The organism is Paenibacillus sp. FSL H3-0469, from assembly GCF_038051945.1.
Classification (GTDB): Bacteria; Bacillota; Bacilli; order Paenibacillales; family Paenibacillaceae; genus Paenibacillus_AQ.
Map to the genome: position 1 here is coordinate 5,935,644 of NZ_CP150302.1, position 57,671 is coordinate 5,993,314.

Here is a 57,671-nt window from a genome sequence, read left to right on the forward strand (position 1 = left end):
CCGTACCCCAAGGCGTTCAATGAGCAGGGAGCCCGCAAGGATTATCTGGCTGCGCTGTTCCGCGAGCTGGAGATGTACGGGATGACGCCGCAGATCCGCAATTGCTCAGTGGAGGCGCTCTATATCGGCGGCGGGACGCCGAGCGTGCTGGACGAGGAAGAGATCACCGCACTCTTCGAGCAGCTACAAGCCACACTGCCTATGCACAATATCGAAGAAATCACGTTCGAGGGCAATCCCGCTTCGTTCACCGCTGCCAAGCTGAAGCTGCTTCAGGCGCTGGGTGTGAACCGGATCAGTCTCGGGGTGCAGACGTTCAACGGTGAGCTGGGCAGACGCCTCGGGCTGCTTCAGACCGGTGAGGATTCCCTGCGGAGTATTCAGGATTCCAGAGAGGCGGGCATCGCGAACGTCAGCCTGGACCTGATGTACAATCTGCCGGGCCAGACAATGGAGGAATGGCTGGAGGATCTGGCGAAGGTAGTGGAGCTGGAGATCGGCCATGTCACACTATTTCCGCTGAAGATCATTCCCGGCTTCGGTCTGGCGAAGCGCATTGCCAGCGGTGAGCTTCCGGCCTGCGGCGGACTTGAGCTGGAGCAGCAGATGTATGTAGAGGCTTGCCGTTATCTGGAGTCGCAGGGCTATTCGGTGGAATCCACTTATGATTTCGTCCGGCCGGGAGGCCATCATGTGTATAGCCGCAAGCATTTCGACGATTACCTGGACCTGCTGTCTGTGGGGCTGGGTGCGTTCGGCGATGTGGGCGGCTATGCCTACCAGAATGTGAAATTGCTCCCTGAATATGTGAAAAAGATTACATCCGGCGACCTCCCCATTGCTTTAGGCTACGAAGTGAAGGCAGAGGATCTGCCCAACCAGTTCCTGGCGATGGGCTTGCGCCGTACAGCGATTGACCGCCAGCAGTTCCGCCGCAAATTCGGCGTTTTCCCGGAGGAGCATTTCCCGGAGCTGTTCGACAAGTTCGTGAAGGAAGGGCTGGTGGAGATCCGCGAGGACACGATTGCGCTCACGCGTTTCCACGGGTTGTTCTGGGGCAACAATGTATGTAAGGAGTTCTGCGAGGATCAGATCAAGATGGCTTTTCCAAAATGATGGAGGGGTACTGAAATGAACAGTAAAGTGAGTAAAAATGTATTCTACGGCGATCTTCAGGAGGCCGGGAAGTATGCGGAGCTGGAGCAGCGTCTGCTCGGCGAGTCGAATCTGCCGGGACCGCGGGCGAATCTGGGCGCAGCTTCCACCTTCGCGGATGCCTTCGCGTCGGATTGGGTCGCCATTGAAGCCTGGGAGCTGCTTGTGCAGTGGACGGGCAAGACAGAGGCGGAAGCGCCTACGGATGATCCCCGCGAGTTCCTGCCGTTCTGCGCGCTCCAGGCGATGGGCAGCTATTACCACTATGCGGAGCCTGCCCGCCAGGAGACCATTCTGGAGTGTTGCCAGGGGGCGATGAACGATGCCCGCTGGCGGATGCGCGAGGCGGCAGCGATGGCGCTGCAGCGCATGGGGGAGCAGGATTTCGGTGTGCTCCGGGCATTGTTCGATGGCATGAAAGGCACGGCTAATGCGCTGGAGCAGCGGGCCTTCGTTGCCGCCCTGGCCCACCCGCCGATGCTGAAGGAGCAGGCCAATGTCCTGTATGCGCTGGAGCTGTCCGAGGAGATCCTGGACGCCATTGCCGCCGGACAGACCCGCTACGGCGCGGAAGAGTTCCGCGTCCTCTCCAAAGGTCTGGAATATGCGCTCAGTGTCTTCGTCGAGCGTGCCCCCGAAGCCGGCTTCCGCATGCTCGCCAAGTTCGCTGTAACGGATGACAAGCGGATGCAGAAGATCGTAAAATCCAACCTCGGCAAAGCCCGCCTGGCCAAAAAGTTCAGCCAGGAAGTGGAGCGCATTCAGGTGTTAATGAATGCTTAAGGGGGGAGCGGGGGCGGAATGAGGCGCTTCGTGGGGGGATTGAAGGGGCGGCGGCGTAAGGCTCCTGAGAAATACGCTTGTTGAGGGAGCGAACCCGTCTGGTTACCCAACTCTGCTGCTCCATGCTCCTTCGCGGACCTGAGGAACGTTATTTTCAAAGAATGGTTACTTCTTTACCGGTTTGCGGACTGTGGTGCGCTTATTGTCTCCCTGTGAGGCGTTTTCAGGCGGCATATCCATCAATAACAGCCCTGTAGTCCGCGAATGCTGGGAAAGTTGGATTTTTCGCGAAATAAAGCCCTCTGAGTCCACTTGGGAGAGCGAGAGAGAGCACCATACCGAGGCCCTAGTCAAGTTAAAGTAACAGAGATAGTCGGCCTGCATTCATAAGTATGCGGTCCGGCTTATTTGCAGTGTTTTGTGTTTATGTATTTGTTAATTTGGAGGCAGTCGCACTCTACGTGTGTAGAGTGCGTGGATTGAACTCAGAATTACTCTGTTTCAATACATAGCTTAAACCACTCCTATCCTGATACCTCTACTTTGTGTTGTCCACTGTTTTCCAAAGCCGCAGCAAGCCGAGGCAAAGCTATACCTAATTTTTTCGCTTCCCGCACAACTTCATGTATCGCAAAGCCTGCTTTGCTATTGTTGTATTCCATGAAAAGGCGCGGCAAGCTGCCCTTTGCAAAAACCAGCTTGTTAAACAGTGTGCCGAGAAGTGCCGGCGGGATCTTAGTCAGCAGCAGAGAAGTCGCATCAGCTTTTCCGCCTCTGGCTTTTATTACCGGGATAATCTCCCTCATATTCCTGCCAACATTTGCGAAGGAGTCGCTATGATCCAAGATTGCCGGAAAACTTCCCCGTCTCAACACCTCGGTCTCCATCGCCGCATTCATGGCAAAGTGATTCCATAGCCAGTTTTGCATATCCTTGATCCAACGAATTTTAAAATGGGCACTTTCCAATAGCTCTTTGACCTTGTTATTAATAGTTTCAGTGCCTACCCGTGGCTGTTCCAGAAACAGCATTTTTAAAAAGCCGCCTCTAAGCCTGTTGTCCTCAATGCCACCGCCGCCTCCCGGGAATCCAAAGACCACATTGTTCATAGACAAGGGTGAGATCGATGATTTCAAATCCTGCCAAAGGTTATTAAAGATGAGGACAGGCGTGTTCCCAGCAGTAGTCGATAATAGTTGTGCTGCTGCCGGAAGCTGCTCCGTGTTGACACTTACAATAATGAGGTCATAATCAGGTCGAATCTCCTCATGCAGTTTGACGTTCCAGTGTTCTTTTATGAGCTGTTTCCCTTTTCGTGCGTCCCACATTTCAAGCTCGATGCTGCTGCCGAAGGTTTCTTTTCTCCCTTGTCTAACGTAGAACTCCACTGTATGTCCTGCCTGTTCAAAAGCCCAAGCATATTGGGTTGATATGACACCTCTGCCGAAAAATAAAATTCTCATATTAGCCTCCTGAGCCTATATATTAATCCTTGTTGATTATCCAACAACGTGTTGTATAATTTATTGTATAGAAGCGCTATAGGACCATCAACCATCAGATTTTTAAAATCTGTCGTGTAATCGGTGTACAGAACCTGGAGGCCAATAATGAATAAGCAACCTGAAATTACGGATAAAACAAGACAAACCTTCATCAATGTATTCTGCGATTTATATAGCCAAAAACCCATTGAAAAAATAACCATCCAAGAGATCGCTAAGCGATCAGGATATAACCGCAGTACCTTTTATCAATATTTTACGGATATCTATGAGTTGTTGGATTACGTGGAAGAGCGTGTTTTTAGATCCATTAAAGAGGAAATGGCAAGCAGAGAGTTCTCCACACATACCTTCCAAGATGCACTTCAATGCCTGGAGAATGCAGAGGAAATTTCAATCCTGAAAGCCCTCTTGGGCGACTATGGTTCTGTTCATTTTATCGAACATCTGAAAAGAGAAATTCCTTTTGAGCGATTAATTGTCGACCTTCCGGCAAATGAAGCTTTAGCACCCTATATCATTGAGTTTTACATATCCACACTAATGTCGATGTTTCGCCTGTGGATACGGAATGACAAAGATCTGTCGTCGGAAGAATTGGTCAAGCTGATAGATACCCTATTTACTAATGGGATTGGGACGACGGTAATTCCTTAATATGTTAAAATACAACAATGATATGATGAGGAGGATTGTCCTACGGTAAAAACTCAGATCAGACAGCTAACCGTCCAAGACCGGCCTTTTGTATACTGGCATGTGGGTGGTTCCCGCCTCACGTTAAATATTTCGCCCAAGGAAGATAAAACCACAAAAATCACGCTCATTTTCGCAGTCACTCCACCTGAAGAGGATCGTCACACCTCCTGGGAGTTTTATGATATTTCAGCATACAAAAACAACTCCCAAACCACCATTCATCTGGGCAAACCGAGACATATTTCCGAGCTTATTCTTTACATACAACGGGAAAAACCTGAGTTGTGGCTCACAGGAAAGCAGCATACGATAGAGAATGCTTGGGAGCTGCTGCAAGCCATGGGCTACTCGAACCTGGAGCCCGTTTGGGTTAAGCGGTGGTAGAACCTGATTCGGTTTTCTCTGCGATAAGATAGGCTGGAAAAACGTAGAGGATAGGATGCCATGAAAGCGTTAAAATTCATGTATTATCAATTTATTAGGGAACCGCTGTGGTTTAAAGTGTTAATATCTTTGACTTTACTTGCTTCTATTCTCTTTAGCAGTTCAATGTTTTCGGATTATGCCTATTCTAATATAATTGCCAAGTTAGCGGCCGCAATCTTTTTTTGCTCATACGGAATCAAAATGCGCAGGAACCGTCAAATTTCTGTTATTTTCTTTGCGCTAACTGTTTTGAGTATTATTCTTGTACTTATGCAATTTTCAGAACTAAACTAAACCAACAATTAAAATAATACCGAGAAGCCATTTCGTGACATGAATTCACAACTCTTATCTTAATGGGGGGCCGCATTATGAATTTTTGGCCGATGAAATTCATTTCAGTTCTAATTTGTTTGGCATTGACGGTATGCGGATGTGCTGGCTCGAAAAGCAAGGGAACGGAGCATGTTAGGGCAAGTGATTTCATTACTCCCTTGAACGTTAGCGAAGTGTTGAAGCGTCCAGAGACTGGGGTTATTAAATATTTTCAAAACCGTCGTGAAGATTTTGATATTCTAGGCTGTTATCTGTTAGAAAATGAAAAAGTGTTCCAGACTCGGCCTGTCATACTTCAACAAGATTATTCCATCGAGAACATCCAGGACCCTGAAATTCAACAATTCGCTCAAACATTGTTTCGAGAAGGTAATGTAAAAAGGATATCCTCCTTAAATGATGCCCCTAGTAAAAGTATTGACTTTTTGTTTGATGCCGAAGACAACTTGTATCAACAAGGCATAACCTACCTCAGCCTACCAGAGATGGCCAAAGGGGATCCTTCGAAATTCAGCTATGTGAATGACTATAAGAATCTGGGCGGCGGCTGGTACTATTATGTCTTCCACTATGACAAACTTAAAAATGAAGATGAATTTCGGAATCTAGCTTGGGCCCAAATCTCAGAAAAGGAAAGAAGCACTTTAACCACGCCGAAAGAGAAAGCCGTAGTGATCCTAGAGTCTGGAAAAAACGTTGGCTATTGGATGGATGACAGAAAGTTAGATGTTGTTGTATCCGTTCAATTTGATACGGAAATGAATGGCCAACTGGGACCGATTACAATGTTTTTTGATCCAATGACCAAAGATTTGATCGGGGGCAATCCGCGTTTCTAATAGGCTGGAGTAAAATGCCCGAGAGAACTAACGAGAAACGCTAGTTCATCAACACAGCGGCAGTTTACGACTTGGTTTTTCGTTCAGCACTCCCCTATAGGTTGTATTTTCTCTTAGTACTGTGCAAAACTCACTATGAGTCTCGATGAAAAGGCTTCATTAAGTTAACGGGCAGGCTAGTTTAGATGTCGTATGGGCATATTATTTAAAAAAATGAGGTGATCTCCATGCGACGCGGTGTATTGACATGTGCTTTGAGCATAATTTGTTTTTTGGCAATAATTCAAACAGCTTACGCTAAAACGAATACAAACCCATATAGGGTCATACTCACTTTGTTAACACCCGAAATACAAGAACAACTAGATATTTATTACATGGATAAACTGAATGAAAAACCTATGTTTGCTCCCTTTCTTGATCCATTGAATGTATTGGTTGCATATCAAGATTCCCATATCATCGTCAATGTAACAGTATCACCTTATATCGGTCCACATCTTGATGTTGGAACTGACCTTATTTCCTTCAAGATTGACAATATGGGGACGGTAGAAGTAATTGAGTTTGAGCATCTTAAGGATTTTGAGTTGCCCCCCAATTGGAAGCACATAATTAAGAATTGGAAAGGTGTGGGCTGAACTGACGGAAAACGTTAGTTCAACAACACAGCGGCAGTCTATGACTTTAAGCTTGCAGTGATTCAAAGTGATTCAGGTTCAAAATCCCCTCTGTCTACTCGGTGAACCCGCAGCAGGTTAGTGGTTCCGGTACAGCCTACAGGAACTCCGGCGGTGATGAGCACCAAGTCGCCATTTTGTACGTATCCGGCTGACCTTGCTAGTTCAACGGCGGTTGCTATGGCTGCATCTGTGCTGGAAGCAGACTCGTCGCGGAGCAGCGGAATTACACCCCAAGTCAAGGAAAGGGCATGGAGCACGCTCTCCTTAGTGGATACGGCGATGACCGGTGTAGCGGGCTTGTGCTTGGCGATCATCCGGGCGGTAAAACCGCTTTCGGTCAGAGCAAGAATAGCCTTGGCGGAGAGCGCGAGGGCAGTGCGGACAACGGATTCGCCAATGGCGCCGGTCACATTGGTGCCAGTCTCGTTACTCTTGCAGTTGGAGCGGCCGTAGCTCCCCAGGACGGACTCAGCGCGGGCGGCGATGCGGGCCATAGTCTCGACGGACTCCAGCGGGTACTTACCTGCGGCAGATTCACCAGACAGCATGACGGAATCGGTGCCATCGAAGATAGCGTTGGCGACGTCACTTGCTTCTGCACGGGTCGGACGCGGGTTCATCTGCATGGACTCCAGCATGTGAGTGGCGGTGATAACCGGTTTTCCAGCCAGATTACACTTCTTGATCATATATTTCTGAACCAGCGGCACATCCTCCACCTGCAAGTCCACGCCCAGATCGCCGCGGGCAACCATTAGTCCGTCGGCTACGCTCAGGATGGCGTCCAGGTTCTCCAAGCCCTCGTCATTTTCAATTTTGGCGATGACTTGGATATGGTCAGCCTTGTGTTTACTCAGAATATGTTTAATCTCGAGAATATCTGCAGCTTTGCGGACGAAGGATTGAGCGATGATGTCGATATTCTGCTCAACGCCGAATTTGATGTGCAGGATGTCCTTCTCGGTTACGCCTGGAAGACTGGTTTTGATGCCGGGAACGTTGACGCCCTTGCGCGGCTTCAGCTTGCCGCCGTTCTTAACGAGGCAGGTGATCTCGGTACCTTCGGACTTTATGACCTCCAAACGGACTAAACCGTCATCGATCAGGATACTGCTACCGGGCTGCACATCTTGGGGCAACTGCTTGTAGGTGACTTGGATGCGATCCTTCGTTCCGAGCACTTCCTCTGTGGTCAGAACCACGGCTTCACCTGGTACCAATTCCACGTAGTCCGAGGTCATTTTGCCGATACGAATTTCCGGACCTTTGATGTCGAGCAGGACGGCCACATATTGGTTTAGTTCCTTGGCTGCTTCCCGGATATGGCGGATGCGTTCTGCGTGCTCCTCCAGCTCACCGTGAGCTAAGTTCAGGCGGGCGACATTCATACCGGCTTGGATCAGCTTACGGAGCATTTCGGGGCTTTCGCTGGAGGGGCCGATGGTACAGACGATTTTTGTTTTGCTCATGAAATTCTCTCCTTCATCGATAAATTATTTAATCTTGTGAAATCTTTCCCTTATCCTTACAATAAAGCATAATGATTCATCAGAAAAATATATATAATTTCGTTCTTCATCAATTTTGATGTAGGAGGCAGGTCATCTTATGAATCTTCATGCCCTTAAAATATTTCATACCATCTCTGAAAAAGGCGGAGTCACCCGTGCTGCGGAGGAACTACGGATCAGCCAGCCTGCAGTTACAGCCCAGGTACGCAATCTGGAGAAGGAATTAGGCATACAGCTGTTAGCCCCTAGGGGGCGTGGCATTCTAGTGACCGATGCGGGACAGATGCTGGCCAGTCATGCCAAACGATTGTTTGCATTGGAGCGTGAGCTGGATGAGGCAGTCCGTGAATACAAGGCCGGGTTCAGCGGAATCCTGCGGATTGTCGCCACCTATCTGCCCGCTAATCTGCTGCTGCCGGAATGGCTGGCCCTCTACAAGCAAGAGCATCCTTCCGTAGAGGTGGTCTTGAATACTGCAAATTCTCGGGAAGCGGTGGAGGGGCTGCTACAGTACGATGCCGAGGTAGCCGTATACGGAGGCGGCTGGGAGGAGCAACCGGGCATTGAATGGGAAGAACTTCTGGAGGACGAGCTCTGGTTCATCGTCCCGAGAAACCATCCATACGGCGGAAAGGAAATTACTTTAGCGGAGATGATGAAGGTTCCCTTCATTCTGCGTGAAGAGGGAAGTTCTACCCGGGAGCGTCTCTTCTCTTTATGCCGGGCTTTGAACGTGAGTCCTCCCAAGGTCGGTCTACAATTTAATGGGGTGAACGAGATGGTTCGGGCCGTCATCGCGGGCTACGGAGCCATCTTCATCTCCTCCCTGGCGGTAAGGGACAATGTGGAACGCGGGGAAGTGGAGCGTGTGATGGTTAAGGGCACTTCGCTGCTAAATCCGATTGCTGTCTGTACCCGGAAGCAGGAGGGATTGTCGCCGGCGGCGGCAGCATTTCTCTCATTGGTCCGGGAGCAGGCGAAAGGATGGGCAAGAAATTAACTGTTCCGATGGGATAAGATACACCTTAAATATGGAGCATGGGGATGTTTTGAACGTTCTTTTTACAAAAGAGAATTACACGATGATAGCCTAAAACTTGCTCCTTCAACCAGCGCGGTGAACCGGATCTTAGTAAGAGGGATTTTCAACCTCCCTATGTCTTGTTATTGCTCGATACAGTGTTGAGAAGTTTATGATTATGCAGAATTTAGGCGAAGAGGTACAATATAAACAAGAGCCGGTGCGAATGCCAAGCTCCCATGAAATCCCCGGGTCCTTCGCACCTCAGAATTTGTCGAATCCCTAAGAAATTGAGGGGTATCTTAAAAAGTCAAGGTTAGACTTATACCTTTTCAAGAATAGAGTTAGGGAAGAGCTGCAAGATTAATACGGAAAAAGCATGGGTTATGCTGTTTTCCGCTGTCGCACTCTGTATGGAGTGCGTGGATTGAAATTTCCCAGTGGTTACGGTCACGACTACGTTTGTTGTCGTCGCACTCTGTATGGAGTGCGTGGATTGAAATTTCACAAACATCACTCTCCAATAGTTTAATATGAGTCGCACTCTGTATGGAGTGCGTGGATTGAAATGATTCTGCCCTTGGAGATCGTGTGACTGTTACATAGTCGCACTCTGTATGGAGTGCGTGGATTGAAATGCCTTATGGTGGCGCAAGGGCCTAGAATCCTTCGGGTCGCACTCTGTATGGAGTGCGTGGATTGAAATAGAAAGGTACTTGACATTGGTATTTATCATTATGGTCGCACTCTGTATGGAGTGCGTGGATTGAAATAGTCCTAGTGTGTTATATTAATCCCATGAAATAGTCGCACTCTGTATGGAGTGCGTGGATTGAAATTACGGACGGGATTACGGCGCGCATGTCTATAAATGTCGCACTCTGTATGGAGTGCGTGGATTGAAATATGGGTACAGAGCGAGAGTTGACACACATCGCAGTCGCACTCTGTATGGAGTGCGTGGATTGAAATATCAGGGTAAACCAGTAAGGACTATCAATTCGGTCGTCGCACTCTGTATGGAGTGCGTGGATTGAAATGATTCCATCCTTCGGTGTACATCAGCAACACCCATGTCGCACTCTGTATGGAGTGCGTGGATTGAAATAATTTACGCTGAAAGTGCCTATCGTAAATAATGACGTCGCACTCCGTGTGGAGTGCGTGGATTGAAATAGCAGCCACCGTACCCACGTTTACAGTAGGCGTTGTCGCACTCCGTGTGGAGTGCGTGGATTGAAATCGCACATACAGACCAAAGCCGGAAACGTCAACGATCGTCGCACTCCGTGTGGAGTGCGTGGATTGAAATATTTTGACTAATACGTGAATGACGCTGCTGGAGGGTCGCACTCCGTATGGAGTGCGTGGATTGAAATGTCCGTCCATTGTGTATGCTGCCATATTAGTTGAGTCGCACTCCGTATGGAGTGCGTGGATTGAAATCATCTGACGATCTGTCAGGATTGATCCCTTCAAGTCGCACTCCGTATGGAGTGCGTGGATTGAAATGTAATGATGTGTGAGAATGACTTAGGGGAAACTAGGTGTCGCACTCCGTATGGAGTGCGTGGATTGAAATACCTGCACGGGGTCCTGAGACTGTGCCGGACTCTGTCGCACTCCGTATGGAGTGCGTGGATTGAAATTTGAAAGCTTAAGGTATACAGTTCCCGCGGCAGCACCGTCGCACTCCGTATGGAGTGCGTGGATTGAAATCTGTAATCGCCATAAGCACCTCTTGCTGCACCTCAAGTCGCACTCTGTATGGAGTGCGTGGATTGAAATATCAACCGAAGCATGGTCAGAGAGTGACTCGTTGTCGCACTCTGTATGGAGTGCGTGGATTGAAATCAAGAGCCGCCCGCCTTGATCCCAAACAGGTTCTGTCGCACTCTGTATGGAGTGCGTGGATTGAAATGCTTCAGGGACGAACAAGGGCAGATCGTTGGCTCAGTCGCACTCTGTATGGAGTGCGTGGATTGAAATTTTAGGGACAGAACGTAAACCTATGGCAACAATGTCGCACTCTGTATGGAGTGCGTGGATTGAAATTCGTACTCGGAATAGGTCCGGCAGTACATCGCCAGGTCGCACTCTGTATGGAGTGCGTGGATTGAAATATCGTAGGGGCTGCAATCGCCGCCGCATTGGGTGTCGCACTCCGTATAGAGTGCGTGCATTGAAATATCCGCAGAGAGGCAGCAACAACGGCGAATTGTGTCGCACTCCGTATAGAGGCGTGGATTGAAATAGAATACCATCGTCGGTATTGGTGATTGGCTGGGTCGCACTCCGTATAGACTGCGTGGATTGAAATATGGCGCTACAGATCATCGGCAATATGAGAGGGGTCGCACTCCGTATAGAGTGCGTGGATTGAAATTATAGTATCAAGATAAGGAAAGAACACGATTGACCGTCGCACTCCGTGTAAGCGTGTACTGAAATGCGGCCAGATAATTTACAATCGGCAGGACCGCATGTCGCACTCCGTGTGAGTGCGTGGATTGAAATAGCATGGAGCAAGAGATTAAGTAGTACCTCGGTTTGTCGCACTCCGTGTGGAGTGCGTGGATTGGAATAACAATGGAATGAGATGTTTCGGATCGTCATGGCTGGCTACATTGCTATTTTCTCTTAAAGTAGTCGCTGCTTCTCTACTACCTGGAGGAGCTGATCCATTGTATGGAAAGCGATATTGCGGGGTATGAATGACAGGAATCATCTGATTCTTACCAGTGCTATGCTGACGGCTGAAGCTAAATTAAACTGCTTTAACGGGGCAAATCATACATATGGAGGTAATGAAGCTTGAGTACTCACTACTATTTCAGTTGGTTTAATGATTTTTTACCAGAGGGGCTGGTTCAATGGTTGCAGGAGGATCTACAAGACAGACAATCGCTTGTTATGATTAGCGCTCAACCATCTAATTATGAAGACGAGCAGATTAACTTTGAGGATATAACGGAATGGACATGGCTCCGACAGGCTAATCTTATGTTTGATAAGTATCATTTCATCGATTACCGTATGCAGAAGGAAGAGGCCCGGCAATGGATTCAGAACGCTTCGGTCATTTTTTTATGCGGGGGAGATCCTGTTCAGCAGAACAACTTTTTGGCGGAATATGAATTAACCGATGTGATTAAGAACAGCAATGCCGTTATCTTGGGGGCCAGCGCCGGTGCGTTGAACATGTCTGCCAAATGGGTAACCTCGCGTAACGCCGCCCATACAGTTGAAATAGATACAATTCATGATGGCATGGGCTTTGATCCGTTTGCCTATGAATCACACTCGCAACGCGACTACGCCTCGTTTGTTCAAGGCTACCTGTTCCTCTTGTCTGAGGAGATGGATGTATATGCGGCAGAACAGGAGAGCGCGATTCGTGTAAAAGACGGCAAAATCGAAATAATGGGTCCGGTATATTATATATCCCGCTCGAAGATTCGGAAAATAAGCATATGACCACGAATTAGTATTCGATTGCGGATGGTATATTGATTCTTCCTATAAATATAATTGCATCTATATATTAGACCAATAAGAGATAACAACCTATGATGAGTTTATCATAACGAAGGGGAATGATCTGATGTCTATATATGATTTTCAGGTAACCAAGATTAGCGGGAAGACCATTGATTTATCAAGATACCTTGGAAAAGTACTCCTTATTGTAAACACAGCCAGTAAGTGCAGTTATTCTCGCCAATTCGCTGATCTTCAGAAGCTTTATGACAATCACAGAGAGCAGGGTTTTGAAATCCTCGGTTTTCCTTGTAACCAGTTCAATGAGAAAGAGCCAGGGAACAACTCAGAAGTGCAGGAATACTGTGAGGGACACTTTGGAGTGACATTTCCGTTATTTGAGAAGGTGGAGGTTAGGGGGCAGAACCCGCATCCATTATTTGAATTTTTAACGAAGCAAGCGCCATTTCAAGGCTTCGATACCCAGACTGTGAACGGTAAATGGATGCAGAATTTCCTGCAAGAAAAGTATCCTGACCTATACGCAGAGCATGGGATCAAGTGGAATTTTACAAAATTTCTGATCGACCGGAACGGACAAGTACAGGGTAGATACGAAACAACAACGGAGCCATTTGAAATACAGTCAGCGATTGAAGCATTGCTAGACTGATTGTTGATCCTTACCTCATAGAAGTGTTAAATGGCTGTTCTGATCTTATGCTGGATGTTTTCGGAGAAAAGGGTGTCCATGCACGTTCAGTGTTTGGTGCTGTTTCGGTTAGAGACAATCTTCCAATCATCATTGATTCAATATTTGAGGTTGAAGAATAAAGGAGAACCCAGGAGGAAACCTTGGAATGGACTTTCGGTTAAGACTTGATGGTGCTTTAGATGAAATTTATGAACCTCTATGGAAGTTACAGATTCAGCTCACAGATGAAGAAAAAGCGCTGCTCCGAAGCAAGAAGGTGCGGCGGCTTCATTACATTCGGCATGGCGGAGCTTCTTTCATTAATACCCACCATACCTACAGCCGCTTACAGCATACGTTAGGTGTGTTCGCGCTTATAGCGCATTTTGAGCCGGATAATCGTACGTTGCGGGCAGCTGCATTGCTGCATGATATCGGGCATGCGCCTTTCAGTCATACACTAGAATCCCTTCCAGGCGTGGATCATCATGAATGGACTCGGGAGGCCGTGTTTTCAGAGGAGATCGTTGACATCCTAGCCCGTGCGAATATTCGTACAACAGAGGTTATGGACTATATAGATGGATCAAAGCGGAGCCTATTGAGGAACAAGGACGGAATTCTTCATGCAGATCACCTGGACTCCTGGGTCAGAAGTGCATTTGTCGGCGGTTATCTGACTATTTCGACTGGGGAACTTTTAGAAGCGATGAGCTATAGAAATGAAAATCTCCAGTTCACACTGGAAGCCGGCAAGCAGGTCACTGAGCTTATATGGAAAGAAGCCCGTATGCACGCTTCCCCGGCTAATATCGGCGTAAACGCGATCATGAGGAAATTGGCTGGCCGCTTAATACATAAGAATGAATTCGAAGCAGCTAAGTTGCCCGTCATGACGGATACGCATATTGAGCAGTTGCTTTGTAGTAATCCAGACACACGGGAAGAGTATGAGCAGTTGCTTATGGAATCATGGCGAATTTGCGTGTCGCGGGCAAAGCCTGCTTTTCCAGTGGAGACGGCAGTATTGAGTAAGCTCTATCTCGCAATGCCGCTCATCCAAGATGTTGTAACTACTGAGTATTCGCAAGACTGCCTCGGTATGATCAACCAACTTACAGAGCTGCTAGGCACCTACTACGTTTGGTGGGAGTGTTAATATATGATGAATCACGAGAATTTAACTTGAAAATTAGTAAATAATTGATTAAATTCACAATGATGCTAAACTTAGTAACAGTCCTGCAATTAAATATGGAGGGGTTACATGGTTATAGTTATTATCATTGCGTGCATAGCTCTCTTAGGTATAGCCAGTATTGATGGGAGATTGAAGAAACATTTAGAGAATGATGAACGCATCATTGATAGGCTTGATATTTTAATTAATATTCATAAGGATAAGGATAAGGATAAGATTGAATAAATGCAGATTAAAATCCCATGATAGAACGGATTTTCTTCGATAATCTATGGTGTCGGGTGAGTGACATGGATGGCTGTCAAGGAACATTAGTCAATAAACCAACAATAGTCTTGGACTTTTTTTGTCTAAGATATATGTTGGTTTTTATATTGGAACCGTGAATACGAGCCCTTTTGGAATTCGCTAGTGAACAGTTTGCGTCAATAGTTCACTGGTCCACCCTTGTGAATAATGTACAAAATGAAATTAAGCTGACTGGAAGTTCAGCCCAATAGAAACTTTTATGAAGTGTATTGTATATTGTTATATTTGTATATTATAATGAACAAAAGGAGGTGCTATTTCTTGAATGCTATACACATCAGGATAGGAAACAACCTGCAGCGTATTAGAAAGAATAGGCAGTTAAGCTTAGATAAGCTCGCTGATTTAACAAAGGTTAGTAAAGGTATGCTTCATCAAATTGAGCGGGGAGAAACGCAGCCCACAGTGACAACCGTGTGGAAAATTGCTACTGGACTCAATATTTCGTTCTCATCTCTACTTAAAGAGGATGACGCAGTAGTATCCATTGCAACTCGAAAAGAAATTCCAGATTTAACAGAAGACAATGGAAAATGTAGAGTGTACTTACTGTTTCCGTTTGATCCGCAGACACGTATTGAAACGTTTACGATTATTCTCAGCCCTAGTTGTAACTATGTTTCATTCCCGCACAATGATGGGGTTCAAGAGTATATCACGGTCACCTCTGGAGTGTTTAATTTACAGATTAAGGATGAAATATACGTCTTACAAGAAGACCAGGCTATAAAATTTACAGGCAATGTTGAACACCGTTATATCAATAAATCGGACGAAGATGTGACGATACAAGTGATTATGCATTATATGGATTCTTAATTGCATGTAATGATTAAGGAGGAATGCACGTTGACAAGTCAACTTAAAGATAGTGCCCAACAGGTTCAAAACAAACTATTGGAGCTGGGGTATGCAAATAAAGTTGTAGAACTGCCTGACAGTACACGAACTGCACAGGAAGCTGCCGATGCGATAGGTTGCGAGGTTGCACATATTGCGAAGTCCATTATCTTTCGGCTCAAAAATGACGATAAACCCTTATTGGTTATAGCAAGCGGAGTAAACAGAATTAATGAAAAACAAGTTACCAGCCATCTGAATGACAAATTGGGAAAAGCTGACGCTGATTTTGTACGTGAACACACAGGATTTGTTATTGGAGGCGTACCGCCTTTAGGACATAAAGAGTCAATCCTCACTTTTATTGATGAAGACTTGTTACAATACAGAGAGATATGGGCTGCTGCCGGACATCCAAGAGCAGTGTTTCAATTAACACCCGAAGAATTAATTCAAATGACAAAAGGACGAGTAATCAGTGTAAAATAAATTCGTGTTTACCTTTCTGTTAGCTCGCTAACGGGTAGCCTCCAAGTTCGGGCAGTGCAGTTTAGTTTTATTCAACTTCCACCTGGTCTTTACAGATGTTCGTTTGTATAATTATTCCATGCGCAGCCAGTTACGAGGAGGAATTAATTATGCACATCCAGACAGAACGACTCATCATCACTGCTTTTAACCAGGAAAATTACATAAAAGTATCAGAAACGTATTCTGTCAGAAATCATATCATCAACTATTTAGATAAGCTTAAAGGAGACCCTGGATTGTCGGGCTGGGGTGCGTGGTTTGTAACCTTAACAGATAATCATCAAATTATCGGCGACATTGGTTTTAAGGGAAAGCCTGATCATCAAGGGATTGTAGAAGTGGGGTTTGGCATTATTCCAGATATGCATAATAAGGGGATAGCCACTGAGTCGGTAGGAGCTATTATAGAATGGGCCTTATCTTCAAAAAAAGTCCAAAAAATTATGGCCGAATGCCTTATCGATAACATTCCATCTATCAGAGTTTTGGAGAAATTGAATTTTACACGAACCGGAATAGAGAACGGAATGATTAACTGGGAATTACTAAATATGCACTAATTTATCGTTATGCAGAATGACTTACGATGGATTAAAATAGAAAAGAGATCCGGTGCGAATGCCAAGCTCCCATGAAATTCCCGGGAGTTTCGCACCTCAGAATTTGTCGAAAGTCTATAAATATGAGGGTAGTCTTGATAAGTCAAGGGTGGTCTTATATCTTTTCAAGAATAGACTTAGGAGCCAGATAGTGAATTAATACGGGAAAAGCATGGTTTATGCTTTTTTTCGCTGTCGCACTCTACGTGAGTGCGTGGATTGAAATTTTTCATTAATTCTACTCAATGAAAATTAAAGCGGGTCGCACTCTACGTGAGTGCGTGGATTGAAATTCCGATCCGGGAAAAGCGGACAAGTTTGCACGGGAGTCGCACTCTACGTGAGTGCGTGGATTGAAATAGTAGCCCATCCAGGTACTGCGTGCGGCTAAGGTCGCACTCTACGTGAGTGCGTGGATTGAAATCATTAATTGGACTCGCGCTATCTTCCCAGCGATTCGGTCGCACTCTACGTGAGTGCGTGGATTGAAATATAACACTAGTTGGGATCTATCCTATGTGCAATGTCGCACTCTACGTGAGTGCGTGGATTGAAATGTCATAGTTCGACAACGCTTTCAGGACTAGTATGGTCGCACTCTACATGAGTGCATGGATTGAAATTCCGAGGACTTGGGTCGATCGGCAAGTGGAGCGGCGTCGCACTCTACGTGAGTGCGTGGATCGAAGTATCTAACGAGTTGATGTCCATGAGAGGTTTTGTAATCGTTGTTTTGATTTTAGTTGTGGCTTTGGATTCTTCAGGAAGAAGAGGTGAATCCGCTTGACCCTTCAAGCTGTATTTGTGGATCGAGATGGGACCTTGGGCGGGAACGGCCATTTCATCCACCCCCGGGATTTCGAATTATTTCCATACTCACTAGAAGCATTGCAATTATTAAAAAAACATGAAATCCCAATCATCGCCCTAACGAACCAACACAACATATCTAAAGGACTTGCTACAGAATTAGACTTTAGGAATGAATTTGACAGTTACGGATTCTATTCTGCATACATATGTCCCCATGAGCCTGAAGACGGCTGTGTATGCCACAAGCCGCAACCTGGGATGCTTCTGCAAGCGGCAACCGATCATGGATTAGATTTAACCCGGTGTGCTGTGATTGGCGATGTGGGTTCAACCGATATGCTTGTGGCCGCAGCAGTGGGGGCCATAAGAATTCTGGTAGAGACAGGCTGGGGGCTGCAGTCTTTGAATAAGTACCGTCACCTGTGGTATGAGCAAGCAGCACCGGATTATATTGCGAAGGACCTCCTGGATGCGGCAAAATGGTTAATTAACACAATAAAGCGGACCACGCCTGAGTAGAGCGCGTTGTCCGCTTTGTTTCGCTGGTGTCCCTCGGTTATTGCAAATTTTCCGGGTTGAACTCCTTTAGACGGATCAAAGGCTTTTTCCTCTGAGTTCCTTTTTTCGTTGTGGTATGTCCTTGTTCGTCGGTTCTCCGCTCTATAAATTGTCCGGTCAGATAGTTAATGTCATCCTCGTCCGCTTGATCTATGGTGGTTGCTCCTGTAAAGTAGCTACCGCTCGTGTAACCGATCAAAAACCAATCCTTGTCTTGATACCGGAATCTATATTTGTTATACCATCTCCAGTTGCTCCCCCCATAATCGCTAACCAGTACAGATCCCCTATTAATAGTAATGCTCTCAAAAGGATCGCCCCAAACTCCGCCCTCATCCGCCCGCAAAATGACATTTTTGGCGATGATGGATAGGGTGTACGTATTATTTTTGCCTCCAAATGCGAGTAAGAGTGACCGTGGAGACGCCTCGTCCTTAACCGTATCCTTCTCAATGACCGTTGCGAGATCTGAGATCCCGTCTTTATTCAAATCTCCTTTGGCGATAGCCTTTTCTCCCAGGACAGGCTCTAAAATGTGCCAACCTGCCGGAATTAGTGCATTGATGTTATTTACTTTGGCCTCTGGTTTTGGGGTATGGGATGGCGCTGCTTTCGCCTCCGCAGTTTGAAGTTGAGAAGGATCAGTACACCCCACTATGTAGCTTAAAAGGGCAACAATACCTACGGACCTTACTATTAGTTTTTTCATCGAGTCAGATTCCCTTCCTCTTCATGTGTTTCAGCGTAATAATTACCTTTACCACCCTTAGTATATCGAATGACTTGATGAACTTGTAATACCTTGCACGCAACAAAAAAACTACAATATTGAGAGATTTATAGTTATGCAGAATTACTTGCGATGAATTAAAATAGAAAAAGAGAATCGGTGCGAATGCCAAGCTCCCATAAAATCCCCGGGGGGTTCGCACCTCAGAATTTGTCGAATTTCTGACAGGTTGATAGTGCTAGTTGAATGTCAAGGTGTGATTCATACTTATCTGATATAATATTAAGGGAAAAGAAGTGAAACGATAGGGGAAAGGCATTAGTTATGCTCTTTTCCGCTGTCGCACTCTACACGAGTGCGTGGATTGAAATCATTTACTCATTTCACCCGCTCCTTGTCGTACCAGTCGCACTCTACACGAGTGCGTGGATTGAAATCTTATCACGACAAAAAGCGCCAATCGATTGATTTAGTCGCACTCTACACGAGTGCGTGGATTGAAATTTACAATAGTGAATTGTTTTTGATACCAGATGCTCGTCGCACTCTACACGAGTGCGTGGATTGAAATAAAGAAGTCTTTATTGATAGCCAAGATAGCGAGTCGCACTCTACACGAGTGCGTGGATTGAAATGGAATTAATCTCTTCAGTTCATCGCCCATACTTTCGTCGCACTCTACACGAGTGCGTGGATTGAAATGATATCTCACCAAAGAAACTCGGACAGACCAAGGAGTCGCACTCTACACGAGTGCGTGGATTGAAATAATATTTTTTTATGTACATATGCGCGCCACAATCATAGTCGCACTCTACACGAGTGCGTGGATTGAAATGTTGATCTGGTTGATCCGGGAACATACGAGAAGTCGCACTCTACACGAGTGCGTGGATTGAAATGTATAACAGCGTGCGTCCGAACGGTGAGCGTCTGGGTCGCACTCTACACGAGTGCGTGGATTGAAATCTGAACAAATTGACAGAGCAATTGGCGACAGGAGGGTCGCACTCTACACGAGTGCGTGGATTGAAATCTAAACACAAAAAATATCTATTAGAGAGACACGGTCGCACTCTACACGAGTGCGTGGATTGAAATAACCCATTGGGTGATACCAGAGATTTGTGCATTTGTCGCACTCTACACGAGTGCGTGGATTGAAATTGAACGCAGATACACATACTTCTCCGTAACCTTTGTCGCACTCTACACGAGTGCGTGGATTGAAATGTAACTCCCAAGACTTTCATTAGATTGAAATACCAGTCGCACTCTACACGAGTGCGTGGATTGAAATAATTTCATTCATGAAGAATGATATCGCCTTACTGTCGCACTCTACACGAGTGCGTGGATTGAAATGTCTTTCGGTCGGTGGTGACGGCTGAACGGTGTGATCTCGTCGCACTCTACACGAGTGCGTGGATTGAAATCTGCAGCAGCTCCGGGAACACAATCGGCGTGCCGTCAATGTCGCACTCTACACGAGTGCGTGGATTGAAATAAGGTGTACGAGTGGAATAGGCCGGACGGGATATAGTCGCACTCTACACGAGTGCGTGGATTGAAATCTGGCCCGGCTAATGGTAAAAATGATAACTCCGAGTCGCACTCTACACGAGTGCGTGGATTGAAATAACTGCTCAAAGACAGTAATTGTGTTAGTCAAGTAGTCGCACTCTACACGAGTGCGTGGATTGAAATCTCAAGGGGAAATACTTTGGGGGTTAAAGCACTTAAACGATTTGACTTACTGTAAAACGGATAATAACGAATACGGTTGGGTCCCAGCTTTTTATTTATCTGACTTACACGAATCTGGTTAACTCCATCTTATAAATAAAAGCACTGAATATCTGCGCAGCCGCAGGATTCAGTGCTTTTTTAATCATAGGCTATTCTATCCGGCGTACCTCAAATAAATCATTAGGGCTGATCTCGAAATAGAGACATAGCTTCATAATTAGTTCTGCTGATATTTTCTTTTTATCCATGTTGGTGTTATGCACTAATTCCATAATTGTTGTTCTTCGGTGTCCGATTTCATTGGACAATTTTAGTACTGAGATATTGTGTACCTTTAAAATTTGGTCGAGTTTACAATGTAGCGTATATTTATCAAATTCCATAGGGCTCCTCCTAAATAAAATGGTTGCACTTTAAAGGTGCATAATGTATATTGTTGATATAGAAGTTGAACTTTAAACGTGCAGTTCCCTTGAGGCAATCAAATGGAGGATGCTCTATGCCCAAACGTCGCCCTCGTAAGCTTAACACTCAAGCTATTCTTGAAATTTTCCGTAAAAACATAGTGTGGCCAGAACTTCAAGGATTACCTGATAATATTCACTACTATCACCTCACTGATGCACTGGGGCGTAAATGGCAGACCATCGGTTGTCATGTTACGGATGCGATTAAGGTTTTCAAAATGGGCGCTTACCCACCTTGGACAATGATTATTGAAAAAGCACCTGACAAGCCTGATATTACATCCCAAGAGTTGATAGCGATCCTGAATTGTGATGATAAAGCGTTGATTAGTGACATGCAAATTATTTTAAACACACCAAAAAGATGCAATCAGTTTATAAATACTATTGTTAACGTTAATCATTATAGCATTTTTCAGTGTTATATGAGCTGAAAAATGAGTATCTGTTAAATGATTCAATGCCCAATTCAGATTTTGAAGCTCTGTATAAAATAAATCCAATTGAGGCGTTATCGCGATTTTACTTGGAAAATGTAGATACGTTGGATTATTGGGATTGGCTGCAATCTGGAGGTATGGCCGAGTTAGCTGTTCATTTCAGATCCGAGAATCCTACGCTAAGTTTTATACAAGCTATCGAAAAGGCTGAGCGGAGTAACAACAATACATAGACTTCTGAGCTAGGAGTGAGCTAATTGGTTTGCAGAAAATAAGTGGTGGAGTAAGATAGGAGGGAGGGCTGGTGCGAATGCCAAGCTCCCATGAAATCCCTAGGGGTTTCGCACCTCAGTATTTGTCGAAACTCTAGCAAACAGTGAGTAATCCTGAGAAGTCAAGGGTTGATGTATATCTTATCAAGATTAGAGTTAGAGGAAACATAGAGAATTAATACGGGAAAAGCATAGATTATGCTGTTTTCCGCTGTCGCACTCTATGTGAGTGCGTGGATTGAAATCGCTTGAATATCAGAGCAAAATTGCAGAAGCAATAGTCGCACTCTATGTGAGTGCGTGGATTGAAATCTGTAGAAGACCTGTAACTTCCTTTTTAAACGGTCGCACTCTATGTGAGTGCGTGGATTGAAATTGTAATATCTACAGAGGTTGAGCGAACATAATAGTCGCACTCTATGTGAGTGCGTGGATTGAAATCTGCAGTAGTATAGATGGACACTATTCAACGGGTCTAGTCGCACTCTATGTGAGTGCGTGGATTGAAATGTCATACATATCAATGATGTGCAGAAAATATGGAGTCGCACTCTATGTGAGTGCGTGGATTGAAATAGCGAAGAAGGAAATTATAGAATTGACTACGAAAGTCGCACTCTATGTGAGTGCGTGGATTGAAATTCACAAACGAAGAGAGGGCTTTGCTGGAGGCTGTTGTCGCACTCTATGTGAGTGCGTGGATTGAAATTTAATAAATGGTAAATAAAATGTAAATCAAATCTTGTCGCACTCTATGTGAGTGCGTGGATTGAAATACTACTCAACGCAGCTCGCTGGCCTGATCGCTGGTCGCACTCTATGTGAGTGCGTGGATTGAAATTCCGTGGCTACGTCCTCATCGCTCTTGTCTTCGATCGTCGTACTCTATGTGAGTGCGTGGATTGAAATACCAAAAGCTTTCAGGTCTGTATCAATTGCCTCCCAGTCGCACTCTATGTGAGTGCGTGGATTGAAATAACTCATTTGATGTGTCCATAGGAGATCTATAGGTGTCGCACTCTATGCGAGTGCGTGGATTGAAATATGTGCGTGTCAAAGGTGATGGTATACTTGGTGTTGTCGCACTCTATGCGAGTGTGTGGATTGAAATTTAAGATGGCTCTAATCGGAGAGGATAATATCTCAGTCGCACTCCATGTGAGTGCGTGGATTGAAATATCGTCGCGTTTTCAGATGCGCGAGAGAACGTTGGTCGCACTCTATACGAGTGCATGGATTGAAATAAAATGCTACTCACAAAAGGCCATACGTGATCTAATAACGATCCATCTATGAGAGTACGTGATTGAAATAATGTACACGATTTTCCTTTGAAGTCTGTTCTCAAAGTATTACTTTTTACGAGTGCATTGGTTCAAGGAGTAGTGCAGTACTGAATGTATTATTGTCTTGCAGAATATTAGCCATAGAGTAAAATAGGAACGAAGGTAGGTGCGAATGCCAAGCTCCCATGAAATCCCCGGGAGTTTCGCACCTCAGAATTTGTCGAAACTCTACGGAAATATGATAGTACTTGAAAAGTCAAAGGTTAACATATGTTTTTTTGAGAATAGAGTTAGAGGAAAGAGAGTGAATTAATACTGGAAAAGCATAAGTTATGCTGTTTTCCGCTGTCGCACTCCGTATGGAGTGTGTGGATTGAAATAAGAAACTACGAGATATTGAAATCATTTTAGCGGGTCGCACTCCGTATGGAGTGTGTGGATTGAAATAGGAGAGGAGACCAGAATATGGGCGAAGCAAATCGGTCGCACTCCGTATGGAGTGTGTGGATTGAAATATACGGGTAATCGAAGCCTTGATCCCGCGGCCTAGTCGCACTCCGTATGGAGTGTGTGGATTGAAATTGTTTTAGTGGATGTGCTGCAAAGTTCGGCGCTTGTCGCACTCCGTATGGAGTGTGTGGATTGAAATACATCAGTCATTGGACTGTTTATGCCGTATATTGTCGCACTCCGTATGGAGTGTGTGAATTGAAATCTCCCGCGTATGCCCGCCGGCAGATTGTATCGTCCGTCGCACTCCGTATGGAGTGTGTGGATTGAAATGTAAGATTGGAAACCTTGGCGTTTGTCTTGTCCGTCGCACTCCGTATGGAGTGTGTGGATTGAAATCACGTGGAACAATCCATATGATTTTGATAGTACCGTCGCACTCCGTATGGAGTGTGTGGATTGAAATCATCTGCTCTTTAGTGAAGATTTTGACATACAGGTCGCACTCCGTATGGAGTGTGTGGATTGAAATTACTGATGCGGATTAGCATCTATTACGCACCGAGTCGCACTCCGTATGGAGTGTGTTGATTGAAATATACTTTGTTTGATCAGACGGAACACTCATAATCGTCGCACTCCGTATGGAGTGTGCGGATTGAAATATAATGATAGTCCGTATTTGCATGGTGACGTCCAGGTCGCACTCCCTATGGAGTGTGTGAATTTGAATGGATGAACCTGTTCAAATCTTTAACACCTTTTAGCCACAATCAGAAATGGAGTACAGTATGAACACAAGAGCCCCTATCTTCTCGCTAGAATACTTACCGTTACTTATTCGGCTTAGAGCTAAGGAGAATGCTCGCTTGCCCGCCTTCCTTGGCTCAACGCTTCATGGTGTGACAGGGTGGGCATTAACTCAGCATTCTTCAGAATCCTACAGGTATGTGTTTGAGAATCGACGATGGGGTGGAGCGGGGCAGGATATCGTGAATCCTTATATCATTGAGCCGCCTAGGCCGAGAAGGGTATATGCTGCTGGCGATCTCCTTTGCTTCAAGCTGATCCTTTTAGGCGATGCTATCCGTTATGCGCAGCCGATTGTTTCTTCCCTCGTGCAAGCGCAGCGTTTTGGTATCGGAGCAGAACGTAAGCCGTTTGAGCTTACAGATATTTTGCAGGGGGAGCAGTATGGGGGGATCTGGAGAAAAGGTGAGCTGGATATGGATGCGGCGATCCCGGAGAATATTTCAGTTCATGCTTTGCAAGAGCCTGCTTCCTGGTGCTCTGTGCATCTGGTGACGCCTCTTCGTATTCGTCGAGGGGGAATGTTGGTGCAGAATATCGATTTCCCTACTATTATCCGAAGTATTACGAGAAGAATCCAGTTGCTGAATGAGCGTTACGGCGGTTCTATGAACACAGAGGCAGCGACGAAGGTGTGTGAGCTTGCGGGTGAGATCAGTCCCGAGTCTAAGGGATTATTCTTGCATGAGATGCATAGATACTCCAGCCGAAAGAAGGAATCCTTAGATTGGAGTGGTATGCTGGGTGCTTTAACCTTCTCGGGCGAGCTGTCCCCCTTCATTCCCTGGCTGAATGCTGCGCGCATTTTGCATATTGGCAGGAACTCCACCTTTGGATGTGGGCAGATGGATGTAATCTATCGGTGAAAAGTATAGCAAGTGACAAGAAATGCTATTTGGGCTATAGCTCAGACAGCATTTTTTTTATATGGGAATTTCAGGAGCAGTGATATACTATTCGTAGTTTCAAAATTTTGGACATCAACGAAGGAGTGCGAAGCCGTGCCAAAGGAATTATCTCCTGAAGAAGAGCGAAAAAAGAGAAAGCTGATTACCAATGTGACAGCGAATTACAAGCAGGTAGAGAAATCTATTGTGAATCAGCTATACATGAAGCATGATCTGCATGGTACGACAATAGGCTCCGAACGTGAGGTGATCTGGTCTCAGTTATTTGAGATGATAATTCCGAGGAAATTTGTCATAGAGTCTTCTGTATTTATTATTGATTCGATTGGCAGGGTGTCGAATGAAGTAGACTTTGCCATTCTGGATGAGACTTACACTCCGTATATTTTCCGTTATGGCAGAATAAAGTTTATTCCCATTGAGGCCATTGCGGCGGTCATTGAATGCAAGAGCCAGAGTCTAAAACCCAAATACATTAAAAATTGGGCAAAAAGTATTAAATTATTGGAAACCTCTGATCGTTCTATTGCCCGGATTAACCCGGGTATAGCTTTAGGCGTGGATGGGGTAGCCTCCCAAAAGTCCACCCGTCCGCTCCGCATCCTCTGTGCATTGCGGGAAAAATGCAATGAAGATATCAAACAGCATTTTGACTTCACGCTGCTTGCTTCCAAGGAGGAGGGTCAAGAGGAGCAAATTGAGATTGCATATCGAACGGATGAGGAATCGGAGGGAACACTGTTCGACTGGTTTAAAAGCCTTAATTTCCATAGAGTAGAAATGGACAGCGTTTTTGGAGAGACAACAAAGAAAAATCTGGGAAATGCCTCACTTGCAAATTATGAAGTATTGGATGGCAATGGGAAGAATATTTCCCTTATGACTTTCAATTTTCAATTCAACCAGCTCTTAATGTTAATCAATAATCCGATTTTGTTCCCCCATCAAGCATATGCCAAGTTATTCAGCGCTAAGAAAGGGGAAGAATAACGTGGAACAATACGTGGTTGCCGTTCAAATGGATAAGGTGCAATCCTTCCTATATGATGTGCTTCAGGCCCAGATTCAGCAGAAACAGAGCAATAGCGGAACGTTGAAGGAAATCATGGGGGCTTCCCGGTTCATCTCCGAGCAATTCTACAAGGACATCGGTTTGATCGGAGAAAAAGGGGAATTCTTCGGGCATATTGACTGTGAATTGCTGAAATGCTCCGGGATGTGTATATTTGTCACCCATCTTTCGAAGCAGGAGATTGCGGTTAGGCTGAAGAGCTTGTTTGAGATGTATTACGAGAAATTCAGCGGGAAGCTTTTCATGAAATATGTATATTTTCAGCGGGCGGACATCGGCAATAACGAGCACTACAAATTAGAAGCGATTCGTGTGAGCAAACAAAGACTGAATGAAAAAGATTGTACAAATTCAATGATCGAGCAAAATCGGGAGAAGGTATTCCGATTCCACCCTTCTTCTGAGAAGTTGGAATTCGGGTTGACGCCGCTCAGTGCAGAACAGCCTGATGTATTCTCTGACACCATCAACAAGCTGTACTCGGAGCAAGAGGAGCTTAACGAGAACCATTTTCGGATTGCGGTGATTAAGGCGGATCTCGACGGGATGGGGGATCGGTTCAAGCAGATTCAGAGCTATGAGACGTATAGGCAGGTTAGTGAGCTGCTATCTAAGTACATAAGCATTGATTATTTGAGTGAAATTGCCAAGAAGTATAGAGACAATGATGGGGAATTCAGGCTATTTCCGCTGTATATTGCAGGGGATGATATTTTCTTTGCTGTCCCTACCTCCAAGCTGTTAGACGGCATTAACCTGTGCACAGAGATATTGAAGAAGATCAATCAGGAATTTCAGGAGATTAATGAAGTAAGCAAGGAGCAGCTTCAGCCGCTGTCCGTGAGTATAGGGGTTGAGTTCACTTTCAATCGTGAGCCTATCCGATACTACTATAAACGTGTGCAAACGCAGCTTGATTATGCCAAAAGTCAACCGGGTGTAGAGCCGTATTCGGGCATCGTTGCCTCGAATTGTGTGAAAATCAGTATAAACGAACATGTGCTGTATCGTTACGATCTGCCTAAGGATGAATCAGCGAAGACGGGCCATTCACGCACCCCGCGCAATTCCAACAATGGGAAAAATCCACTTGAACTATTCAAGAAACATCATGCGGACAAAAACCAATGGGGGCATTTCGTTACACAGGTCAAACGGTTACAGGCTGCGATGGACGAGGGCTTTGCAGCGCATCACTTTTTCTATGGACTGCTTCACAAAATTACTGATCCTGAAGTACGCAAAAGCCCTGTGAAATACAGCAATGCTGTGCTCTACCATGTTATTCCGCAATATCTGGGCAGCAGTAACAACAAATTAAGAGAGACAGAGCTTCTTGTATTGGAATCGTTGCTCAAACAGGTAATGGTCAAGAAAGCAGGGAGTTCAAAAGGTGAACTCCTATTTGAAGAGAAGCAACAGCAGCAGCTTGAGAAATATGTCCGGTTGTTGTTACTATTCTCCGATCCAAGATTTAAGATTATGCAGCATACTGATTCGAAGGACAGGGGACAAAAACGTAAGGATTTTGAAGTCAAACGGGTGAGAGGTACGGTGTTTAACAAAACCTTACGATACTTGTTCGAGAAGAACCTTGGAGGATGGAAGGATCGTGACCGCTTTAGAAGTATTTTTGTCGAGTTTGACAAATATAGTGTTGCACCAGAAAACATTAAGAATGAAAAGAAGAGCAGAAATGGAGCTAAGACCAAAGGTCCATCGACGGTTGAGGTATACCGTACGGTGCGTTTATCCAGTTCTATGCTGCATCGCATCAAATCTATCCATGATATGAAAAGAATTGCGGACATGATTGCAGATACAGATGAAAGGCTCAAGGAAGACTTTGAAGCTCTTAAAAAAATACGAGAAGAGGAGCATAAGGCTCCACCTGGGCTTTTTTTCGATAAAGATGAATTCTTACGAATGGCCAAGAGGTTCTGGAATCAGGATTATGTAGACTCTTTGTTAATCTTCCAGCAGTTACGAGAGCAGTTGATTCAATTCAAGACTCATTCATCGGCGGATAACAAGTCAGGGGGAAAGTGAAGTATGGAGAACAGTAGAGATAAATTAACAGGGCAGAAGATTTCAGTCAAAATAACAACACGCTCCAATCTGTTCATTGGCGGGTCGCCATCTACGTTCCAGATCGGTGGTGTAGATCTATTTACTGTGACGAATGAGAAGGACTTGCCGTATATCCCGGCTTCTTCGCTCAAAGGGACTTTGCGCCAGATTGTCCGGGAAATGCTGAATGGTTATTCCGATAGTTCAATCATTGCGGAAGCTTACAGACAATACTTAAAGAGGCTTAGAACTGAAAGCAGCGAAGAGTGTAAGAAGTATGGCATAGGGGAAGATCGGATTAAACGTATGCAGCAAAGGTACGATAAGGTTATCGATGAGGCCAGCGCCGAGTATCTATTCGGTATTGAAGGGTTCAACGACACACCGAAGCTGCTGTTTAATGATCTGCTTCCGCTCGCTGAAGAGAGTCACAAAGAGAACTGGTTCTCTATAGATTCCAAGAATAATATAGAAACCAGTGTTTCGACGAAGGACGGTTCCAGTTCACCTTTGGTTGTGGCGAATCCCCGGACGTATAGAACTGTGCGTCCAGGGGTCGCTTTTACCGGAGATATCTTGTTCTATAATTTCGGGAAATTAGATGCATTGAATGAAGGATCAACACCAAATTCGACTATAGCGTCTCTTAGTATGCAGTTCATCCAAGCGGCGCTGGATCAATTCAATTCAGGAATGTATCGTTTGGGCAACTCTGGAAGCAGGGGATATGGACGGATAGAGGTCGAGTGTAGCGGGGAGGACTCCTTGTATGGCTGACTGGGTGTATTACCGGATTGATCTGGATGTACAGGGGGCAATAACTCAACTTCCAGATTCACAGAAAGTATTAGGGGCTTTGATCCACCGGTTCTCAGAGACCTATTCTTCCGCAGAAGCTACTCAATTGGTACAAGCTATTAAAGAGAATACGGTACCTCTCACGTTATCCAATATTCTGCCACGCGGTTATCTCCCTGTTCCTCATACGGAACTGCTGGATCAATTAAGCAGACAGAGCATGGATAGCAAGGATAGGAAGGCAATCTATAAGGCAGTGAAGAAACGGCTGTATGTGAAGGGAGCACAGCTTGAGGAGATCATGAGCGAACCTCAACGTGCAGCCAATATTTATCCCTATATATCCAGTAAGTTTACACAGCAAATTCATGCCTCCATTGACAGCAAGCGTTACAACCTGCCGGGCCTTGACCCTGACCTGTTCTCAGTGCCTGGAGTAATTATACAAGAGGTTCGTTCAGAACAAACGAAAGAATTGGTACGCGAATATTCGTTCTATACGGCGATAGAACGAGGGACTGAAGGAGAGCGGCTGCTTGACATGTTGAAGCTCGAAGCAAACAGAGCAGGCAAGTTCGTGCTTGGAGCGCGCGGCTCGCAAGGATTGAATACATTCATTATTAAGGATGTTCAAGAGGAGATGAGTGTAGAGTCGAATGCAGCCGGTTATTATTTGAATATGGGGATGCTGCTGCCGGGACAGATTAGCTTTGACAAGTCCAGTCTCAAGCTGTTTACTTCAGAGCGTAGACCCTATAATCCGCCGGGAGGCTGGGACAAAAACCATCATGAAGGCCAATTCATCAGCTTCATCGAACAGGGGAGTATCATATATGCACCTGAGGGAGTCGGCCACGCCGGAGAATCTATCCCTTCCCCTTCGTTCACAAGGGATATTGTGTTTGGAAATGCCTTGTTATACCCGGTAAGCAAGGAGGAGACTTCCTGAGATGTCATTCAAAAAATATAAATATCAATTGGAGACGGTGTCATCGCTCATCCTGTCACCGAGGGATCATGAAGGATTGTATTTGGCAGCCAGTGATTTCCAGAGCGAACAGATCGCAAAACATATCTCGACGAACGAAACAGACAAGAATGCTGTTGGTCGGATTAAGATTATCTACCCTTTTTATCAATATGGAACCTATTCCTCGTATCAACCAGATAGCACAGATTACTATATTCCGGGTTCGTCTATTAAAGGCAGCTTGCTCTCCAAAAGTGAACAGAAGCTTGCGAGGGAGTTGATGGTCGACGATGTACCGATCAAGGGTACAGATTTAAGACTAACTCAGCTTCAAAAGTTGCAATATCTCTCACCAGACAATGGTAATGCAACGACGCTTGATCCCTTTTTTCCGAATGTTGCGGTAGAGAGTCTGCTGGCCGAACGTACATATACCGGGGAAATGTTCTGTAAGGAGCACATCCGTACCTATCTGCAAGCGGCTCAGGAGAGAACAACGGCAAAGCTGTCCCAGTTACATGTTAAGTTAGCAGCAGTCCTTGAAAGAAATGAAATAGATGAAAAAACCAAGCCAAAGGTTATTCAACTGAAGGATAATGTCCAGATGATTATGGAACGGAGTCGTGAGCGTTGCTTCCTGTTGCTCGGCGGGTATAAAGGTCTTTCGTTATCAGGACCGTTTGAACAAGGAAACAAACCAGTAGATTTCGGCGCGGTGGATACCGCAGTATACATGGATTGCTCCAGCTATCTTCCCCACGGAATCGTGGAAATTTCGGAATGTCACGAAGTGCTTTAAGGCAGGTGGGAATGTGAAAACCTTAGGGGAATGTGCGCATTCTTGAATAGACAAGTTAGTAAACATGTCTTTTCAGATATAAAGTTAATGCTTTGACGGTGGGGGTTATATGGATTAAATAGTGATTAATTCCTTTTTTTGACTTCGCACTCTATGTAAGTGCGTGGATTGAAATAGGGATGCGGCAGCGTACGGGGACGGGTTCCATCGTCGCACTCTAACGAGTGCAGTAATTCAAGGAGAATTATTATTGTAGTGCAAAATATCGTCCTTGCGTAAAATAGGAACAGAGAGCCGGTGCGAATGCCAAGCTCCCATGAAATTCCCGGGGGATTCGCACCTCAGAATTTGTCGAAACTCTGCTGAATTATGATCCTACTAAAAAAGTCAAGCATTAACATATGTTTTTTCGAGAATAGAGTTAGAAGAAAGAGAGTGAATTAATACGGGAAAAGCATAGGTTATGCTGTTTTCCGCTGTCGCACTCTACATGAGTGCGTGGATTGAAATGTGACCTTGAGGTGCTGGAGGAGTTCAAACGGCGTCGCACTCTACATGAGTGCGTGGATTGAAATAAATTGTGTATTGGGGGGCTGTATTGCTGGGCTGGGTCGCACTCTACATGAGTGCGTGGATTGAAATCGGTGGCGGATCGGTCAAGAGAAGTACCGCAACCAAGTCGCACTCTACATGAGTGCGTGGATTGAAATCTTGAGTAGCTTAAGCTCAACCTGGAATAGTTGGTCGCACTCTACATGAGTGCGTGGATTGAAATGGAACAGCTACATCAGGAGCAGCCGTAATTGTATGTCGCACTCTACATGAGTGCGTGGATTGAAATCAGATCAACATACGGGCGTACCCGGTGACATGGGTCGCACTCTACATGAGTGCGTGGATTGAAATTTCATACATAAAATAGATAGGTATATCAAAATGATGTCGCACTCTACATGAGTGCGTGGATTGAAATTTACTGAAAGTCGAGGATTGGCGGGGGAAAGCGTCGTCGCACTCTACATGAGTGCGTGGATTGAAATGGAACTGGAGGACGGGTATTATTGCAAGTTCAAGTCGCACTCTACATGAGTGCGTGGATTGAAATCTCCCCTACCTCTGGTAAGTTGATGTGGGCATAATGGTCGCACTCTACATGAGTGCGTGGATTGAAATATATTGCATCTCCTCCTGGCCAGTGGTACACTGACGTCGCACTCTACATGAGTGCGTGGATTGAAATCATTATCTAGAGCAATTCCACCAACTACAGTGTTGTCGCACTCTACATGAGTGCGTGGATTGAAATTCAGCATCATAACGGTACTCCCATTTTCGGTGGGCGTCGCACTCTACATGAGTGCGTGGATTGAAATACACTATCGCCCCCGTCATTAAAATTAATCTTCCGTCGCACTCTACATGAGTGCGTGGATTGAAATTCAAACGTGCGCAGCGAATCGCTGAACCACTCCCGTCGCACTCTACATGAGTGCGTGGATTGAAATTCTGCTGGGTCAAGGTCGGTCAGAGCCAGGGCCTTGTCGCACTCTACATGAGTGCGTGGATTGAAATTGTTTGCACTCGTAGCAACGCCAGTTCTTTTGTCCGTCGCACTCTACATGAGTGCGTGGATTGAAATCTACTCTGCTGATCTATCGCAAATTAAAGTGAGTCGCACTCTACATGAGTGCGTGGATTGAAATCTCGGAAGACTCCCCGAAGTCCGCCCCAATACCGTCGCACTCTACATGAGTGCGTGGATTGAAATAAAATCAATTATCTCCAGGCGCGAGATGGTTAAGGCGAGTCGCACTCTACATGAGTGCGTGGATTGAAATGAGAACAAGTCGTCAGAGTTAACAACGCCTTGACCGTCGCACTCTACATGAGTGCGTGGATTGAAATCCGGCCATTGGCTACTCGCAGGCAGTGCGTCCTGGTCGCACTCTATATGAGTGCGTGGATTGAAATACCGCCCCCGGCCCTTATTTGAGTTGTTTTTGCAGTCGCACTCTACACGAGTGCGTGGATTGAAATATGTAACGGGCCCGCTCATGATAGGTCATGGTATGTCGCACTCTACACGAGTGCGTGCACTGATATTAGAGAGGTGCTAGGGTCTACGCTGTAGTACGGGAGTGCACTCCATACGAGTGCATGGATTGAAATTGCGTACCCTTTATATTGAGAGGCGAGTCTAGTTGCTACGACCCGTCCCCCTACCTAAAAAATCATCTGATAACGCTGATAATTCCTACAGATTTCTTCAAAGTCAGAGGTATGGAGCAGATGCCGGTGTAAGACGGTTGTTCCATCGGAGAATGACTCTACATAAGTAGAAGAGCTTGAATTTGGACGAAGAGCAGAGAGTTGATGAGGTTGAATGATGCCTTCTTTTACAGCAAGAAATAGTAAGACGTCCTTACTGAAGAAAGAAACGGGTGGGGAAATCGGCGTACCCAGTTTGAGGGTTTTGTGTGCTTCCTGAGTCATGCGGTCCTTGATATTAATTATACCGAGATCGTTTGAGGCGATAGCTATGTTTGACAGCTGCGTAGGATAGTGCGAGAGCAGGGCGAAGCATAATGCTAGGACCGAGACTTCACCTGCATTCTTTTTGGTGACCATGGTTTGCGTTTCACGGGTAAAGAAGCCTTGCTCATAATATTGTTCAATCCAATCATCCGGATAATCCTCTGCCCCCAAACCCTTATACAGGTTAAAAAACCGCTGGGAGTGTTCATTCGGCGCTGCCAATCGAAATAACTCCATCAGCTTTTTGTCGCTGTAACCTAGCATAGGCAAGTAGTCATCCACCTCATCGACGATAAAGGAAGGTTTGGGAAGAGAAGCGATGTATGCGGCTTTTCCCGAATGATGAGCATACTCGGCATGAACCCAGCCCGGGATAAGTACAAGATCATAGCGATTGAAGATGAAAGAGGTGGGGAGTGCGTCTCTATGTTGATAGAAAAATTGAATATTCCCCGTATCCAAAATCAATATTTTTATTTGATTAGCTGTACGTACTAATTGTTCAAGGTCGCTGTAATTACCCATTCCAATGCTCCTTTAGTTCCTTTTGCACAGCGCTGTATTTCCCGGCCCATTTCTCCACCACGCGCAGATTCTCCTGGTACAACTCCACATCAGGGTGCGCCTCAATTTGTTCCCGTATAGCAACCGTAATCGGGTTCAGATTAATAATTAGTGAGGGCTTCATTAAGGAATCATCCAGTGCATATTCATGAAAAATCGCTGACCACTCTTCCATTGACCAATGCTTATCAAAGTACAGTCTGATTTGTTGCTGGAGCGACTCATTCCGGTTTTTTTTGGCAATCTGATAGAGTTGAATCAGCACGGCCTTGTAGGGTGCCTTGAAGGATTTCATACAATGGGCCGCATTAACCAGGAAATCATCATGCCTCAGTGAGAGATAGTAATCATACAAATCATGTCGTCCAAAAATCATCTGGCTGGCAAAATAATCAGCTTTTCGCTCATTTAAATCAAACTCAATCGTAATCTCGTAGTCCTCCAGATGGCTACCCATTTCCTCATGCTCCGTTAAATGATAAATTTCATGCCAGTAGATAAAGTATTGATACAGCCTGGGCTGCGCAGTGTTTATGACCGGGACGGTTAGACCACTAGAGAACTTTCGGATAGCGCCCCCCCAATTCTCATCCGGGATCGGGAGTTCAATCAAGTTGTATTCTTTCAGGATTTCATAGGCCTGCTCTTCCAGAGGAAGGGATCTCCATTTGATTAGGCGTTTGTCAATATAAGCGATATGCTCCTCGACTTGCCGTTCAATCTTCAGATTGAGTTCCACTGTCTCATCTAAGTTTTTGCTCGTAATCCGCACGTTCTAACCCCCTCAACGTAAATACAAAGAATAAATATCCAAAATGTTATCCAATCCATCTAAAAGCTCCCTAACCACCGGGTCCTTCGCTGAACCACTACTATGATCGGAGTAAGCATAGGCTGGGGGAGCTGAAGGGAGGGGGATTCGTGATGTAATGAAGTAATCTTCTGGTAAATCAAAGGCACAATTGATCTTTTCAATTTGCGAGTTATATTGTTTAGGGCTGGGACTTTCACCTTTGATGATTTGGTCGATGGTTGGGCGGGAGATCCCTGTCTGCTTCGACAAAGAGAGTTTAGAGAACCCTTTCAGCCGCAAAAAGTTCACCACATTCTTAGCAATCGTCTCCCGGTGCTCGAAATAATTAATGCTCATGTTTACACCTCACTTTGTGTAAGATACGTTGTATTATATTTTGTATTATAAAGGAATTGAAAAAGGTTGTAAAAATTATTTTTACAAAATGTAAATTTATAAATTAGTATTGGTGGGAAGCTGGAAGAATATACTGGGATTTTGAAAAGAACAGGATGAGTGTAACTAAGCGGGAGCGAGTTGAAGGAATTATTATTTGGTAGAATATGAGATATGGAGTAATATGGAATGGTGAGCTGGTGCGAATGCCAAGCTGATATGGAAAAAGCATAGGTTATGCTGTTTTACGCTGTCGCACTCTACGTGAGTGTGTGGATTGAAATCTTTTAGGTCCTTTAAAGGGACCGCCGTAATAGGTTGCACTTTATGCGAGTGCATGGATTAACCGTGATACCATGCAAAAAAGAAGCTAGTTCCAGACTACTCTGGACTAGCTTCTTTTTTGTAGAATATTTAATCACAAGTTTCAATCCACGCATCCTTTGGGAGCGACTAAGCACTTTATTTATATTATATGGAGTACTGGCAGGATGCAATACATGGAGGATGGTATATTTCGGATCATATTGGATTTTTTTGTATACAACTCATCAGTAATGAGTTAAAATATAAACATGGATTTAATTTTTAAACACAAGAAGATAAATGGGAGGTGAATAATGTACTACGCCCACAGCACAGATTCTGCAAATAAAAGTGAGTGGCAGTTATTATTGAATCATCTAAATGAAGTGGCCCAATTAACAGCTAAATTTGCTAGTCGATTTGGAATGGAGAAATGGGGTTACATAGCCGGTTATCTCCATGATCTTGGGAAGTATTCTGATGAATTTCAAAGCAGGCTTGAGGGATCAAGTAGAAGAGTAGATCATTCCACGGCAGGAGCAAGAGAAATCATTAAGGCTGCTGGTTCTAATCAACGCTTGGCTGTAATCTTATCCTACATCATTGCTGGTCATCATAGCGGCTTACCAGACTATGGGACAATTTCGGGAGCGGATTCTTGCCTTGCGCGTAGACTGGTAAAAGATTTGGATGATTATAGTGCAGCTTTTCGTGAGGTCAAAATTCCGGAACTGCCAGCACAGTTTTCGTTGCAGCCGGGAATATCATCATCTTTTCAGATGTCTATTCTTACTCGAATGCTTTTTTCTTGCCTGGTCGATGCAGATACTTTGAATACAGAACGCTTCTTAAACCCGGATCAAGCGGATAAGAGAGGAGTAGCTGCCAATTTCCTTGCTTTACTTAAGCGCTTTCAGGATTTTATGGCTAAGCGATTCTCTAAGCCTAGTAGTCAAATTGATTATTTGCGTACAGAAATATTCAATGAGTGTATGGGCATAGCATCACAACCCCGGGGCCTATTCTCATTAACCTTACCTACTGGCAGTGGTAAAACGTTGATCTCGCTGGGCTTTGCTTTGGGACATGCAGTGCAGCATAAGGAATTGGAGCGAATCATATACGCAATTCCTCATACCAACATAATCGAGCAAAACGCTGCTATTTTTCGTGATGTATTAGGGGAAGAGGTTGTGCTGGAGCATCATTCCAATGTTCACCATGACACGGATGAGTCGGAGGAATTATTAGAAGAAGAGAAGGAAGTGCGCAGGCTCCGTGATACGAGAAGGCTTTCTGAAGAGAATTGGGACATGCCTGTTATCGTGACGACAAATGTGCAGTTTTTTGAATCACTGTTTTCTCACAAACGTTCCCAGACACGTAAGCTGCATAATCTTACGAACAGCGTTATCGTGCTGGATGAAGCACAGATGATGAATGGAGCTTTTTTCAAACCTTGTATGTACGCACTGGAGGAGCTTGTTCGGAATTATGGGTGTACTGTGATTATGTGTACTGCAACACAGCCGCCAGCTTCGGAAACATTGAATCACCCTCGTATGAAGCAGCAAATTGATGTTAAGGAAATTGTGACTCACCCGGAATTACGCTTCAGACAATTTGAACGTGTAAAAGTATTCAGCCGTGGAATTGTAAGTCTCGACAGCTTAGCTGAAGAATTGAATGGTCTGCGTCAGGCATTGTGTATTGTTAATACACGTAAGACTGCCCGTGAGCTATTTGAGTCTTTGCAGTGTCTACATTCCAAATCTGCTAATACACTTGAGGGATTGTATCACTTAAGTGCGAGAATGTGTCCTGTACACAGAATGGATATATTAAACGTGGTCCGTCAACGCCTTGAGTCCGGTCAGCCTTGTTTCTTAATCAGCACGCAATTAATTGAAGCAGGAGTGGATGTGGATTTCCCGGAGGTATACCGTGAGTTAGCTGGACTTGATTCAATTGCTCAGGCGGCTGGACGATGTAACCGGAATGGGAAATTGTCTCATGGAAAAGTGCATGTGCTTGAATTGGAGCGGGGACTACCTGCGGGTTGGATGAGTTTAACGGGCAATATAGCTAGAACTATTCTTAAAGATAGTTTAGAAGAAGGGCTTGATCCGTTATCTGTCTCAGCAGTTGAGCGGTATTTTGCCGAACTTTCTTATTTTCAGCATATCGGCAACAAAGATTCTACTGACGGCAAGGAGATTATCGCCAAGATTGAAAGAAACGGCAGACAGCTCGCATTTCCTTTTGCTGAGATCGGCCGGGAATTCCGGATGATTGATGAGCAGATGGAGCCGATCATCATTCCCTACAAGACTGAAGAGGAAATGCTTGTAGAGGATAATAACACTGCATTCTCGATTCTGCTTAAGCGTCTTCGCCATGCTCCTCAATTAAGTAGAGAGCTTGTGAGGAAACTTCAGCCTTATACGGTTCAATTATACGAACAGGAATATGAGGCTTTTAAGCAAGCGGGAGAACTTACAGAGATTAGCCCGGGCATCAGAATGCTAGAACGTCCTGATTTATGGTACAGCCATCAGACGGGAGTCAAGCCTTACTCTGCTTAATGAGCAAGAAAGCTACCTTAATAGCTAACGGAGGTGAACATATGGGATATGGTATTAAGCTCCATGTTTGGGGGGACTATGCATGTTTCACGCGCCCGGAAATGAAGGCTGAGCGAGTCAGTTATGATGTCATCACTCCGTCTGCAGCTCGAGGTATTCTCGAGAGCCTTCACTGGAAGCCGGCCATCCAGTGGGTGGTCGACCGTATTCATGTGTTGAACGAAATTAAATTTGAATCCATTCGCCGCAATGAGACAGAATCTAAACTATCTGCTGCTATTGTTAAGTCAGCTATGAACGGCAAAACAAGCAATGTTCGTCAGAATGTGATGGAGGAACGGCAACAGCGGATGACCTTAATGCTAAAGCAGGTCGGATATATTATAGAGGCACACTTTGAGATGACCTCAAAAGCGGGAGCTATGGACACTCCACAAAAGCACTATAATATTTTTCTCCGCCGTGCGCGTTTAGGACAAGTGTTTCAACAACCCTACTTAGGTTGTCGGGAGTTTCCTGCCAATTTTCAATTAATTGAGAGTGGACAAGCCATGCCAATTTCTTATTATGCCGGGGCTGGAGAACGAGATTTGCAGTGGATGCTCTGGGATCTCGATTACGAAGCTAGTATGGAGGCGAAATTTTTCCGTGCTGTAATGAATGCGGGAATTATTGACGTACCAGATTTGAGTAAAGGAGGGAAATAAGATGATCACCCAGTCTCTTTATGAGCGTTATCTAAAGCTCTCTCAAGATCCGGCTTCAGGTATGGCTCCACCTGGTTTCAGCACGGACAAGATCTCTTTTGTGCTGGAGCTTGGTACAGACGGCCGACCGCTGCGTATTTTGGATATCCGTGATAATCGTGGCAAAAGGCCTTTGTCAATTTCGATGGATGTACCGGAGCATGGAGCACGTTCAAGCGGGGTGAAGCCTTACTTTTTATCGGATAAAGCAGAATATATTTTTGGTCTGATTGAAAAAAACGGAGTTCTTTTCACATCGCTCAAGAAATTTGAGGCCAGCCGCGTGTTGCACCGTTCTCTGCTCGATGGTTGTGTTTCACCTGATGGCCTTGCAGTCTTGAATTTTTTTGAACGTTGGAATCCTGAAGAGCCTGAAGGTGATGAATTTTTTCAACTGAGTCTGAACAAAGCGCTATCTGGAACAGATAATAACTTTATCTTTAGGCTGCAAGGAAGCGATCCCTTCGTTCACCAGACAGCTGAAATGATAAGTATCTGGACCCACTCTCGAAGAGAAGACAAGGAGGGAGCCGTCTATGGAACCTGTCTGATCTCCGGTGAAGCGAACCGTCCCATTGCCCGTACTCATGAGATCAAGATCAAAGGGGTTGCAGATGCTCAATCCGTTGGAGCTAATTTGGTTTCTTTTAATTTTCCTGCACTTCTATCCTATGGTAAAGAACAAAGTTATAATGCACCAGTGAGCGAGGAAGCGGCAGCCGGATATGCTAAAGCATTAAACCATCTGCTTGCCTCTAGGGAGAATCGGTTGCGGGGCGTAGGTGATATGACAATTGTCTTCTGGGCGGACCGTCAGCTAGGGCAAGGAAAGGAGTGGGCTGCCCAAGAGGAAATGTTCGGAAGCTTTTTTGATAACGAACCGGAGGAACAACTTGAGGAGGATTCTCAGGGTACTGAACAGCTAAAGGATATAATGCTTCGTGTTCGCAGTGGTATGGAAGTGTCAGAAGATATGTTGCCTGCTCCACAAGCACTGTTTACTGTACTGGGGTTATCGCCGAATGTTGCCCGTCTGGCTGTTCGTTATTTCTGGCAGGGTACTTTTGATTCGCTTTTTGCGAAATTGTCACAGCATTCCACGGACATGGCTATGAGTCGTCCGGGGGACAAGTCTCCTGTGCTGCCAAGTCTTTATCGGGTTATGCGGGAAACGGTCCACGCAAATATGGATTCAGGCAAAATGAAGAAGGCAACCGCTGCTATGGCTGGTGCGTGGTTTCGTTCTGTGCTTCAAGGCAGTGCCTATCCATATTCAGTATTTGCAGCAATTATCGGTCGTATTAGGGTAGATGGAAGAATATCGCCTTATGGTGAATCAGCGGGAAGTGCATGGGTTCGGGCGTCAGTCATCAAGGCGTATTTGCAGCGTTATGCACGAATCAATAACAATGATGTGCTGAAAGGAGCACTGACGATGGAGCTTAACGAGAATAGTGAGACACAAACTGTAGCCTATAGACTTGGCAGATTATTCGCTGTCCTGGAAAGGGCACAGATCGAAGCCTCAGGGGGGTACGGCAAATTAAATACGACGATTAAAGATAGGTACTTTTCCTCTGCTTCTACTACTCCTTTGGCGGTATTTCCGAACTTAATCCGTCTGGCGCAGGCGCACATCTCTAATCCAAAGGCAAAGTTCGGAAAGTTCAGAGACCGGGATATCGGTGAGGTGTTATCTGGTGTTCCTAAATTTCCAACCCATTTGAATCTTGAAGAGCAAGGTTTGTTTATTCTTGGATACTATCATCAGGCACAGCATACTGGCAGTAAATCAAACGTGACTGGCACTAATTCGGAAACGGATGCCCCTATTCCAAATAACAAGGATAAGAAAGGTGAGGATGAACAATGAGAACCCCTATTAACCGCCATGAGTTTACGATCTTTTTTGATGTTAAGAATGGCAATCCGAACGGAGATCCTGATGCCGGTAATATGCCGAGAATTGATCCGGAAACAGGGCACGGAATCGTAACAGACGTATGCCTTAAGCGCAAAATCCGCAACTATGTAGAAGTAACAAAAAACGGGCAAGAAGGTCATAATATTTATGTATCTGAGGGCGCGGTGCTCAATGAACAACATCGTCAAGCCTATCGGGCGTTGCGCGAAGAAGATACAGATAAATTGAAAGAGTTGAAGCCTGCGGATAAAGCAGAGAGCTATAAACTTACCCGCTGGATGTGTGATAACTTTTTTGACGTCCGCACGTTTGGGGCGGTTATGACTACTAAGATTAACTGCGGACAAGTTCGTGGTCCTGTACAGTTTACTTTCGCAAGAAGTATCGACCCAGTATTCTCTCAAGAGCTAACTATAACCCGTCAAGCTGTTACCCAGGAGGGAACTGATAAAGAGCGGGAGATGGGACGCAAGCATATCATCCCCTACGGACTTTATAGAATGGATGGTTATATCTCGGGGCATTTGGCTCAACAGACGAACTTTACTTCGGATGACCTGGAACTGTTGTGGGCTGCGATTGAGAATATGTTTGAATATGATCGCTCTGCCTCCCGTGGACAAATGGCACTTCGCAAATTGATTATTTTTGAACATAGTTCAGTATTGGGGAATGCGCCTGCTCACAAGTTGTTTGAACGTATTTATGCTGAAAGTGTTCCTGGAGTGCCAGCGAGAGATTATAAGGACTACCATATCACTATTGATCGTTCTGAGTTGCCTGAAGGGGTAAATATGATCGAGAGATAGAATTGTTGGACAAAGAGGGTCTCATGCTTAAGTATTGCTGCTTGCCCGCCATTTGCGAATGATCTGTATGAGTCTTCGGAAATAGGTTTAGGAAGCGTTTGTGCTAATCAAGTACGATGTAAGTACAACCACGAGTACAGGTCAGAGCAGGCTGCGGCGGGTAGCTAAGGTCTGCCAGAATTACGGGTAGCGTGTTCAGAGCTCAGTGTTCGAGTGCATAGTGGAAGCAGTGTAATTTATTGAGCTGAAGTTGAAGCTGAAGGACATTATTGATCAGAAGGAAGATAGTCTCAGATTCTATCAACTGGGAAAAAACTATAAAAACAAGGTTGAACATGTGGGGATTAAGGAATCCTTAGAACTTAAAGGCCCGTTGATCCTGTAGTGTGAATGTGAGGCTCACATGAAATCCCTGGGAGATTCGCACCACACTTTTAGAAAATTATGTTAATATATTGATGGGTTTATGTTTGAAAGTAATGAAATACGTGAATCTACATCTAAAAGGAGGAGTTATTTCCTTTTTTTGATTCAAAATCTCTGTCGCTCCTCGTGCAGGAGCGTGGATTGAAATTTGTTAATCAGCATCAAGACGAATTTATCGGCCATGTCGCTCCTCATGCAGGAACGTGGATTGAAATTGGTTGGTGAGCCCCCGGATCTGCTCTTGCAGTTGTCGCTCCTCGCGTAGGAGCGTGGATTGAAATATCACTGTCACCGGGACGCCGGGGTATGAACTGGCCGCTCCTCGCGTAGGAGCGTGGATTGAAATATCACTGTCACCGGGACGCCGGGGTATGAACTGGTCGCTCCTCGCGTAGGAGCGTGGATTGAAATTGAAACATGGTGTTATCGTAACCACAACGGATGGATGTCGCTCCTCGTGTAGGAGCGTGGATTGAAATCCTCCCTGGAGATAACTAAAAATAAATTCCAACTGTCGCTCCTCGTGTAGGAGTGTGGATTGAAATTTAGCCACTGTAAATTCCCCCTCGAATGAATTGTCGCCCCTCGTGTAGGAGCGTGGATTGAAATCTCGTACGAAAAACGCGCGTCCTGTAGTGCCCTGTCGCTCCTCTGTAGGAGCGTGGATTGAAATCAGGGTACTATGGGCGCGGGCTTTATCAATGTTCTGTCGCTCCTCGTGCAGGAGCGTGGATTAAAATCGGATGAAGCCTGGCTTCGCGATCGGCGCGTCGGCGTAGCTCTTCATGTAGGAGTGTGTATTAAGAGTGGGGGGATCGGCACTATCACAGGTATGGTCTGGCCCCTCCTTATGTACGAGCATGGATTGAAATCACACAAAGAATAATCGCCCTCATACCAACACCTGCCCACAAACTCTCAACCCACACGTTCTTTCGCCCCCGATACTTCACCAATCGCACTAACCCTCCCCCACCCCCGTACATATCCCACAAGTGAGTATCCGACCCGGACCCTGACATGTTAAAATAGGAGCAATGTGTACATCCTATGTGTGAATTTAATCGGGGGGGCAACAGGTGAGAGCGTTGAGATTGAGAGATTACATGGGCCCTTCGGAGACTTCGGCGCACCGGCAGGCGAAGTGGGTCAAGCGGTTTCTGTATACGTATTGGCTGGTGATTGCTCTGCATTTCCTGGCCCAGCTGGGGTCTTTTGTATGTTTGCCGTATCCTATGGGAGCGCATGAGTTCTACTATGATGTGTTGCTCTATCCGACATTGCTGATGAGTGCGGTGGTCGGGTTGACGCAGCTGGTGGATGTTGCGGCACCGAAGTATTCCTTCGTGCTGCTGTTTGTGGCGGGGACGATTATCGCGATGATGATTATTCATCTGAATATGGACATCCGGATTATCGGGGCGTTGATGCTGCTGCCGATTATTGCGTCGGCGATTTTTTTTCGGCTGGATCTCACCTTGTTCACCTCTGGCCTGCAGGCGGCGGCCTTCTTCATTCTCTACCGCTGGGATTACTGGTTCAAGTATTATCTGACGGATTTCGACCTGATTGCGATTCCCCTCTTTCTGCTGGTAGGCACGCTGGTGGCGGGGATTGTCATTATTAACGGGCGTGAGCTGGCAAGCGATCTGGAGGCTACTCTGACGGCGAAGCAGGACCTGATGATTGAGAATGCGGTGATCCGCAAGCTGTCTACCACTGATGCACTGACAGGACTGTATAACCATATTTCTTTTCACGAATTCTATGAAAAAGCGCTGGAATACGGCAGCCAGGGTGCCCCGTTCCATCTTGCGCTGGTGGATATCGATAATTTCAAGCAAATTAACGATAAGTATGGACACCGTACCGGAGATATGGTGCTGGCGCGGGTCGCCCAGATCATTAAGGACCACATCTCGCCTGCAGATATTGCGGCCCGCTACGGCGGGGAGGAGTTCGCGATCCTGCTGTTCGAGAAAAGCTTCGAGGAAGCTTACGCACTGATTGAACAAGTCCGCCAGGAGCTGTCGCATACGTCCCATGAGGAGATGGAGCAGCGGGCGGTTACTGTCAGCATCGGACTGCAAAGCTATGCCGAAGGCATCTCCAAAGAGAAGCTGTTCGAGGAAGTGGATCATCTGCTCTATACCGCCAAGCATTCCGGCAAAAACAAGACCCTGACCCCGCTGACGCAGCGCAGCGCTGTGTAGGCTGGGCCCGCTAAGTCTGTTAACGTTCCGATCTTCCGCAGCCTCTACGCCTGCCTGTTCACAGCCTAGCCGCTTCACCCGACACCCAGCTTACTCCGCCGGACCTTCGTCAGCCGCTGCTTTCTTGCGTGCCCGGAACCGCCGGACTTTCATCAGATTCCCGCACAGCTTGTCGTCGCAGTACCGCTTCGAGCGGTTGCGGGTATCGTCGTAATAGACCCAGAGACAGTCGGGATTCCCGCAGATACGGAAGCGAGAGGGCTCCTTCTCCAGCAGCGCAGCCGCAAAAGAGGCGGCAACCTCCGCCATAATCTGCCCCCAGTCCGCACGCTGCGGCTGGAGGGAGATCTCGGCTTCACCTGCTGCCGTCCAGACCACCTGACGTACAACGGGCCCGTCGCTCATGTACGTATTTAACTGCGCAAGCAGCGCTGTAGACGGAGACTCTCCCGCGACCAAACGCTGCAGCTCGTCCCATAACAAGCCGCGCAGGCCTTTCAGCTGCTCCAGATCTTCCGGCCGGTGAAGGGCTGCCGCCGGCAGCTTGTGCTCCGCCAGCCATTCCGCCAGCCATTTGGGGTCTTCCAGCCGGTCCTGGTCTGTGCTACGGTCACTGGTCCGCCAATTCCGCCAATAGCTGTTCATGAAATCTACCCACAGCAAGCTTCATCTCTCCCTTCACATGATCTTTCCCTTGATTGTAACAGTTAAAATTAAGTTATGCTAGTTACTTGATACGCTCCGCCGATTATGTTACATTGCTTGTGTAACTGTTATTCGGCTTGTTTAGTCGTTACCGAAGCTTGTGTACCTATAATTACAGGAGGGATATAAATGGAAAATAAAATTAGCGATGTACTGGTCGAGAACTGGGATTATGTGATGGATGTGGAGGATTGGCAGCCGCCGCTGGGTGCGGCGCTTGAAGGTGTGGACAGTGAGCAGGCACTTTGGAAGCCGGAGGGAGCTGCGGGCAATTCGATCTGGGAGAACGTTAACCATCTGACGTATTATAAGGAGCGTCTGCTGCGCAAGCTCAAGGGAATGGAGAAATTGCCTGATCTGGAGAGCAATGACGCTACATTCACTGTGACAGGAAGCGGAGAAGAGGACTGGAAGCAGGCGGTAGACAAGCTGAAGTCCATTCATGCCTCGCTGCGCGAGATTATTGTAGCTCTGGAGGAAGGCGCTTATGAATGGGGCGGCTCCGGGCATGCGCCGGGCGAAGAGGTCATGAGCCTGATTCTGCATGATGCCTATCATACGGGACAGATTGTACTGGTCCGCAAGCTGCAAGGCTCCTGGCCTGGCACCCGCCGTTTCGATTAAGCGCAGCAGCCATATTTTACAAGTGATCTGTTCGTAGGCAGCTCTGTTTCAGCTCCAAATCCCCGGGTTAATGGAAGACATGCAGCTATCAACGGAGAGGAGAGATTGAGGATGGAGCCGAATTACAAGGACAGAAGTGTTGAGGTTGAACGGACAGAGGTGCACCGCAAATCGGATTCCAGTCTTGTCGCATCCACGTTCATTAAATATGCAGCTTACATTATTATCACCTTCGGAGTTCTGTTTTTCCTGGTGAAATATGTATTCCCGATGTTCAAATAAGCCAGTTGCCCAGCCAAGTGCAGACTTGGACGGATTCACGCCAAAAAGCCACGAACCCCCTCGGGAGCTCGCGGCTTTTTGTTCAAATATAAGAATGAATATGTTTCACGCTATACATTATCCTTCTGTTTCCCGCCGAAACGGTACCGTCCTGTAAAAGGACGGCAAAGCCGTTTCCACTTACATAACGGCTATACGTTCTTCTGGATCATCTCGTGGGAATCGGCGGTATTCCGGTAAAAGAACCAGCATTCATTCAGCAGTCTAATCTGACGGCAGTCCTTCTTGAGATAGGCCTTCATGAGCTGTTGGCGAAGCCATTGTGGCAAGGGTACCCCTCCTCTGCATGCTTCCTGTGTATAGATAGCATATGGGGGAATACGCCCAAAGGTGCACGGTTAGTTTCAGGTAGCCAAGCCGAATTTCACAAGGACGCCCGGAACCGGCGTTACTGCACCCGTTCTTCTTCCTCTTCGTACCATTGTTCAAGCTGGGCCTGAAGCGCCCGGATTTCGGTCAGCAGTGAGATCAGGGGGTAATGCTCCTCTTTAATAGAGGCAAAAGCCTGCTCCAGCCGGTTAATATACGCCAGCCCCGACTCCAGATGATGCTCTTCGCGCAGCAGCTCCAGCGCCTCGCATTCGGCCACCGCCCGCGGCAGTCCGGGTACATTCTCGGCTGTCAGCTTGTCAATTTCTTTGTTCAGTCGCAGATTGAGGGCGCTTAGCTGGTAAGCATATTCCTCCGGCATCTCCACGAATAGCAGTTCCTGATCCTGCTGCATGATTACGTACCGCATTCTCGGCATCTTTCATTCTCCCTCCGGACTTGTCTTCCTTCTTGACAGTGTAGCCCATAGGCAAGTTACAATTCAAGTAGAGATCTAAATTCAGGCAGAGAGGACCGTGAAGGAACGCTATGACCAGTATGAGCAACGAAGAGCTGCAGCAATGGATGGAGCAGGTGTCGCTGAGCAGCTTTGGCGTGCCTTTCCGGCATACGGCGAGCTTTAACAGCAGACTTACGACAACCGGCGGACGATATTTTACCAAGAGTCATAATATAGAGATTAACCCCCAGCAACTGGAGATGTACGGACGGGAGGAGACGGAGAAGATCATCAAGCATGAGCTCTGCCACTACCACCTGCATCTGGCGAAGCGGGGGTACATGCACCGGGATGCCGATTTCAAAACACTGCTGGCCCGCGTCGGCGGCAGCCGGTATTGTCAGACCCTGCCGGGTGCCAAGGCCCGCAAGCCGCAGCCTTACCGGTATAAGCTGGTATGTATTGCCTGTGCCACCGAGTATCTGCGTAAGCGCCGGGCCGATCCCGGGCGGTACCGCTGCGGTAAATGCTCCGGCAAGCTGAAGCTGGTTGCGCTAGAAGCAGGCGCGGGCCCGGCTACTTAATTTTTGATAACCAGACCTAGTAGTCCGGCAAAAGAAGCCGCCTGCTCCGCAGAGATGATGCAGCCCTCCAGATCCTGAAGATCCACCAGGAGGCCGGTGAACTCGCAGTCGCTCAGGTCAACACCCTTCAGCTTGCAGCCGGCCAGCGTGGCCTGCTCCAGATTGCATTCCGAGAAATACAGGCCGTTCAGGCTGGACTGGTAATAATCCGCGCTGGCCAGCGAGCTGCGCTCGAAGGAAGCCCCTTTGAAGCTGGCGAAACGGAAGACCGCGAATTCCCCGATACATCCGGTGATGGATACATTTTGAAACCGTGCTCTGGTGAAGTCTGTACCAATCATGCGGCAATCCCTGAACTCGGTCCGGTGTATGAAGGCATCGCTGAAATCCACATTGGACAGGTCGCAATGATCGAAGATTACATCGGTAAGCTCAATGCGCTGCAGCGAGGATTCCGTGATGGTAACGTTTTTGAAAATAGTCTTGTCGAAAGCTACCCGGGTGGCCTCCTGATATTCAATGAGCGCTCCTTCAATGAGGCAGCGGCTGAATTCGTCTTTGGAAGCAAGGGTGTGAACGTCCTGCGGCGTAAGTAGCCCGGGATCTGAGATTCTGGGTGGTTCTATCTTGTTACTCATATCGGCCTCCTTGGCATTTCCTATCCTTATTTGTCCTTATTTGATCTGGCCCATGTCCAGGTTGACCCGGTAGTTGCCATACTTCAGCAGTTCATCCAAAATAGCGTTCAGCGCCTCCTGATCCACAGTACGCACCCGCATCCAGTAACAGCCCTCCCCGCTGATGCGGTACAGCTCGGTGACACTCTCATGGGCCTTCGCAAAAGCCTGAAAAGGCGGATGATCCTTATTGCTGCTCAGAAAAACCGTGATAAAGGCGTGAATGCTCTGGCCGATCCACAGCGGGTTATAACGGATGGTGTAGCCCTCAATGATGCCAAGCTCCCGCATTCTGCGGACACGTGCGCCTACAGCCTGGCCGGTCAGATGGACCATCGCCCCGATATCCTTATGGCTTAAGGTGGAGTCTTCGATAAGGAGCTGGAGGATGCGGTAATCGGTATGGTCAATGAGATAGGGGGTCATTTTCTGCAATTCCTTTCCGGGTGAAAGCATATCGTAAGAATCTCTTTCTCGGCACAATGTCTTCTCTTCTTGCCCTGATTTATACTTATTGTATCAGAAAGTGAACATAAGGTAGACATCCGGGAAGAGGTGCATATGATGAAAATAAAGCTGATCCGCCACGCCACCCTATGGCTGGAATACGGCGGTGCAACGTTTCTGATCGATCCCATGCTGAGTGCGCAGGGTGTGAATCCGCCGATTATGAATTCAGGCGATGACCGCCGGAATCCGCTGGTGTCATTGCCCGGTCCTGTTCAGCAGTGGCTGGAGCCGGATGCTGTGCTGGTCACGCATCTTCATCAGGATCACTGGGATGCAGCAGCGGCAGAGCAGTTGTCCAAGGCACTGCCGGTGTATTGCCAGGAAGGTGACGGGGAGCGAATTGCTGCCCAGGGCTTTGGGCGTGTTACAGAGATTAAGGACGCCGGCTCTGTGTCCTTCGGCGGAGTAATTCTGATACGTACAGGAGGGCATCACGGAACAGGGGAGATTGGAGAACGGATGGGCAAGGTCTCCGGTTTCGTCTTCCGGGCAGAGGGCGAACCTGTGCTGTACCTGGCTGGAGATACGATCTGGTGCGAAGAGGTTCAGCAGGTGATAGCCGGGGAAGTGCCGGAGGTGATTATTGTCAATGCCGGGGGTGCCAGCTTCCTGAGCGGAGGTCCCATTACCATGAACGAACAGGATGTGGTGGAGGTATGCCATTCCGCTCCGTCCGCTTCGGTGATTGCTGTGCACATGGATTCAATTAACCACTGCCATGTAACGAGGGAGCTATTGATGCAACGCCTTGAACAGGAAGGCTTGTCCGGCCGTGTTGCCGTGCCGCTGGATGGAGAGTGGATCTGATTATGTAAACGATCTCACAATCTCGCGCGACCCGCTTGACTAACCTGTAGAATCATGATAAATTAATCCTTGTTCATGTTAATGTTCCCTGATAGCTCAGTTGGTAGAGCACTCGACTGTTAATCGAGTTGTCACAGGTTCGAGTCCTGTTCGGGGAGCCATTACTTGGAGAGATACCCAAGTGGCTATAAGGGGACCCTCTGCTAAGGGGTTAGACTGCGTAAGCGGTGCGAGGGTTCGAATCCCTCTCTCTCCGTTTTGATTAAACTTCCCTGCTAGGGATGAGAACCCTTGGTGGTTCGTTGGAGCATAAGCTTCGTTAGCAATGGCATCGCAATCTCTCGCGCAGCGAGAGTATCCCTCTCTCTCCGTTTTGATTATACTTCCCTGCTGGGGATGAGAACCCTCGGTGGTTCGTTGAAGGAGCTCATATTGAGCTCCTTTTTTGCGTCTTTTCAGCAGGAGCGGCTGAATCCCTGGAAGATACGATTGTCCTGTCCGATGTCGTAATTCCATATAGTCGATGTCGCATTTATCTACTAAAAATCCTGCTTGTTATATGATACTTTATAGGTGATGTCAGAATAATGTATATGGAGGTGCAGGCGGGTGAGCATTAGGATTGGCAAGATTAGCTTTTGGCATGTACATGCCTGGGATTATACGAAGCAGGCCCAGGAGCATGGGGATACGGAAATTGCTGCGGTATGGGACGAGGATGCGGAGCGGGGCAGGAAGGCGGCAGAGAGCTTGAATATCCCGTTCTATGATTCTTTGGAGGACATGCTTGCCCGGAAGGATATCGATGCCGTGATTGTCGACGCGCCAACCCATATGCACCGGGAGGTCATGATTGCGGCGGCCAGAGCAGGCAAGCACATCTTCACCGAAAAGGTTGTAGCTGCAACGCTGAGTGAGGTTAATGAAATCCTCTCCGAGATCGCGGAGCATGGAGTGAAGCTAACCGTGTCGCTGCCGCGGCTAAATGACGGTTATACGTTATCGGTTACAGACATTCTAAGCCAGGGACTTCTTGGGCAGATTACGTATGTCAGAGTCCGCTTATCCCATAACGGCGCAACGGCCAACTGGCTTCCCGAGCATTTCTATAGCCTTGAACAATGCCAGGGCGGTGCCTTGATTGATCTGGGATGCCATCCCATGTACCTGACCAGACTGTTCCTGGGTCAAGAGGTGACCGGGGTAAGCGCGAGCTTCGGATATGTGACGGGCAAGGAAGTGGAGGACAACGCAGTAGCGACGCTCTATACGGATTCGGGAGCAATCGGTGTAGTGGAAGCTGGCTTCGTGAACAGCTACTCCCCTTTTACCATAGAAGTGCATGGAACGGAAGGAACTCTATTGTATGGAACGCCTGAAGCAAAGCTGCTCGTCAGAAGTAATAAAGCGGCAAATCAAGGGGCTGCCTGGAACGAGACGCCTGTACTGGCCAATCGTGAGAGCGCTTTTGAGCAGTGGGTAGCCCACATCCAGAACAACACGGTTGCTTCTGACAATATTCAAGCGGCAACAGAGCTTACCCGGTTAATGGAGGCGGCGAATCTCTCAGCGAAGGCAGGACGGGTGATCCGGTTAGCCGAACTGAAGTCTTGTCTTGATCCATTATCCGGGTACAGTGCGTAGCCTATAAGCGGGAGGTTAACATGAGCCCTTTTCCCTTCGAGATTATGTTTGAGAAGATGGATCTGCTGGAAAGACTGGATATTTCTATCCTGTGGGGACATTATGAAATTTCTGTTCTCCGGTTTCATTTGACCTCTTTTCCGCCGGGGAAGGTTATTGATTTCCATAACCATGCTGAATTTGAATTTCATTTCATACCGCGGGGCAAAGGAACGGTCATTCTCGGCGATCAGCAGTATTCTTTGTCGGAGGGAATGCTCTATTTGACCGGACCGGGAGTGATGCACCGTCAAGAAGCAGATGCGGAAGAGTCGATGGAGGAGTTATGTCTGCATATCCATATTGCGGAGAAGCCCCGGGACGATGCAGACCCGTGGGAGGTTGCCGAAGCGGAGGAATGTGTGGAGAAGCTGAGAAACCTGCCGCTTGTCCCTGCACAGGATTATCACAGGGCGATGAAGTGTTTTTTGGAAGCCTATGAAGCCTGTGACGGCAAGCTTGCGGGATATTACACATCCATCAAGCATCTCGTGATTAGTATCTTGCTGAAGGTAACCAGAGCTTATGATACAGGCGGGATGGGAGCTGCGGCACCCGTACGGGACATGCTGTCCTACCGCTATCAATATGCTGTTCAGTACATGGAAGCGAATTATTCGGCAGCCGTGACGCTGGAGAATGTTGCGGAGAAGCTGAATATCAGCGCAAGGCAGCTGCAGCGGATATTTAAACAGACCGATCCGGATCAAACCTTCAGCCGGATTCTTGAGGAGATCCGTTTGAAGGCTGTGTGCAGCAAGCTTGAAGCCAGTAACCTGTCGATCGAACATATTGCGGAGTCTGAAGGGTTCACCACTGCGACCTATCTGCATTCAGTATTCCGCAAGCGGCTGGGCATGACCCCGGCTGCATACCGCAAGGCTAGACAAATACATGAACAGTGAGGATGAGTGACGATGGGCAAAGTGTATCGTGTTGGGGTTATCGGCTGTGGAGGGATTGCGAACGGGAAGCATTTGCCGGCCTTAAGCAGACAGGATAAGGTTCAAGTGGTAGCTTTTTGCGATATTATCAAGGAACGGGCTGAAGCGGCTGCTGAACAATACGGCAGTGCAGATGCTGCTGTCTATACGGACTATCAGGAATTATTGAAGGATGCTTCCATTGACATTGTTCATGTGCTTACTCCCAATGACGCGCATGCGGAAATATCCATTGCGGCCTTGGAAGCGGGCAAGCATGTGATGTGTGAGAAGCCCATGGCCAAAACAGCAGCGGACGCCAAACGTATGGCTGAAGCAGCGAAACGTACTGGGAAGAAGCTGACCATAGGGTATGACAACCGGTTCCGGCAAGACAGCTTGTATCTGAAAAAAGTCTGTGAAGCAGGCGAGCTCGGTCATATCTATTATGCAAAAGCGCATGCGATCCGGCGGAGAGCGGTCCCTACCTGGGGAGTATTCCTGGATGAGGAGAAGCAAGGGGGCGGCCCGCTTATCGATATTGGAACCCATGCGCTGGATCTGACGCTCTGGATGATGGACAACTACAAACCAAAGGTTGTGCTGGGAACCAAATACCACGAGCTCTCCCAAAAAGAAGATGCGGCCAACGCCTGGGGACCTTGGGACCCGAAGAAATTCACCGTGGAAGACTCGGCCTTCGGGATGATTGTGATGGAGAACGGCGCAACGATTACGCTGGAGGCGAGCTGGGCGCTTAATTCGCTGGATGTGGATGAAGCCAAGTGCAGCTTAAGCGGAACCGAAGCGGGTGCGGACATGAAGAAGGGTCTCCGGATTAACGGGGAGAAGCATAGCAAGCTATACACGAACGAAATTGAGCTTGGTGCCGGAGGAGTAGCTTTCTATGATGGCAAAGAAGAGAAATCTACGGATATCGAATTAAGAAAGTGGATCGAAGCGATCGAACAGGATAAAGATCCGGTCGTCACTCCTGAACAGGCTTATGTAGTCTCACGGATTCTGGAGGCCATCTATGAATCGGCACAGACGGGGAAAGCCGTATATTTGGACTAGGCGGTCATTGCCCGAGTCAAATCTCAGATTTCGTAAAAGCTTCAAATGTTAAAAAAGCAGCGATTCTCTTATGGGAGAATTGCTGCTTTCTGTTTTTGGTCCATTGATGTTTGGACGGTTTCTTTTTTGTGTTAAAAAATCTGTTTTCGCATCCCGCTTAAACAGCGGAGCGGACGGAACGACCCGCAGAAAAGCGGCAGCGGTCGCCTTTGTGTCCGGATTTTCACCGCTAAGGGAATGAAAAAAATCTGGACACAACAGCGATTGTAACAACGTTCCGTTTGCGGAGCGTCCTCATCGACACAAACGTCCATCTAACTCCAAAACAAGGGGTATCCCAGCCATTTCATGGCTTATGGACACCCTCTTATTGTTTATATATTTTTTGCCGAATTGCCATTTACAATCTGACATCTAGCGTAGATCTTCTGTAGAAGAACCACGCTGCAATCACGAGCGTAGCAGCCACCAGTATCCCGGACTCGCCTGTCCAGAGAAATGCATTCTTCCCGCTGGTGTAACGGTCGAAAGCATCCTGAATGATAGCATTCCACGAGGCATGGAGCAGAACGGAAGGCCATATGCTCCCAGTGCTTAAGCGCAATAGACTAATAATGATGTTGAATGAGCTGATGGTTACCATGAACAATACGATCGATAAGGCCAGAGAAGGGCCGGAATAGTAGCTGCCGATTAGAATCGCGGGGATATGCCACATGCCCCAGATCAGCCCGCTCATGAGAATAGGCTTCGGGACGCGGGCCCCAATAAGCCGGGTCAGCATGTAGCCTCTCCAGCCTAACTCTTCTCCGGCACTGCTGATGATTCCCATCGCGGTTCCGACGGACATTTGAATCAGGATTGCCCAGACCAGCGAACCGATAACGTTGCCATTGTGTCCGGTATACTCCGCCAGTCCTGTGATCCAGACAGTCCCGTAGGCCAACAGACCAACCGCCACCGGCAATAACAAGATGAATGGAATCGCCCTGAGCGTGCGCCGTCCCCCGGACCTCAGGGAGATATCCGCGAAGCCCTCACGCCGCAGGATACGGGTGAGTATGGAGGAGATCCCGGGCGCCCACATCAGCAGCAAGCCGTACACAGGCGTTACAGTAAGGGCCAATATGTAGCTTATAACCGTAAGGGGTATAAGAATCAGGAAGAATACTAGCAACCCTCTCCTGGCAGATTGGACGGTCTCCTCTTTTTCGATGGTGCTCATTTCAATTTCACTCCTTTGGATGTGTGTAATGCTTGGTAGAGTATAGCAACGAACGGGAAAGTGAGGAACAACCCGGAGCCCAGCAGCCCGCCCGGACCTTGGCCCAGGTATCGATGAGACTGTAGATGTAGGGGGGGCTTTTATACGCATAATCTTGAACTCTGCTACCGCACATTGCTGGTTCAATCCGTTACCCCTTTAATTAATTGAAGGAATGATGCTGTAAAGAGACAAATGTTATATTAATTACGCAGAAAAAAAGTATTGTATAAGAAAAGGAAACAACTTCTAAAACGTTCCTGCTTGAAAATCCTCTGTTTTTCTCCTGTTTTCTGCGCATTTTTCGAAAACCTATATTATCCTACCGAATCCTACATATATCATGTTATGTAATATAACACCAACTATTGAATTTTGTATTAATTCCCACAATTATTAGTGACGATTCTCTGACCTTGTGTTAATATAAATGACATCATAATCCAAGAAAAGAGAAACAGCACAGAGAAAGGGGTATACAAGATGAATATGGGGAGAAGGGGATGGCGATGGAGTATTTCATTCAGCAACTAATAAACGGGATATCCGTAGGCAGCATTTACGCTCTGATCGCCCTTGGTTACACAATGGTGTATGGTATCATCAAGCTGATTAATTTTGCGCATGGCGATGTATTTATGGTAGGGTCGTTCATCGGTCTGTACAGTGCCAAATACCTGGCGAATGCCGGATTGCCGCCGATCGTTGTACTGCTCTTGTCGCTGATCATCTCGATGACCATCAGTGCATTGCTCGGTATCAGCATTGAACGTCTGGCGTATAAGCCGCTTCGTAAGTCCACTCGAATTGCAGCGCTGATTACAGCGATCGGCGTATCCTTCCTGCTCGAATATACCGGAGTCTTGATCCTCGGGCCGCAGGCCAAGGGCTTCCCGGATATTATGGATAAGAAGCAGTATCATCTCTTCGGGTCTTCTATCCAGGTCGAATCCAATCAGATCATGATTCTGCTAACAACGATAATTCTTATGCTAGTGCTGCAATATATCGTCAGGTACACCCGAACGGGCAAAGCCATGCGGGCCGTATCCTTCGATGTGGAAGCGGCGCGGCTGATGGGTATCAACGTAGACCGCACCATTTCAGCCACTTTCGCGATCGGTTCAGCGCTTGCCGCTGCCGCAGGCGTGATTTTCGGAATGACGTACAATTCGGTTGATCCTCTTATGGGTGTCATGCCCGGGCTTAAGGCTTTTGTCGCGGCAGTGCTTGGAGGGATTGGAAGTATTCCGGGTGCGCTTGTCGGCGGATTGCTGCTGGGAACGGTGGAGACAGAGATTTCTTCGCTCGGGTTCTCCTCTTGGCGTGACGGTGTAGCTTTTGCGGTACTGATTCTAATCCTTATCTTCAAACCATCCGGACTGTTCGGCAAGAATGTCCGGGAGAAAGTGTAGGGGGAAGCTGCCGTGACAAAGATAAATAAAAAGTTCTGGCTGGGCCTACTTGTCGCCCTTGCGTTCTATGGAATCGTAAAAGTTCTTTTAACAACGGGAGTTCTTAGTGATGTGAATCAGTCTATGCTGCTTCTCATCGGGGTTAATATCATGCTGGCCGTGTCGCTGAATCTGATTACCGGGATTACCGGGCAGTTCTCCATTGGCCATGCCGGGTTCATGTCGGTGGGTGCGTATACCTCGGCGATTCTTACCCTTGACTACAATGTGCCGTTCATTCCTGCGATTCTTGCGGGTGGGCTGCTGGCTGCGGTATTCGGTGTATTGATCGGGATGCCTACACTCCGGCTTAACGGGGACTATCTCGCTATTGCCACGCTGGGGTTCGGTGAGATTATCCGCATTATTATGCTGAATACGGAATATGTCGGCGGAGCTTCAGGGCTCAGCGGTATTCCGGCCAAAACGACCTGGACCATGCTCTTCTTCTTCACTCTGATCTCAGTTGTACTGATTAATAACTTCATTAGATCTACTCACGGCCGGGCCTGTATTGCGATCCGCGAGAATGAGATTGCCGCGGAGGCGATGGGGATTAATACGACACGTTACAAAATCATCGCCTTCACCATCGGTGCGCTGTTTGCCGGAATGGCGGGCGGCCTGTCGGCCCATACGTTCTATGTCATTACGCCGGGCAGCTTCAACTTCCTGAAGTCTTTTGAAATCATCGTCATGGTGGTTCTCGGGGGGCTGGGCAGTACGGCGGGCTCTATCGTGGGTGCGGTGTTCGTTACCCTGCTGTATACCTACTTACGTGAATTCCCGGAATGGCGCATGATTATCTACTCGATAGTGCTCATTCTGATGATGATCTTCCGTCCAAGCGGCCTGCTTGGCGTAAGCAAATTCTCACTAGGCAAGTTCGGTAAAAAGGAGGCGAAGGCAAATGACGCAATCAAGAGCAGCGGTACTCCTTGATGTGAAAGCGGCCAGCCGGGCCTTCGGCGGACTGAAGGCGGTCAGCGAGGTATCTCTTCATATTGATAAAGGCGAGCTGATCGGCCTGATCGGGCCCAACGGTGCAGGTAAAACCACACTATTCAACCTGTTGACCGGAGTGTACCCGCCATCGTCGGGCAGCATTCTTTTGAATAATGAGTCTATCGGCGGGATGAAGCCCTACAAGATCAATCATAAAGGCGCTGCGCGTACGTTCCAGAACATCCGCCTGTTTACGGCTATGACGGTGCTCGAGAACGTCAAGATTGCCTTCCATCAGCATGCGAAGCACTCGTTGTTCTCTTCGATGCTACGTCTGCCGAAGCATTTCCAGGGCGAAGAGGAGATTACCCGGAAGGCGATGGATATTCTCTCCATCTTCAATCTGGCTGATCAGAGTGAAGAGGTAGCGAGCAACCTGAGCTATGGGAATCAGCGGCGTCTGGAGATTGCCCGGGCGCTTGCGGCCGGACCCAAGCTGCTGCTGCTCGATGAGCCGGCAGCCGGGATGAACCCGAATGAGACGCGTGACCTGATGAACCTGATCGCCTGGATCCGGGAGGAGTTCGACCTGACCATTCTGCTGATCGAGCATGATATGTCACTGGTAATGGGAGTCTGCAGCCGCATCTACGTGCTGGACCGCGGAATCCTGATCGCTGACGGCACGCCGGCGGAGATCCGCAACAATCCGAAGGTCATCGAAGCGTATTTGGGACAGGAGGCGTAGCGCCATGCTTACAGTACAAGGGATTAATGTATATTACGGAGCGATTCATGCCTTGAAGGATCTCAGCATCACCGTGAAGCAGGGGGAAATTGTGACGCTAATCGGTGCCAACGGCGCCGGCAAGTCAACGCTGCTGAAGACGCTCTCGGGGCTGCTGAAGCCGAAGACAGGAAGTATTGAATTCCTGGGTAAATCGATAACGAATCAAAGTGTACAGGCGATTGTCAAAGAAGGGCTGATCCATTGTCCCGAAGGACGGCGCGTATTCGCTAATATGTCGGTCGAGGAGAATCTCGAATTGGGCGCTTACCTGCAGGATGGAAGCAGTCTGGCTGCGGACTTCGAGAAGGTATACAACACCTTCCCGCGATTGCTTGAGCGCAAGAAGCAGCAGGCGGGAACCTTATCCGGCGGGGAGCAGCAGATGCTGGCGATGGGCCGGGCGATTATGGGCCACC

The 57,671-nt window shown here is 47.1% G+C and carries 50 protein-coding genes, 2 tRNA genes, 2 pseudogenes and 7 CRISPR repeat arrays (2 of these 61 cut by a window edge); of the genes and pseudogenes, 41 read left to right on the top strand and 13 right to left on the bottom strand.

Annotated features, from left to right (window positions below):
• Both hemW and NSS83_RS25955 read left to right on the top strand, forming a co-directional pair.
• Nucleotides 1-1,116, top strand: the 3' portion of a protein-coding gene (hemW, locus tag NSS83_RS25950; RefSeq protein WP_341346797.1) for a radical SAM family heme chaperone HemW. Its footprint begins 183 nt before the window's first position; the window shows 1,116 of its 1,299 coding nt (coding positions 184-1,299); its start codon lies off the left edge, out of view; it ends in the stop codon at nt 1,114-1,116.
• A 15-nt stretch (nt 1,117-1,131) separates the two neighbouring features.
• On the top strand, nt 1,132-1,938 hold the full coding sequence (locus NSS83_RS25955; RefSeq protein WP_341346798.1) for a hypothetical protein: 807 nt from the start codon (nt 1,132-1,134) through the stop codon (nt 1,936-1,938).
• A gap of 524 nt (nt 1,939-2,462) precedes the next feature.
• Here NSS83_RS25955 and NSS83_RS25960 read toward each other — a convergent pair.
• The gene (locus tag NSS83_RS25960) at nt 2,463-3,401 is read right to left on the bottom strand and encodes a 2-dehydropantoate 2-reductase N-terminal domain-containing protein (protein WP_341346799.1); all 939 of its coding nucleotides are present in this window, start codon (nt 3,399-3,401) and stop codon (nt 2,463-2,465) included.
• A 147-nt stretch (nt 3,402-3,548) separates the two neighbouring features.
• Between NSS83_RS25960 and NSS83_RS25965 the strand changes: the two genes are divergently transcribed.
• The 3 genes from NSS83_RS25965 (at nt 3,549) to NSS83_RS25975 (ending at nt 6,384) form a co-directional block, all read left to right on the top strand.
• Complete coding sequence (locus NSS83_RS25965) at nt 3,549-4,100, top strand: TetR/AcrR family transcriptional regulator (protein ID WP_036723305.1); 552 nt, start codon at nt 3,549-3,551, stop codon at nt 4,098-4,100.
• A gap of 839 nt (nt 4,101-4,939) precedes the next feature.
• Nucleotides 4,940-5,743, top strand: coding sequence for a hypothetical protein (locus NSS83_RS25970; protein ID WP_341346800.1), 804 nt, complete (start codon nt 4,940-4,942; stop codon nt 5,741-5,743).
• 227 nt (nt 5,744-5,970) lie between these two features.
• Nucleotides 5,971-6,384 (top strand): DUF3888 domain-containing protein, encoded by a 414-nt coding sequence (locus tag NSS83_RS25975; protein WP_341346801.1) that lies wholly within the window; start codon nt 5,971-5,973, stop codon nt 6,382-6,384.
• A 62-nt stretch (nt 6,385-6,446) separates the two neighbouring features.
• Here NSS83_RS25975 and pyk read toward each other — a convergent pair whose 3' ends face one another.
• Nucleotides 6,447-7,895, bottom strand: a complete 1,449-nt coding sequence (gene pyk / locus NSS83_RS25980; RefSeq protein ID WP_341346802.1) for a pyruvate kinase — start codon at nt 7,893-7,895, stop codon at nt 6,447-6,449.
• A 139-nt stretch (nt 7,896-8,034) separates the two neighbouring features.
• Between pyk and NSS83_RS25985 the strand changes: the two genes are divergently transcribed.
• From NSS83_RS25985 to NSS83_RS26030, 10 genes and pseudogenes are all read left to right on the top strand, one after another.
• Complete coding sequence (locus NSS83_RS25985) at nt 8,035-8,937, top strand: LysR family transcriptional regulator (RefSeq protein ID WP_341346803.1); 903 nt, start codon at nt 8,035-8,037, stop codon at nt 8,935-8,937.
• Between the two features lie 422 nt (nt 8,938-9,359).
• Nucleotides 9,360-11,409: direct repeats of the CRISPR family, unit length 33 nt; unit sequence GTCGCACTCTGTATGGAGTGCGTGGATTGAAAT.
• A 363-nt stretch (nt 11,410-11,772) separates the two neighbouring features.
• Complete coding sequence (locus tag NSS83_RS25990) at nt 11,773-12,435, top strand: Type 1 glutamine amidotransferase-like domain-containing protein (protein ID WP_341346804.1); 663 nt, start codon at nt 11,773-11,775, stop codon at nt 12,433-12,435.
• 127 nt (nt 12,436-12,562) lie between these two features.
• The gene (locus NSS83_RS25995; RefSeq protein ID WP_341346805.1) at nt 12,563-13,111 is read left to right on the top strand and encodes a glutathione peroxidase; all 549 of its coding nucleotides are present in this window, start codon (nt 12,563-12,565) and stop codon (nt 13,109-13,111) included.
• A gap of 20 nt (nt 13,112-13,131) precedes the next feature.
• Nucleotides 13,132-13,272 (top strand): annotated as a pseudogene (locus NSS83_RS26000) (RidA family protein); the annotation flags it as partial.
• A gap of 26 nt (nt 13,273-13,298) precedes the next feature.
• On the top strand, nt 13,299-14,291 hold the full coding sequence (locus NSS83_RS26005) for an HD domain-containing protein (RefSeq protein ID WP_341346806.1): 993 nt from the start codon (nt 13,299-13,301) through the stop codon (nt 14,289-14,291).
• A gap of 108 nt (nt 14,292-14,399) precedes the next feature.
• Nucleotides 14,400-14,558, top strand: a complete 159-nt coding sequence (locus tag NSS83_RS26010; protein WP_341346807.1) for a hypothetical protein — start codon at nt 14,400-14,402, stop codon at nt 14,556-14,558.
• Nucleotides 14,559-14,903: 345 nt separating this feature from the next.
• Nucleotides 14,904-15,461: an XRE family transcriptional regulator gene (locus tag NSS83_RS26015; RefSeq protein WP_341346808.1), complete on the top strand. Its 558-nt coding sequence runs from the start codon at nt 14,904-14,906 to the stop codon at nt 15,459-15,461.
• A gap of 30 nt (nt 15,462-15,491) precedes the next feature.
• Entirely contained in the window at nt 15,492-15,971 is a 480-nt protein-coding gene (locus NSS83_RS26020) for a YbaK/EbsC family protein (RefSeq protein ID WP_341346809.1), read from the top strand.
• 149 nt (nt 15,972-16,120) lie between these two features.
• Nucleotides 16,121-16,573 carry a GNAT family N-acetyltransferase gene (locus tag NSS83_RS26025; protein ID WP_341346810.1) on the top strand — a complete coding sequence of 151 codons (453 nt, stop codon included), beginning with the start codon at nt 16,121-16,123 and terminating at the stop codon, nt 16,571-16,573.
• 233 nt (nt 16,574-16,806) lie between these two features.
• A CRISPR array of direct repeats spans nt 16,807-17,302; the repeat unit is 32 nt; unit sequence GTCGCACTCTACGTGAGTGCGTGGATTGAAAT.
• Nucleotides 17,303-17,395: 93 nt separating this feature from the next.
• Nucleotides 17,396-17,944, top strand: a complete 549-nt coding sequence (locus tag NSS83_RS26030) for an HAD-IIIA family hydrolase (protein WP_341346811.1) — start codon at nt 17,396-17,398, stop codon at nt 17,942-17,944.
• A gap of 37 nt (nt 17,945-17,981) precedes the next feature.
• On the opposite strand, the gene NSS83_RS26035 is transcribed toward NSS83_RS26030, so the two are convergent.
• Nucleotides 17,982-18,692 (bottom strand): hypothetical protein, encoded by a 711-nt coding sequence (locus tag NSS83_RS26035; RefSeq protein ID WP_341346812.1) that lies wholly within the window; start codon nt 18,690-18,692, stop codon nt 17,982-17,984.
• A gap of 360 nt (nt 18,693-19,052) precedes the next feature.
• A CRISPR array of direct repeats spans nt 19,053-20,420; the repeat unit is 32 nt; unit sequence GTCGCACTCTACACGAGTGCGTGGATTGAAAT.
• A 191-nt stretch (nt 20,421-20,611) separates the two neighbouring features.
• Nucleotides 20,612-20,845, bottom strand: a complete 234-nt coding sequence (locus NSS83_RS26040; RefSeq protein WP_341346813.1) for a helix-turn-helix transcriptional regulator — start codon at nt 20,843-20,845, stop codon at nt 20,612-20,614.
• A gap of 116 nt (nt 20,846-20,961) precedes the next feature.
• Between NSS83_RS26040 and NSS83_RS26045 the strand changes: the two genes are divergently transcribed.
• The 7 genes from NSS83_RS26045 to NSS83_RS26075 all read left to right on the top strand — a co-directional run bounded on the left by NSS83_RS26045 (nt 20,962) and on the right by NSS83_RS26075 (nt 30,804).
• Nucleotides 20,962-21,363, top strand: a complete 402-nt coding sequence (locus NSS83_RS26045; RefSeq protein WP_341346814.1) for a hypothetical protein — start codon at nt 20,962-20,964, stop codon at nt 21,361-21,363.
• Nucleotides 21,364-21,854: 491 nt separating this feature from the next.
• Nucleotides 21,855-22,885: a CRISPR direct-repeat array (repeat unit 32 nt; unit sequence GTCGCACTCTATGTGAGTGCGTGGATTGAAAT).
• Between the two features lie 389 nt (nt 22,886-23,274).
• Nucleotides 23,275-24,110: a CRISPR direct-repeat array (repeat unit 33 nt; unit sequence GTCGCACTCCGTATGGAGTGTGTGGATTGAAAT).
• Nucleotides 24,111-24,168: 58 nt separating this feature from the next.
• Nucleotides 24,169-25,053 carry a CRISPR system precrRNA processing endoribonuclease RAMP protein Cas6 gene (gene cas6, locus NSS83_RS26050; RefSeq protein ID WP_341346815.1) on the top strand — a complete coding sequence of 295 codons (885 nt, stop codon included), beginning with the start codon at nt 24,169-24,171 and terminating at the stop codon, nt 25,051-25,053.
• Between the two features lie 135 nt (nt 25,054-25,188).
• The gene (locus tag NSS83_RS26055; protein ID WP_341346816.1) at nt 25,189-26,085 is read left to right on the top strand and encodes a DUF6602 domain-containing protein; all 897 of its coding nucleotides are present in this window, start codon (nt 25,189-25,191) and stop codon (nt 26,083-26,085) included.
• A 1-nt stretch (nt 26,086) separates the two neighbouring features.
• Entirely contained in the window at nt 26,087-28,216 is a 2,130-nt protein-coding gene (locus NSS83_RS26060) for a hypothetical protein (protein ID WP_341346817.1), read from the top strand.
• Between the two features lie 3 nt (nt 28,217-28,219).
• Entirely contained in the window at nt 28,220-29,014 is a 795-nt protein-coding gene (locus NSS83_RS26065) for an RAMP superfamily CRISPR-associated protein (RefSeq protein WP_341346818.1), read from the top strand.
• On the top strand, nt 29,007-29,984 hold the full coding sequence (locus tag NSS83_RS26070) for a hypothetical protein (RefSeq protein WP_341346819.1): 978 nt from the start codon (nt 29,007-29,009) through the stop codon (nt 29,982-29,984). Before NSS83_RS26065 ends, NSS83_RS26070 begins: the two co-directional genes overlap by 8 nt.
• A gap of 1 nt (nt 29,985) precedes the next feature.
• On the top strand, nt 29,986-30,804 hold the full coding sequence (locus NSS83_RS26075) for a hypothetical protein (RefSeq protein WP_341346820.1): 819 nt from the start codon (nt 29,986-29,988) through the stop codon (nt 30,802-30,804).
• Nucleotides 30,805-31,282: 478 nt separating this feature from the next.
• Nucleotides 31,283-32,973: a CRISPR direct-repeat array (repeat unit 32 nt; unit sequence GTCGCACTCTACATGAGTGCGTGGATTGAAAT).
• 54 nt (nt 32,974-33,027) lie between these two features.
• Here NSS83_RS26075 and NSS83_RS26080 read toward each other — a convergent pair.
• From NSS83_RS26080 to NSS83_RS26090, 3 genes are read right to left on the bottom strand one after another with little or no spacing between them, the layout of a single operon-like run.
• A complete protein-coding gene (locus tag NSS83_RS26080; RefSeq protein WP_341346821.1) occupies nt 33,028-33,864 on the bottom strand; it encodes a hypothetical protein in 837 nt (278 codons plus the stop codon).
• Nucleotides 33,857-34,675, bottom strand: coding sequence for a hypothetical protein (locus tag NSS83_RS26085; RefSeq protein WP_341346822.1), 819 nt, complete (start codon nt 34,673-34,675; stop codon nt 33,857-33,859). Before NSS83_RS26085 ends, NSS83_RS26080 begins: the two co-directional genes overlap by 8 nt.
• 12 nt (nt 34,676-34,687) lie before the next feature.
• Nucleotides 34,688-35,053 carry an XRE family transcriptional regulator gene (locus NSS83_RS26090; protein WP_341346823.1) on the bottom strand — a complete coding sequence of 122 codons (366 nt, stop codon included), beginning with the start codon at nt 35,051-35,053 and terminating at the stop codon, nt 34,688-34,690.
• Nucleotides 35,054-35,712: 659 nt separating this feature from the next.
• Here NSS83_RS26090 and cas3 point away from each other — a divergent pair.
• From cas3 to NSS83_RS26120, 6 genes and pseudogenes are all read left to right on the top strand, one after another.
• A complete protein-coding gene (cas3, locus tag NSS83_RS26095) occupies nt 35,713-37,983 on the top strand; it encodes a CRISPR-associated helicase Cas3' (protein ID WP_341346824.1) in 2,271 nt (756 codons plus the stop codon).
• Nucleotides 37,984-38,024: 41 nt separating this feature from the next.
• Nucleotides 38,025-38,690 carry a type I-C CRISPR-associated protein Cas5c gene (cas5c, locus tag NSS83_RS26100; RefSeq protein WP_341346825.1) on the top strand — a complete coding sequence of 222 codons (666 nt, stop codon included), beginning with the start codon at nt 38,025-38,027 and terminating at the stop codon, nt 38,688-38,690.
• Between the two features lies 1 nt (nt 38,691).
• A complete protein-coding gene (gene cas8c / locus NSS83_RS26105; protein WP_341346826.1) occupies nt 38,692-40,602 on the top strand; it encodes a type I-C CRISPR-associated protein Cas8c/Csd1 in 1,911 nt (636 codons plus the stop codon).
• Nucleotides 40,599-41,462 (top strand): type I-C CRISPR-associated protein Cas7/Csd2, encoded by an 864-nt coding sequence (gene cas7c / locus NSS83_RS26110; RefSeq protein ID WP_341346827.1) that lies wholly within the window; start codon nt 40,599-40,601, stop codon nt 41,460-41,462. Before cas8c ends, cas7c begins: the two co-directional genes overlap by 4 nt.
• A gap of 100 nt (nt 41,463-41,562) precedes the next feature.
• A pseudogene (cas2, locus tag NSS83_RS26115) lies at nt 41,563-41,847 on the top strand (CRISPR-associated endonuclease Cas2).
• A 169-nt stretch (nt 41,848-42,016) separates the two neighbouring features.
• Nucleotides 42,017-42,695: a CRISPR direct-repeat array (repeat unit 20 nt; unit sequence GTAGGAGCGTGGATTGAAAT).
• 272 nt (nt 42,696-42,967) lie between these two features.
• The gene (locus NSS83_RS26120; RefSeq protein ID WP_341346828.1) at nt 42,968-44,101 is read left to right on the top strand and encodes a GGDEF domain-containing protein; all 1,134 of its coding nucleotides are present in this window, start codon (nt 42,968-42,970) and stop codon (nt 44,099-44,101) included.
• A gap of 90 nt (nt 44,102-44,191) precedes the next feature.
• On the opposite strand, the gene NSS83_RS26125 is transcribed toward NSS83_RS26120, so the two are convergent.
• Nucleotides 44,192-44,764: a CGNR zinc finger domain-containing protein gene (locus NSS83_RS26125; RefSeq protein ID WP_341187279.1), complete on the bottom strand. Its 573-nt coding sequence runs from the start codon at nt 44,762-44,764 to the stop codon at nt 44,192-44,194.
• Nucleotides 44,765-44,935: 171 nt separating this feature from the next.
• Here NSS83_RS26125 and NSS83_RS26130 point away from each other — a divergent pair, with 171 nt between their 5' ends.
• Both NSS83_RS26130 and NSS83_RS26135 read left to right on the top strand, forming a co-directional pair.
• The gene (locus NSS83_RS26130; protein WP_341187280.1) at nt 44,936-45,430 is read left to right on the top strand and encodes a DinB family protein; all 495 of its coding nucleotides are present in this window, start codon (nt 44,936-44,938) and stop codon (nt 45,428-45,430) included.
• A 111-nt stretch (nt 45,431-45,541) separates the two neighbouring features.
• Nucleotides 45,542-45,712 carry a hypothetical protein gene (locus tag NSS83_RS26135; RefSeq protein WP_200869223.1) on the top strand — a complete coding sequence of 57 codons (171 nt, stop codon included), beginning with the start codon at nt 45,542-45,544 and terminating at the stop codon, nt 45,710-45,712.
• A 191-nt stretch (nt 45,713-45,903) separates the two neighbouring features.
• Here NSS83_RS26135 and cmpA read toward each other — a convergent pair whose 3' ends face one another.
• Both cmpA and NSS83_RS26145 read right to left on the bottom strand, forming a co-directional pair.
• Entirely contained in the window at nt 45,904-46,041 is a 138-nt protein-coding gene (gene cmpA / locus NSS83_RS26140; RefSeq protein ID WP_143804182.1) for a cortex morphogenetic protein CmpA, read from the bottom strand.
• A 119-nt stretch (nt 46,042-46,160) separates the two neighbouring features.
• Nucleotides 46,161-46,520, bottom strand: coding sequence for a hypothetical protein (locus NSS83_RS26145; RefSeq protein ID WP_036697237.1), 360 nt, complete (start codon nt 46,518-46,520; stop codon nt 46,161-46,163).
• Nucleotides 46,521-46,639: 119 nt separating this feature from the next.
• Between NSS83_RS26145 and NSS83_RS26150 the strand changes: the two genes are divergently transcribed.
• Nucleotides 46,640-47,125: a SprT family protein gene (locus tag NSS83_RS26150; protein ID WP_341187281.1), complete on the top strand. Its 486-nt coding sequence runs from the start codon at nt 46,640-46,642 to the stop codon at nt 47,123-47,125.
• On the opposite strand, the gene NSS83_RS26155 is transcribed toward NSS83_RS26150, so the two are convergent.
• The gene (locus NSS83_RS26155) at nt 47,122-47,763 is read right to left on the bottom strand and encodes a pentapeptide repeat-containing protein (protein ID WP_341346829.1); all 642 of its coding nucleotides are present in this window, start codon (nt 47,761-47,763) and stop codon (nt 47,122-47,124) included. The two genes, NSS83_RS26150 and NSS83_RS26155, sit on opposite strands and share 4 nt — an antisense overlap.
• 36 nt (nt 47,764-47,799) lie before the next feature.
• Complete coding sequence (locus tag NSS83_RS26160; protein WP_341188074.1) at nt 47,800-48,228, bottom strand: Lrp/AsnC family transcriptional regulator; 429 nt, start codon at nt 48,226-48,228, stop codon at nt 47,800-47,802.
• Nucleotides 48,229-48,366: 138 nt separating this feature from the next.
• Here NSS83_RS26160 and NSS83_RS26165 point away from each other — a divergent pair, with 138 nt between their 5' ends.
• The 6 genes from NSS83_RS26165 (at nt 48,367) to NSS83_RS26190 (ending at nt 52,802) form a co-directional block, all read left to right on the top strand.
• Complete coding sequence (locus NSS83_RS26165; protein WP_341188075.1) at nt 48,367-49,119, top strand: MBL fold metallo-hydrolase; 753 nt, start codon at nt 48,367-48,369, stop codon at nt 49,117-49,119.
• Nucleotides 49,120-49,204: 85 nt separating this feature from the next.
• Nucleotides 49,205-49,280: transfer RNA gene (locus NSS83_RS26170), tRNA-Asn, on the top strand.
• A gap of 6 nt (nt 49,281-49,286) precedes the next feature.
• A tRNA-Ser gene (locus tag NSS83_RS26175) sits at nt 49,287-49,375 on the top strand.
• 353 nt (nt 49,376-49,728) lie between these two features.
• Nucleotides 49,729-50,763 carry a Gfo/Idh/MocA family oxidoreductase gene (locus NSS83_RS26180; protein WP_341187283.1) on the top strand — a complete coding sequence of 345 codons (1,035 nt, stop codon included), beginning with the start codon at nt 49,729-49,731 and terminating at the stop codon, nt 50,761-50,763.
• Nucleotides 50,764-50,783: 20 nt separating this feature from the next.
• Nucleotides 50,784-51,707, top strand: a complete 924-nt coding sequence (locus NSS83_RS26185) for a helix-turn-helix domain-containing protein (protein WP_341187284.1) — start codon at nt 50,784-50,786, stop codon at nt 51,705-51,707.
• A 12-nt stretch (nt 51,708-51,719) separates the two neighbouring features.
• A complete protein-coding gene (locus NSS83_RS26190) occupies nt 51,720-52,802 on the top strand; it encodes a Gfo/Idh/MocA family oxidoreductase (RefSeq protein WP_341346830.1) in 1,083 nt (360 codons plus the stop codon).
• Nucleotides 52,803-53,202: 400 nt separating this feature from the next.
• Here the strand turns inward: NSS83_RS26190 and NSS83_RS26195 are convergent, their stop codons facing one another.
• Nucleotides 53,203-54,027 (bottom strand): CPBP family intramembrane glutamic endopeptidase, encoded by an 825-nt coding sequence (locus NSS83_RS26195; protein ID WP_341346831.1) that lies wholly within the window; start codon nt 54,025-54,027, stop codon nt 53,203-53,205.
• Nucleotides 54,028-54,575: 548 nt separating this feature from the next.
• Here NSS83_RS26195 and NSS83_RS26200 point away from each other — a divergent pair.
• The 4 genes in view from NSS83_RS26200 to NSS83_RS26215 are tightly spaced (at most 12 nt apart) and all read left to right on the top strand, a layout consistent with a single transcriptional unit that may run on beyond the window.
• On the top strand, nt 54,576-55,481 hold the full coding sequence (locus NSS83_RS26200; RefSeq protein WP_341187287.1) for a branched-chain amino acid ABC transporter permease: 906 nt from the start codon (nt 54,576-54,578) through the stop codon (nt 55,479-55,481).
• A gap of 12 nt (nt 55,482-55,493) precedes the next feature.
• Nucleotides 55,494-56,462, top strand: coding sequence for a branched-chain amino acid ABC transporter permease (locus NSS83_RS26205; RefSeq protein ID WP_341187288.1), 969 nt, complete (start codon nt 55,494-55,496; stop codon nt 56,460-56,462).
• Entirely contained in the window at nt 56,431-57,213 is a 783-nt protein-coding gene (locus NSS83_RS26210; RefSeq protein ID WP_341019197.1) for an ABC transporter ATP-binding protein, read from the top strand. The genes NSS83_RS26205 and NSS83_RS26210 overlap by 32 nt, the downstream gene beginning before the upstream one ends.
• Nucleotides 57,214-57,217: 4 nt before the next feature.
• Nucleotides 57,218-57,671, top strand: partial view of an ABC transporter ATP-binding protein gene (locus NSS83_RS26215; protein WP_341019198.1) — the 5' portion only. The gene runs 248 nt beyond the window's last position; the window shows 454 of its 702 coding nt (coding positions 1-454); the start codon lies at nt 57,218-57,220; its stop codon lies beyond the right edge, outside the window.

Excerpts from the sequence above, each read along its gene's own strand:
- NSS83_RS25955 (WP_341346798.1), top strand. The coding sequence starts at position 1,132 with ATGAACAGTAAAGTGAGTAAAAATGTATTCTACGGCGATCTTCAGGAG.
- NSS83_RS25960 (WP_341346799.1), bottom strand. The coding sequence starts at position 3,401 with ATGAGAATTTTATTTTTCGGCAGAGGTGTCATATCAACCCAATATGCT.
- NSS83_RS25965 (WP_036723305.1), top strand. The coding sequence starts at position 3,549 with ATGAATAAGCAACCTGAAATTACGGATAAAACAAGACAAACCTTCATC.
- NSS83_RS25970 (WP_341346800.1), top strand. The coding sequence starts at position 4,940 with ATGAATTTTTGGCCGATGAAATTCATTTCAGTTCTAATTTGTTTGGCA.
- NSS83_RS25975 (WP_341346801.1), top strand. The coding sequence starts at position 5,971 with ATGCGACGCGGTGTATTGACATGTGCTTTGAGCATAATTTGTTTTTTG.
- pyk (WP_341346802.1), bottom strand. The coding sequence starts at position 7,895 with ATGAGCAAAACAAAAATCGTCTGTACCATCGGCCCCTCCAGCGAAAGC.
- NSS83_RS25985 (WP_341346803.1), top strand. The coding sequence starts at position 8,035 with ATGAATCTTCATGCCCTTAAAATATTTCATACCATCTCTGAAAAAGGC.
- NSS83_RS25995 (WP_341346805.1), top strand. The coding sequence starts at position 12,563 with ATGTCTATATATGATTTTCAGGTAACCAAGATTAGCGGGAAGACCATT.
- NSS83_RS26005 (WP_341346806.1), top strand. The coding sequence starts at position 13,299 with ATGGACTTTCGGTTAAGACTTGATGGTGCTTTAGATGAAATTTATGAA.
- NSS83_RS26010 (WP_341346807.1), top strand. The coding sequence starts at position 14,400 with ATGGTTATAGTTATTATCATTGCGTGCATAGCTCTCTTAGGTATAGCC.
- NSS83_RS26025 (WP_341346810.1), top strand. The coding sequence starts at position 16,121 with ATGCACATCCAGACAGAACGACTCATCATCACTGCTTTTAACCAGGAA.
- NSS83_RS26035 (WP_341346812.1), bottom strand. The coding sequence starts at position 18,692 with ATGAAAAAACTAATAGTAAGGTCCGTAGGTATTGTTGCCCTTTTAAGC.
- NSS83_RS26040 (WP_341346813.1), bottom strand. The coding sequence starts at position 20,845 with ATGGAATTTGATAAATATACGCTACATTGTAAACTCGACCAAATTTTA.
- NSS83_RS26045 (WP_341346814.1), top strand. The coding sequence starts at position 20,962 with ATGCCCAAACGTCGCCCTCGTAAGCTTAACACTCAAGCTATTCTTGAA.
- cas6 (WP_341346815.1), top strand. The coding sequence starts at position 24,169 with ATGAACACAAGAGCCCCTATCTTCTCGCTAGAATACTTACCGTTACTT.
- NSS83_RS26065 (WP_341346818.1), top strand. The coding sequence starts at position 28,220 with ATGGAGAACAGTAGAGATAAATTAACAGGGCAGAAGATTTCAGTCAAA.
- NSS83_RS26070 (WP_341346819.1), top strand. The coding sequence starts at position 29,007 with ATGGCTGACTGGGTGTATTACCGGATTGATCTGGATGTACAGGGGGCA.
- NSS83_RS26075 (WP_341346820.1), top strand. The coding sequence starts at position 29,986 with ATGTCATTCAAAAAATATAAATATCAATTGGAGACGGTGTCATCGCTC.
- NSS83_RS26080 (WP_341346821.1), bottom strand. The coding sequence starts at position 33,864 with ATGGGTAATTACAGCGACCTTGAACAATTAGTACGTACAGCTAATCAA.
- NSS83_RS26090 (WP_341346823.1), bottom strand. The coding sequence starts at position 35,053 with ATGAGCATTAATTATTTCGAGCACCGGGAGACGATTGCTAAGAATGTG.
- cas3 (WP_341346824.1), top strand. The coding sequence starts at position 35,713 with ATGTACTACGCCCACAGCACAGATTCTGCAAATAAAAGTGAGTGGCAG.
- cas5c (WP_341346825.1), top strand. The coding sequence starts at position 38,025 with ATGGGATATGGTATTAAGCTCCATGTTTGGGGGGACTATGCATGTTTC.
- cas8c (WP_341346826.1), top strand. The coding sequence starts at position 38,692 with ATGATCACCCAGTCTCTTTATGAGCGTTATCTAAAGCTCTCTCAAGAT.
- cas7c (WP_341346827.1), top strand. The coding sequence starts at position 40,599 with ATGAGAACCCCTATTAACCGCCATGAGTTTACGATCTTTTTTGATGTT.
- NSS83_RS26130 (WP_341187280.1), top strand. The coding sequence starts at position 44,936 with ATGGAAAATAAAATTAGCGATGTACTGGTCGAGAACTGGGATTATGTG.
- NSS83_RS26135 (WP_200869223.1), top strand. The coding sequence starts at position 45,542 with ATGGAGCCGAATTACAAGGACAGAAGTGTTGAGGTTGAACGGACAGAG.
- NSS83_RS26145 (WP_036697237.1), bottom strand. The coding sequence starts at position 46,520 with ATGCCGAGAATGCGGTACGTAATCATGCAGCAGGATCAGGAACTGCTA.
- NSS83_RS26150 (WP_341187281.1), top strand. The coding sequence starts at position 46,640 with ATGAGCAACGAAGAGCTGCAGCAATGGATGGAGCAGGTGTCGCTGAGC.
- NSS83_RS26155 (WP_341346829.1), bottom strand. The coding sequence starts at position 47,763 with ATGAGTAACAAGATAGAACCACCCAGAATCTCAGATCCCGGGCTACTT.
- NSS83_RS26160 (WP_341188074.1), bottom strand. The coding sequence starts at position 48,228 with ATGACCCCCTATCTCATTGACCATACCGATTACCGCATCCTCCAGCTC.
- NSS83_RS26165 (WP_341188075.1), top strand. The coding sequence starts at position 48,367 with ATGAAAATAAAGCTGATCCGCCACGCCACCCTATGGCTGGAATACGGC.
- NSS83_RS26185 (WP_341187284.1), top strand. The coding sequence starts at position 50,784 with ATGAGCCCTTTTCCCTTCGAGATTATGTTTGAGAAGATGGATCTGCTG.
- NSS83_RS26190 (WP_341346830.1), top strand. The coding sequence starts at position 51,720 with ATGGGCAAAGTGTATCGTGTTGGGGTTATCGGCTGTGGAGGGATTGCG.
- NSS83_RS26195 (WP_341346831.1), bottom strand. The coding sequence starts at position 54,027 with ATGAGCACCATCGAAAAAGAGGAGACCGTCCAATCTGCCAGGAGAGGG.
- NSS83_RS26200 (WP_341187287.1), top strand. The coding sequence starts at position 54,576 with ATGGAGTATTTCATTCAGCAACTAATAAACGGGATATCCGTAGGCAGC.
- NSS83_RS26210 (WP_341019197.1), top strand. The coding sequence starts at position 56,431 with ATGACGCAATCAAGAGCAGCGGTACTCCTTGATGTGAAAGCGGCCAGC.